This window comes from Thomasclavelia saccharogumia DSM 17460, from assembly GCF_000686665.1.
Lineage (GTDB): Bacteria > Bacillota_I > Bacilli_A > Erysipelotrichales > Coprobacillaceae > Thomasclavelia > Thomasclavelia saccharogumia.
This window is the reverse complement of the sequence record NZ_JMLH01000022.1, coordinates 1-42,929: the sequence shown is the minus strand read 5'-3', so window position 1 is coordinate 42,929 and position 42,929 is coordinate 1. Positions and strand designations below refer to the sequence as shown.

General features: G+C 29.4%; 23 protein-coding genes and 1 pseudogene. 5 read left to right on the top strand and 19 right to left on the bottom strand.

What is annotated here, in order from left to right:
* The 5 genes from BR82_RS0106620 to BR82_RS16325 form a co-directional block, all read right to left on the bottom strand.
* The coding region (locus tag BR82_RS0106620; RefSeq protein ID WP_027089549.1) for an AAA family ATPase at positions 1–263 on the bottom strand (263 nt) is incomplete at its 3' end.
* 14 nt (positions 264–277) lie between these two features.
* Positions 278–1,831, bottom strand: coding sequence for an AAA family ATPase (locus BR82_RS0106615; RefSeq protein ID WP_027089548.1), 1,554 nt, complete (start codon positions 1,829–1,831; stop codon positions 278–280).
* A gap of 159 nt (positions 1,832–1,990) precedes the next feature.
* Positions 1,991–2,650, bottom strand: a complete 660-nt coding sequence (locus BR82_RS0106610) for a 16S rRNA pseudouridine(516) synthase (protein WP_027089547.1) — start codon at positions 2,648–2,650, stop codon at positions 1,991–1,993.
* Between the two features lie 36 nt (positions 2,651–2,686).
* Positions 2,687–3,862 carry an NAD(P)-dependent malic enzyme gene (locus BR82_RS0106605; protein ID WP_027089546.1) on the bottom strand — a complete coding sequence of 392 codons (1,176 nt, stop codon included), beginning with the start codon at positions 3,860–3,862 and terminating at the stop codon, positions 2,687–2,689.
* A gap of 326 nt (positions 3,863–4,188) precedes the next feature.
* Positions 4,189–5,355: a helix-turn-helix domain-containing protein gene (locus BR82_RS16325; RefSeq protein ID WP_051592771.1), complete on the bottom strand. Its 1,167-nt coding sequence runs from the start codon at positions 5,353–5,355 to the stop codon at positions 4,189–4,191.
* A gap of 595 nt (positions 5,356–5,950) precedes the next feature.
* Between BR82_RS16325 and BR82_RS0106595 the strand changes: the two genes are divergently transcribed.
* The 4 genes from BR82_RS0106595 to BR82_RS17660 all read left to right on the top strand — a co-directional run bounded on the left by BR82_RS0106595 (position 5,951) and on the right by BR82_RS17660 (position 7,142).
* Positions 5,951–6,358 (top strand): hypothetical protein, encoded by a 408-nt coding sequence (locus BR82_RS0106595; protein ID WP_027089545.1) that lies wholly within the window; start codon positions 5,951–5,953, stop codon positions 6,356–6,358.
* A 144-nt stretch (positions 6,359–6,502) separates the two neighbouring features.
* Positions 6,503–6,763: a hypothetical protein gene (locus BR82_RS0106590; RefSeq protein ID WP_027089544.1), complete on the top strand. Its 261-nt coding sequence runs from the start codon at positions 6,503–6,505 to the stop codon at positions 6,761–6,763.
* Positions 6,764–6,778: 15 nt separating this feature from the next.
* Entirely contained in the window at positions 6,779–6,955 is a 177-nt protein-coding gene (locus BR82_RS17665) for a hypothetical protein (protein ID WP_240474523.1), read from the top strand.
* Entirely contained in the window at positions 6,945–7,142 is a 198-nt protein-coding gene (locus tag BR82_RS17660; RefSeq protein WP_240474522.1) for a hypothetical protein, read from the top strand. The genes BR82_RS17665 and BR82_RS17660 overlap by 11 nt, the downstream gene beginning before the upstream one ends.
* Positions 7,143–7,221: 79 nt before the next feature.
* On the opposite strand, the gene BR82_RS17020 is transcribed toward BR82_RS17660, so the two are convergent.
* Both BR82_RS17020 and BR82_RS0106575 read right to left on the bottom strand, forming a co-directional pair.
* Positions 7,222–17,466, bottom strand: coding sequence for a Spy0128 family protein (locus BR82_RS17020; protein ID WP_027089543.1), 10,245 nt, complete (start codon positions 17,464–17,466; stop codon positions 7,222–7,224).
* 188 nt (positions 17,467–17,654) lie between these two features.
* A complete protein-coding gene (locus BR82_RS0106575; RefSeq protein ID WP_034864333.1) occupies positions 17,655–18,596 on the bottom strand; it encodes a tyrosine-type recombinase/integrase in 942 nt (313 codons plus the stop codon).
* A 457-nt stretch (positions 18,597–19,053) separates the two neighbouring features.
* On the opposite strand from BR82_RS0106575, the gene BR82_RS0106570 reads away from it, so the two are divergent.
* On the top strand, positions 19,054–27,909 hold the full coding sequence (locus BR82_RS0106570; protein ID WP_027089541.1) for a Cna B-type domain-containing protein: 8,856 nt from the start codon (positions 19,054–19,056) through the stop codon (positions 27,907–27,909).
* Between the two features lie 112 nt (positions 27,910–28,021).
* Here the strand turns inward: BR82_RS0106570 and BR82_RS17655 are convergent.
* From BR82_RS17655 to BR82_RS17250, 12 genes and pseudogenes are all read right to left on the bottom strand, one after another.
* Positions 28,022–28,449, bottom strand: a pseudogene (locus BR82_RS17655) (IS607 family transposase); the annotation flags it as partial.
* A gap of 48 nt (positions 28,450–28,497) precedes the next feature.
* On the bottom strand, positions 28,498–29,853 hold the full coding sequence (locus BR82_RS0106565; RefSeq protein ID WP_027089540.1) for an MATE family efflux transporter: 1,356 nt from the start codon (positions 29,851–29,853) through the stop codon (positions 28,498–28,500).
* Between the two features lie 157 nt (positions 29,854–30,010).
* The gene (locus BR82_RS0106560) at positions 30,011–30,403 is read right to left on the bottom strand and encodes a YybH family protein (protein WP_471529733.1); all 393 of its coding nucleotides are present in this window, start codon (positions 30,401–30,403) and stop codon (positions 30,011–30,013) included.
* Between the two features lie 1,043 nt (positions 30,404–31,446).
* On the bottom strand, positions 31,447–33,006 hold the full coding sequence (locus BR82_RS0106555; RefSeq protein ID WP_027089538.1) for an AAA family ATPase: 1,560 nt from the start codon (positions 33,004–33,006) through the stop codon (positions 31,447–31,449).
* A 656-nt stretch (positions 33,007–33,662) separates the two neighbouring features.
* Complete coding sequence (rlmD, locus tag BR82_RS0106545; protein ID WP_027089536.1) at positions 33,663–35,012, bottom strand: 23S rRNA (uracil(1939)-C(5))-methyltransferase RlmD; 1,350 nt, start codon at positions 35,010–35,012, stop codon at positions 33,663–33,665.
* A gap of 32 nt (positions 35,013–35,044) precedes the next feature.
* Positions 35,045–35,737, bottom strand: coding sequence for a hypothetical protein (locus BR82_RS0106540; RefSeq protein ID WP_027089535.1), 693 nt, complete (start codon positions 35,735–35,737; stop codon positions 35,045–35,047).
* Positions 35,738–35,782: 45 nt separating this feature from the next.
* A complete protein-coding gene (gene gatB, locus BR82_RS0106535; RefSeq protein WP_027089534.1) occupies positions 35,783–37,216 on the bottom strand; it encodes an Asp-tRNA(Asn)/Glu-tRNA(Gln) amidotransferase subunit GatB in 1,434 nt (477 codons plus the stop codon).
* Positions 37,217–37,221: 5 nt separating this feature from the next.
* The gene (gene gatA / locus BR82_RS0106530) at positions 37,222–38,670 is read right to left on the bottom strand and encodes an Asp-tRNA(Asn)/Glu-tRNA(Gln) amidotransferase subunit GatA (RefSeq protein ID WP_027089533.1); all 1,449 of its coding nucleotides are present in this window, start codon (positions 38,668–38,670) and stop codon (positions 37,222–37,224) included.
* Positions 38,670–38,960: an Asp-tRNA(Asn)/Glu-tRNA(Gln) amidotransferase subunit GatC gene (gatC, locus tag BR82_RS0106525; RefSeq protein ID WP_027089532.1), complete on the bottom strand. Its 291-nt coding sequence runs from the start codon at positions 38,958–38,960 to the stop codon at positions 38,670–38,672. Before gatC ends, gatA begins: the two co-directional genes overlap by 1 nt.
* Positions 38,961–38,969: 9 nt before the next feature.
* Positions 38,970–40,043, bottom strand: a complete 1,074-nt coding sequence (locus tag BR82_RS0106520; protein ID WP_027089531.1) for a CamS family sex pheromone protein — start codon at positions 40,041–40,043, stop codon at positions 38,970–38,972.
* 44 nt (positions 40,044–40,087) lie between these two features.
* Positions 40,088–42,082: an NAD-dependent DNA ligase LigA gene (ligA, locus tag BR82_RS0106515; RefSeq protein WP_027089530.1), complete on the bottom strand. Its 1,995-nt coding sequence runs from the start codon at positions 42,080–42,082 to the stop codon at positions 40,088–40,090.
* 251 nt (positions 42,083–42,333) lie between these two features.
* Positions 42,334–42,929: hypothetical protein (locus BR82_RS17250; protein ID WP_027089529.1), on the bottom strand; the 596-nt coding region annotated here is incomplete at its 5' end.

Genomic DNA, 42,929 nt, shown 5'->3' with positions numbered 1-42,929 from the left:
AAATGCTTTTGATATCCCTCACTCTTGGCTATCTTCAGCTCTTTGAACAGTTTCGATGAATCACAGCTTTGATCATAATATGCTGCTATCATCCTAGCATCAGTACTCTTTCCAAATCTTCTTGGTCTCGATACACAGATGTTTTTCATATTCGTATTGATTATCCTGTTGGTATATTCTATCAGTAATGATTTGTCTACATAGATTTCACTGTTGACTGCTTCTTTAAAACCATAATTTCCTGGATTTAAATATATCCCCATTTTTTTCACCTCCTTTATCTATATCTTTCAATTATACAGCTATGTTTTTTAGTCTTCTTATCATAACTGATTCCTACTAATAATAGATCATCTAAATATTTCTCTAATTCATAATAATATTTCTTCTCTTTGATCTGATTGATAGCTGTCTTGGCTTCCTGATCCCATTTTAACTCTACTATCATCGCTGGTTTATCATCTTTAGGTATAAACACCATATCTGCATATCCTTTACCGCTTGGCATCTCTCTTATTATCGTATAATGATTTCTGGCATATATATACGCAATCGAAATCGTATAGGATAACGCATTTTCATTATTATATGTTAGTATCGCTGTATCCAAATGCGCTTCTTCGATATACTTGGCTACTAATTCTTCTTCTCTATTCCATGTCGCTTCTAATAAGGCTCTGCTGTTTAATAACGCTTTCGTCGTTTCATTCCATGATGAATCTTCAATCGATGCTATAAACGAACTTGTTACTTCCTTATTAGGGATATAACATGTCTGATCAGAACTGTTATATCCTAGATAACCTAGATGGATCAGCAGTGTTAAAACATCATCTTTTGATTTGAACGTCGTCATATCATTTTGAAACTTGTCTGTATTCAAATATACTTCTTCTCCTGCCAATAATTTGACAACATCATCTCTTAAGCCGTCATAATTCATATCGATATACACTCTTAAGGCTTCATATGTCTCCGTTGATGTCCAATAATTCCCAAACTTTTTCCTTGTAATCGATGCTACTACTGATCTTGGTGAAAATGTTGATATCATATCTGTCAAATGATAACCATCATACCATTCTTTCATTTCTTCATAACTGATATTATACTGATGACATAGTTTTTCAACTTCTTTTTCTGTAAATCCCATATATTCTGGCAACGGCTCTGAATCAATCATCGAGATTTCATCAAACATATTCAAAGCACTATGAGTTCCATATTTCTTGATTGGCAAGATCCCCGTCATATAGGCAAGTTCTACATAGGGTTCATCTTTCAATAGATTTCTTAAAAAATCCAAATATTGATTTTGGACTTCTTTATCATTTTTGTATTCTCTAAAGATACAGTCCCATTCATCAATAATGAATATAAACTGTTCGTTTGTACGACTATATACTTTTGATAAGTACAGCGATAAAATATTTCTACTCTTTTTGACTTTAAAGCATTCTTCCAATTCTTCTATGACTTCCTCACTTAATAATTCAAGCATATCTTTTATTGTTGGTGTCATGCTTAAGAATTTTTGCATATTTAAATAGACGACATTATGTCTATTCAAATGCTTTTGATATAACTCTGTTTGACTGATTTTTAAATCATTGAATATCTGTGATGAATCACAGCCTTTGGAATAATAAGCTACTAACATATTGGCATCGGTACTCTTTCCAAATCTTCTTGGTCGTGATATACAAAGATATTTATTCACTTTTTCTTTCAAATGCTCAATTCTTTCAATCAATAAAGATTTGTCAACATATATTTCTTTATTAATCGCTTCATAAAAATTCTGATTTGTTGGATTTAAATAGATTCCCATACTTATCATTCCTTTCTTTAGGAAATAATTATACCATAAAAAATATAAATAATCTTAATTTTATCAATATAATCTAAGTAATAAAAATAAAGTTTACACAATATCTCTTATATTAAAAACTGACTATATTTTTTAGTCAGTTTAATTATAATATTCATTTTAAACAAGTAATTTCAATTCTTTATCTGTTAAATTTCGATACTCACCATAATTTAAATCTTCATCTAATTTTATCCCTGCAAATGCAATCCTTTTTAGACTGATTACTTGATTATTACAAGATAAAAACATCTTTTTTATCTGATGATATTTTCCTTCATTAATTGTTACAAAACAATGGTGATCATCTATGATTTCTAATTTTGCAGGCAAACATTTAATATCTTGATCAATTATAATTCCACTTTTAAAGAGTTCAATTAAATTATTATTTAGTATTTCTTTAGTTTTTACTAAATATTTTTTTTCGCTATGATTTTGTGGCAAAAGTAATTTTTTTGAAAGAGTTGGATCATCGGTTATAACCAGCAAACCTGTTGTATCTTTATCTAACCTCCCCAAACAATAACATTCTTTATTATCAATTAAGTCAATAACACATTTTTCTTTAATATCTCGATTAGCACAAATATATCCAGTCGGTTTATTCATCATATAGTAACTAAAAGGCTGTGCTTTTAACATGAGATTATTATAAATTATTTTATCATCTTTCTTTATTAAATACTTAGTATTAGTAATAATCTCATCATTTACTTTAATCATTCCATGTTTGATCAAGGTTTTACATTTTTTAACATTGCCTAACTTATTTTTCATTAAAACATAATATAATTCCTTAATATAATTTTCCCCCTAAATACGATTTACACCATCTTCAACCGCAGCCTTTTTTACAGCTTCACTTACTGCCTTTTTAACTCGAGAATCAAAAATTGATGGTAAAACATTATCAGCCGATAATTCTTTTTCATCTAATATTTCAGCAATCGCATAAGCTGCTGCAATTTTCATATGTTCTGTAATTTGTGACGCTTGAACATCCAAGGCACCTCTAAACACCCCTGGGAAAACTAATACATTATTAACCTGGTTAGGATAATCACTGCGCCCTGTGCAGACAATCATAGCTCCCGCTTCTTTAGCTTTTTCAGGCAAAATTTCAGGAACAGGATTTGCTAGTGCAAAAATAATAGGTTTTGAATTCATTGTTTTAATCATCTCACTTTGAAGACAATTAGCAACACTCGTTCCAATAAAAACATCTGCATCTACTAAGGCTTCTTTTAAACCACCTTTAATTTTACGAGGATTAGTTAGCTTAGCTAATTCTTCTTTTTGACCTTCTAATCCAGCTTCTCTTCCTAAAGATAAAATACCATGTTCATCAACAGCAATAATATCTTTAACACCTAAGGCCTGTAACATTTTAATAATTGCAGTACCTGCAGCACCCGGACCATTTTGAACTACTTTTATTTCTTCTATTTTCTTACCTGTTAGTTTTAAGGCATTTATTAATGCAGCACTAACAACAATTGCTGTACCATGTTGATCATCATGAAATACCGGAATATCACAAAGTTCTTTTAATCGATTTTCTATTTCAAAACACCGTGGGGCACTGATATCTTCCAAATTTATTCCCCCAAAGCTTCCTGATAATAAAGCGATAGTTTTAACAATTTCATCTACATTTTTACTTCTAATACATAATGGAAAAGCGTCAACATCACCAAATTCTTTAAATAAAATACATTTTCCTTCCATAACCGGCATCCCAGCTTCAGGACCAATATCGCCTAATCCTAATACTGCACTACCATCTGTAATAACAGCAACTGTATTCCAGCGACGTGTTAATGTAAAACTTTTGCTAATATCTTTTTTGATTTCTAAGCAGGGTTGTGCTACACCAGGAGTATACGCCAATGCTAGATCATCTTTGTTCTTTAGTGTCACACGTGATTTGATTTCTAATTTACCACCTAATTTTTTATGTAAATTTAATGCTTCTTGTTTATAATTCATTCTAATCCTTCTTTCTGCTTTTTATTATACCTCAGTTTTTGTTGAAATTAAATCATATTCAAAAAGCTTTTTATAAAAATCACATACAAACTATAATCTTTTTTCTTTATCTATAAATATTAAAATATCACATATTTACAAACTTTATTAACTTTAATACCATTGAGATAGTAATTCATCTCTTACTACTATACAGCAAAATATGATCTAGTACCAAAAACATAATGTTTATACAAGCTAGGACATTCACATATTTAGTTGTAGTATTAAACTAACTATACTTGATCTTCTTAAAACACATCATTTTGCCCCCTTTACAAACTATGCTATCTAGTTTTTTCAAAAATATCAAAGATATCTTCTACAAATATTGTATCATTCATTTTCATCTCAACATATTGGTTAAAATTATTTTTATCAATCTGTGCTCTTTGAAGCACTTTTTTCCAATTAGGATAATTTTGTTCAAAAATATTCCTTGTAATACAATAAGCGCTTCCACTAAAATTGAAATTGATATACTGAACATTTTCTATTAAAGCAAAGATAGAAGCTGCATTATAAATCATGCTCTTTTCCACATACAAATTATCATTTCCATACCAATCGGTAAAATGATAATCGATCGTCAACCTGCAATCTTGTGAATTGATTTCAAATACATATCCATATTCAGAAAGAGGCAAATTTTCAATTAATCCCTCAGTATTGCTGTTATCACCAATATATTTACTTTGATATTTAATAATATTGTCTATACCACTTTTTTCTCTATTAAAAGGACTGATCATAACAGTATCAATCGTATATTCTTTTTTGGTGTCGATCACAAAGTATTCATTAGGCGTATCAGCATTGATTTGATATACATGATAAAAAGGATTTTTGTATAAAATCACTTTGTTTTTCACAAATGTTGTTTCTGCTAAATATCTATAAATCGGTGGCCTTTTTGATGTACTGACACCAATAAAATCTATTACAAAAAAAGCAGATAATATTAATAGGAATAAGCAAACACTAATCAACAGTTTTTTTCGGATCGTTGTTACTTTCAATTCTCTAAAAACACCTGTAATAAATAGTACAAGACCAATAATTGAATAAATTGAACTCCAGCTGCTTTCTGGTGAGCTAATAACAAAAGCACAAAAACATAAACATATTCCCATCACCATAATAAAAACAGAAATCTTTTTATGTTCATTCTTGATTTTTTCAGCACTATAATCTAATGTACTGATTATATTTTTCTCTGAATATTCAACTGCCCCAGCTGCTTCGATTGCTTCTCCAGCAAGTAATTCATTTAAAGTAATATCAAGTTCCCGGCTCAATGGCTCTAATAGAGAAAGATCAGGCATATAATTTCCATTTTCCCAACGAGAAATCGTTTTATTACTAACTCCTAACCTTTCACCAAGCTGTTCTTGCGTAAGTCCTTTAGCTTTACGTTTTAATGCAATAAATGCTCCTATTTTTTTAGTATCCATACATTACATTTTCACTCCTTTCAAGACAAATGTAACAGACTTTTCCGTAAAATTAACACCCCACAAACAGCGAATTGCTTCATTTATCTATATTTTAGCCTTTTTTGTAACCTTGTAAGTGTATTACCTGCGAACAAATACTTTAATTTTTCTCAATATTAAAAAATGCCTTTCTAAAGCTCTTATATCATTTGAATTTTGCTAAATAGTAACATTTTCTAATCTACCTAGAACAGCATAATATAAAATATTCTTTAAAATATTAAATCAGAAAACTTATCAGTTAAATTGTTTATTTCCATTTTCCACCCTTCATTATAAGTCAAACAAAAAGCAGAATATCGTTATACACGAATACTGTGATAACTAATATTAAGTAAATATAAAATTTTAAATCTTATAATAATTGCTCAAATCATCTTGATAAAAAACCTAAAACTGGTGTAAAACATAAAAAAGTATTTGATTATTCTAGTTATAGTTTATTAATCGTTTAAAATTATTAATATTTTTTAAACACATTTAAAACAATCTATAAATATTATTATCATACAATAATCCAAGATTCATATAAAGAACTATTATATAAAAAATAATGTTATTACTAATTAAATATTCAAATTTTTTAAGTAAATTAGTAACAACTATATGTCATGGAGGATATAATCATGTTTCAATATCTTTAGATGAAAAGGTTTTTTATAGCTTTAACTATAAAGACTTTGCAATTGAAGAAGACAACTATAAAAATCAAGAAACAAAAATTTATGAAAATATGCGTATTCAAATATATGTACCAAATAAAATTTTTAATATTTTAAAAAATGATATTTATCAATTTATAAATAATAAAGAGCAATTTTCCTATACAAGAACAGGTCTTATTCTATGTTTTCTACATATTCCCCATAAATTCAAAAATAAATATTTTTGTTTTCAATTTGTTATGGAACTAATTTCTAACGCTGATATAGTGAATCTAAAGCAAAAAACCTCATGTTAACTCCCTAACCACTTTGTCAATAATGTTGAATACTTATTACCTATCAATAAATATATTATTTAACAATTTAGAAACAAAATATAAATAATTCACAAATAAATTGATTCTATTCTGTATATGTCAAAACGAAAGGAGATTATAAAAATGGCAAAATCAAAATTAGTAAAAGCAAATGAAAAAATTGCAGAAGAAATCGTAGGAAGTTATAAAAATATTGAAGAAGGTGTTGTTGGAGGGTACAAAAACATTGAAAAAACTGTAGTAGGAGCTTTTAACAAAATATCAGATAAATTTGTTGATAACTATCTTACCAAAGATGGTGAATCTATAGAAGATGCTAAAAAAAGATTAGCACAAGAACAAAAAGAAAGAGAAGAAAAATCGGCTTTAAAACATGATAAATAAGGAGAAAATCAGATAATGAAAAAAAGTACATTTGTAGCAACGATTTTAGGAACTGTTGGAGGAATATTATTTGCACTAGGTATGTGTATGGCTTTAATACCTGAATGGAATGCATTCAGGTATTATCATGGGAATTATTGGAATTATCGTGTTGCTTATTATGGTATTTGTTTGGCGAAAAATGGAAAATAAAACACCAGTTAAATTATCGGGAAAAATTATTATAGCTACTTTCATTGGAATCATTGGTTCCTTACTTTTAGGGGTAGGAATGTGTTTGACAATGGTTTGGCAAAATATGATCATGGGAATTATTATTGGGATTGTTGGAATAGTTGTTCTCATTTGTTTGATTCCTTTTGTCAAGGGATTAGAATAAAATAAAAAATATAATTTTTCTAAAAAAGAAGGTCTATAAAGAGTTTGATACTCTTTACAGACCTTTTGAGTTTTATCAATTATTTAATAACTCTTTTCTTTCTTTGAGCATATAAAGCCATTCCACCTAACATAGAAATAGTTAATGCTCCAAGATATTCATATCCATATTTATCATCAGTTTCTACTGAAGATGAATCTTTTGCTTTTACTTCATTTGTAAAGACAGGTGTTTTATCATATACAACTTCAGCATTTAAATTACCTTTACCATCATCTGTAACATTGACAGTAGCTGTAAATACTGAATTATCATAAGTAACTGTTTTATCACTACCACTTACTTCAACAATAGTATATTGATAAGTTCCCACTTTATCAAAATTCAATTTGTCAAATTGAATTAATCCATTTGCTGTATTTAAAGCTTCAGATACTACTTTTCCATCTTTATCCTTTAATACAAATGTAAATTCATTAGCTTTAAGATCTCTTCCATTTAACATCTTTGTTGCACCTAATTGGATACTTGTCGCTACTGCTTTATAACTATTATTAAATACTACTGTATCTAATTCACTATTATCAACACCAATATATCTAATCTTAGCACCTAGATGTCCACCTTCATCAGTTACAACAACTTCTAATAAATATGTGTTTTGATCATATGTTACTCCACCTAAATTGTTATTCTTTTCAATCATTGTGAAATAATATGTTCCTACTTCTTCAAACTCAATTTCGCTGAAATATAAGTTTCCTTTAGTATCATTTGCTGCTGTTGCAACAACTGTACCATTTTGATCAAGTAATTCAAATTCAAATTCTTTATCATTCAATTTACGACCATCTAATTTCTTGACAGCTTCAATCTTTTGAGCACTGTTACCACCAATAGTAACTGATTTTGCTTTATACATATTATTGAATTCAAATTCATTATTAACAATTTCTGACTTCAATTCACCATTATCATCAGTTACTTTTACAGTCACATCTTTTACAATCTTATCATATGTATAACCTTCTTTACCAGCATCTACTTCACTAATCTGATAATGATATTCACCTGGTCTATCATATGTAATTTCATCAAATTGAACTAATCCTGCAGCACTATTTGTTACAGAAGTTTTTTCTGGCATTGGTGCATTATTAGTTGTTGTTATATTGAATGTAAAGGCATCAACTGCTAATTCTTTTCCAGTTAATACTTTTTTACCTGAAATAACTGCAGTAGCTGCTTTTGGATTATATCCATTTGTAAACTTAATACTATCTACACTATTATCTTTGATTACAGTAGAAACTTCAGCCTCTAATCTTCCTTCAGTTTGATTATCAGTTACTTTTACTGTAATTGTATATACAGTATCATCATAACTTATACCACCTAAGTTTCCGCTAACTTCTTTTACATCATAAACATAAGTTCCGGCTTCAGTGTATTTAATATCAGTTGCAAATGTTATATTTCCATTTTTATCATTTGTTACAGTTTTTTGCTCAATTGGATCACTTGTTGGATTATTTTGTGATGGCGTAATCATGAATTCAAATTCTTCACCTTTTAATTCATAATTATTTCCTTCACTTGGTTCTACTACTTTAGTAGCACTAAATCCATTTGCAAGTACGATTGGACTTGCTACATATTTATTTGTGAAAGTAAATCCTTCACCATTTCCGCCTTCTTTTACATAAGTAACATCCGGAGTTAAAATTCCTGTATCCATATCATAACTTACTTTTACCGTTGCTTTAACTGTTCCACTATCATTAGTAACACTAGCAGCTGATCCACCAGTTTCTTTGATTGTGTATTCATAAGTTCCAGCTTCACGATAAGTAATTGGAGCAAAGCTGATATTACCATCTTTATCATTTTCTACAGTTGTAACTTGTGGCATTGGAGCGTTATCGATACCTTCAATTGTAAAGCTAAATTTATCAGTATCTTTTAAATCACGTCCACTCATTACTTTTGTACCTTGTAATGTTGCTGTTACAGGAGCAGGAGTATATGTATTTGTAAATGTCATTTCTCCACTTACTGTAGGTGTTGCAACAACAAGTTGACCTTCGTTGTTATCAGTAACTTCAACACTTATTGTAGTTACATGACTATCATATCCAACTCTTTCAATATTTTCATTTACTTCAGAAATTTCTAATGTATAAGTTCCTGGTTCTTTAAATGTAATATCACCAAAATTATTTGTTTGTAATGCTTTTGTTAAAGTCAATGTAGTTTCAGGTAATTCAATCTTTCCAGCTTCAACAGCTGCTTTTGTTATTTCATCAGAAGCTTTTAATTCAAATTTAAAGCTATCAGTATCATTCCAGTTACGACCTGCCAATACTTTTGTAACATTAAGATTTGTTTTACCGTCTAAAATAACATTTTCAGTTTGATAAACATTACTAAATGTTAAATCATCATTACCTTTAACGCTAATACTCATTGAACCATCATTGTTGTCTACTGCTTTAACAGTAATTACTCTATCTACTAAATCATAAGTCACACCTGGGATTTTTCCATCCACTTCATTTACTTTGAATGTATATTCTCCAGGTTTTGTAAATTCAATACTTCCAAAACTTGCAGTATTGTTACTATTTTTATTTATTTCAACTTTTGTATTTCCTAAGAATCTTACATCACCAGCTTCAACAGCTTTTAATGTATCACCAGCAGCTGTTAAATTAAATGTAAATACATCTGTGTCTAGCCATTGATTATTAGCACGACCAGTGAATTCTTTTGTAACAACTAAATTCTTAGTTCCATCAAGAGTTACTGGTAAAGGTGCATAGGTATTATTGAATGTTAATGTATCACTACCTTCAATAACACTTGCTTTTAATACGCCAGTATTATCATCTGTAACTTGAACAATAATGTTCTTTACAGATTCATCATAGCTTACACCAGCAGTATTACCTTTTGTTTCTCTTATTGTAAACTTATAAGTTCCTACTGCTTTAAATGTAATACCATCAAAATATGCATTATCTTTATTTTTATTTGTCACAACTAAAGTAGTATTTTCAGGCAATACAATATTTCCTTGATCTAAGGCTTCTTTAGTTGCTGGATCATTTTCATCAGCCGCTAAAATAAATCCAAAGATATCATCATTTCGCCATTCATCTCCTGCACGACCAGTAAAGTTCTTAGTTACTTGTAAATTATTTTTTCCTTCAAGAAGAACTGGCTCAGGAGCATAAGTATTGTTGAACGTTAAAGCACCACTACCTTCAACAAGAGTTGCTTCCATTGTACCATCATTTTTATCTACTACATTAACAGTAATAGTTTTTGGTGTCTTATCATAAGTTACGCCTGAAATCTTTCCTTCTTCTTCACCTATTGTAAACTTATATGTTCCTGCTTTTATAAATGTGATATCACCAAAGCTGGCACTATCTTTATTAGTACTATTAATTACTAAATCATCTGGTAAAATAATTTCACCATTTTCTACAGCTTCAATAGTCGCAAAATCATTTGCAGCTGCCTTTATAACAAATCTAAATTCATCAGTTTCTAACCACGCATTATTTGCACGACCAGTAAATGTTTTTGTTACTCGTAAGTTTTCACTTCCAACAAGAGTTGTTGCATTTGGTGCATAGCTATTGTTGAATGTTAAAGCTTTACTTTCTTTATCGATAGTTGCTACTAATTCACCATTATTATTATCTACTACATTAACGATAATTTTTCTAGGTGCAGTATCATATGTTACTCCTGGGATATTTCCTTCTACTTCACTTACGATAAATTCGTATGTTCCAGCTTCTTTAAATCTAATATTACCGAAACTTGCACTATCTTTATTTCCTTCATTGATAGTTAAACTATCATTACTTAAAATTACTTTTTCAGCAGTAATTGCTTCTTGAGTAGTAATATTACCTGCTGCTAAGTTAAATGTAAATTCACTACCTAACCAGTCACGTCCTGTAAAGTTCTTTGTTACTTTTAATGCTGTACTTCCTTCAAGAACGGCTTCACTAGGTTTATAAACATTGTTGAATTCTAATAATTGACTTTTTTCAGTGTCAAGTGCTGCACTCAATGTTCCATCAAGATTATCAGTTACATTGACAACAATTGTTCTAGTAGGTGCAGGATCATATTCTACTCCATCCACTTCAGTATCTACTTCACTAACCGTAAATTTATATGTTCCCGCAGTTTTGAATGTGATATCACCAAAATGTGCAGTATCTCTATTTCCTCTATTAACTACTAATGAGCTATTACCTAAAATAATATTTCCATTATTATAAGCTTCAGCAGTTATAGTATCAGTTGTATCTGGTTTCAAATCAAATATATAAATGTCTTTTTCTAACCATTCATTATCTCGTCCTGTGAGATTCTTTGTTACCTTTAAATATGTTTCTCCACTAAGTACTACTGAATCAACAGGGGCATAAGTATTTTCAAATGCCAATACTGCATGATCTTCTCCATTAACCTTAGCTACTAATTTTCCATTATTATCATCTGTAACACTAACATTGACATATTTTTCACTTGGATCGTATGTAATACCTTTAATATTTCCTTTTTCCTCTGTTACCTTGAATTGATAATTACCAGGTTTTGTAAATTTAATATTACCAAAGGCTGCTGTATGACGCGCAGTATCTTTATTTATACTAGTTTCTGGATTTTCTAATATAATTTCTTTTGCTTCAACAGCATTTTTTGTAGTTGAATCAACTGCTTCTATACTAAATGTAAATACATCAGTATCATTCCACTCACGACCAGTTAACGTTTTACTTACTGCTAAATTAGTTGCACCAACAATTGCTGGATCTGGAGTATATTTATTTGTAAATGTTAAATCATCACTTTCATTAGTAACAATAGTTGCACTCATTGTACCATCTTTATTATCAACTACCTCAACAGTAATTGTTTTTGATGTCTTATCATAAGTTACTTTTGAAATATCTCCTTCTACTTCACTTATTTTAAATTTATATGTTCCTACTTTTGTAAATGTAATATCACCAAAACTTGCAGTATTTTTATTATCATTATCAATTACAAGAGTTCTACCAGGCATTTTTACAATGCTATTTTTAATTGCCAATTCTGTGTTATTATCTCCAGATTCTAATTTGAAGCTAAATTTATCTGTAGCTAACCAGTCACGACCATCTATTACTTTTGTTACTTTTAAATTAGCTTCACCGTTAAGTATTGCTTCATTAGGAGTATAAGTATTTACAAAAGTCAAATCAGTATTTCCTGATACTGTAACATTTAATGTTCCATTACCATTATCAGTAGCAGTAACTGTAATTACTTTTGCATCGGCATATGTAATTCCATTTATCACTGGATCAGGTGCATCTTCGCTTATAGTAAATTTATAAGTTCCTGGTTTTTTGATTGTAATATCACCAAATACAGCTGATTTTGTTTCATTTTCATTTGTTATTGTAATTCCTTTAGCATTATCAGGTAAGATAATATCTTTATTTTTAATTGCTGTATTTGTTGTATCATCATTTCCACTTAATACAAAGCTAAATGAATCACCAGCTTGCCAATCACGGCCTTCTAATACTTTTGTAACTTTTAAATTAGTTGCACCATCTACATTACCTGTTGTATTATAAACATTTTCGAAAGTCTGACTACCAGTTGTATTTGATCTAGTTACAACTAATTGGCCATTTCTATCAGTTACATTAAATGTAGATTCTATAGTGTGCTCATCATAAGTTACACCATCTACTTTATTATCTGGAACAACTTCTTTTATCGAAACAACGTAGGTTCCTGCTTTTGTAAAAGTAATATTTTCAAATTGTACTTTTCCATTGGCATCATTAGTAACAACTTTATTTGCTGGTAAAATAATTCCATCTTCTGAATTAGTACTTATTTCAAAAGAGAATTCACCAGCGTTTAATCCATTATTTCTATCACCACTTAATACTTTCGTAACTGCAAGTGGAGTCATTGTTGCTGAAAGTGGTTCATAACTATTTTTAAATTCAATACTGTTTGCATCAGTGTAGTTTGTTCCACCATCACTACTCTTTTCAATTTTTGAAGTTGCTTTTAGATTTCCATTCAAATCATCAGTTACTGTTACAATAACTTTATAAATAGATTCATCATAAGTCATTCCTGTACGTTTAGTTTCAGGAATTTGTTCTTTAATAATATATTCATAAGTACCTGCTTGTTCATATGAAATATTTTTTAACAATCCTATACTTCCTGCATTATCACTAGGATTAGTGCTACTGCTTGCACCCATAGGAGCATTATCTTGTGCTTCCACAGTAAAGAAGAATTCATTCGCTTCTAAAGCTTTACCTGATAGAGTCTTTGTTCCATTGATATTAACAGCCGTATCAGTATCAAAAACTGCCTGATAAGTATTTACAAAAACTGACTGAGTATTATCTGTACTTCCTGTTCCATTGTTGTAAGTAACAGCTGCTTCTAATTGACCATTTCCATTATCCGTTACTACAACTGTAACAGTACAGTCATGCTCATCATAAGTAATACCACCAGCATTACCTTCATCTTCTGCTACTTTAAATACATAATTTCCAGGTTTTGTAAAAGTGATATCTCCAAAATTAAATAATTGTGGTACACCAGCTTGTCCATTTTCAACTGAAGCAGTTAAATCTCCTACACTAACATCTTTAGCAGTGATTGCTGAAAGCGTATTTTCATCTGGTGTTAAAGTAAAGCTAAAAGTTTCGCCATCTTTCATATCACGTCCATTCAATGTTTTAATTCCATGAATAGCTGTATTCGTATCTTCTGAAAGAGTTACACTTGTTGCTTCATACTTATTATTAAAAGTAACACTATCAACTATATTACCATCACTATTTTTATATGTTGGTGTAGCTATTACAACCAAGGTATCATTATCACTACTTGCAGTTACTTCAACATCAACTGTATATTTCTTACTATCATATGTTATTCCATTAAGAACATTATCTTTTGCATCTGATGGAATTACTTCAGAAATCTCATAAGTATATGTATTTCCAATCATAGCTGGAGTAAATTCTATGTTAGTAAAACTAATAGATGATCCAATATTAGAAACTATAACGTTTCCATTTCCATCAGTTTGTCCAGGCATAGGAGCTCCAGGTGTAATTGCTCTTATTCTAAATTGGAACATACTATTTAATAATTCTTTATTTCCACTTAACGATTTTGTAGCTAACAAACTTATTTTTGCACTAGTTGCATTGTAAGTATTAGTAAAAATTGCCTTATCAACTTTTTGAATATTTTCTTTAGAAATTTCTGTTCCATCATCTTCAGATGTTTTATACATATTAGATTCAATTTCTAATGTACCATTACCTTTATCTGTAACTTTCACACTTATATTATAAGCAGCATCTGAATATGTTATGCCTAAAATTTTATTATCTGTTTTCTCTATAATAGTGTATGTATATTCTCCAGGTTTCGTAAATGTAATATTTCCAAATGCAGTTTTATGATTATCTGTATTTGAATCTATTGTTACTGATGGTTGTTCAGGAAGTGGATCTGTTGCAGTTGTAGAGCTAATTTCAAATGTGAAACTATCACCTTCTTGCCAATCACGACCAGTAAGCACTTTTTCAACTGGAAGATTTATTGACCCATTTAAAGTAACTGGTGTTACAGAATAGTTATTAGTAAATGCTGCTGTAATAGTTTGACCAGCGCTGATTGTTCCAGTTGCACCAATTGATTTTGTTTCAAAACCACTAACTGCACTTTCAGTTACTTTATAGTTTGCGCCATGTGGTAATCCTGTAATGTTAGCTTTTTGATCTTTTTTCAATGTTAATTTTCCACCATTTGATATAGTACCTACTATTGGTGTACCATCAGCATTTTTTATAGCTTCACCACTAGAATCAACAATTGTATAATCATAACTTCCATTTAATCCTTCATCATTTGCATCTGTCAAAGCAACTGTGAAAGTAAAGTCTTTATCAGGTGCGGTTAAACCTTCATCAGCTGTTACTGTTTTAGATATTTCTAAAGTTCCAGTTGCTTTTACTTTCCCTACACCATTATTTCCTAAATAAACAACAAAATGTCCATTAGCTGAATCAAGTTCATATGTAGGAACATAGTAATTTGTTGCTGTATTTGTTGTATTAGAATCTTTTACACCAGTAAAATGAGCTAAATTTCCAATACGTGGACTTCCAGCTTTAATATGTAACTGTCCATCTATAATATCAGTATAAGTATTTAGCATTGCGCCTTTACGACTAATAGTAACTGTTTTTAATTCTGTACCTTCATAATACTGTTGTTTAAAATAATAAGTTCTATTTTCTTCAAAAGTTGCAGCTTTAATAGTACAAGGCTCATCTTCGTATAATGGCGTATTTTCTTGGAAGAAATAGTATTGATTTGTTGCTGCAGCTTTAAAGCTAACAGTAGCATCACCTACACTTTGATTATCTTCCGTATTACCACTATATAGATTACTATAAAAATTAACTGTACCATCGCTATTTAAATGATCTTTAATATAATCAGCACTTACCTGATCTGTAACAACACCATTTTCATCTACAATCCCATCTTTTAATCCTACTGTATAAAGTATACGCATTGGATAAGCATTATTAGATGTATTAGTTTTTACAGATCCATCAGAATTTAAATTAATAGTATTAACTCGTAATGGAATTGCTGAAGCTGGAATTTTTATTTCTAAAACCTGTGTTTTATCAGTTTCCTGTGTTTCATCAGTTTCTTTTAAAGTGATTTCTATGTGACTAGCATCTTGCTCTCCGTATACCTCACTATGTATTTTACCACTAAATGTATATGTAGTAATGCCATTAGAATCTGTGTTTTTTGTAGGATTTTCAAATACTTGTCCACCATAAATCATGGCTTTAAAATCTTTAACTTCCATATACTTACCAATAGGATCAGTATATGTAATATATCCATCTTCTGCTGGATTATCACCACTAACTTCAGTTGGAATCATTGGTGCATCAGTTAAAATTACACTAGTAATATCACTGAATACATTATTTACATCTTCAGCATTCTCTGCAGAATAATACCCATCATTATAAGCAATTGTTGTAATATCATTTGAATTTGGATGATTAAATGTATATCTGTCCAAGCTTGCAGTTCGATTATTTAAATAGTTATTCCACTGCGTTCTAATTGCATTCGCCACATTATTGTTATCATCAATATGATTACCTGGATCTAAGGCTATCTGGGCACGATGATAATCTGTATTATTTACATTCCAACCAGTTTGTCTCAATTGTTCGATTCCCATTCCAATTGTATATATCTTTGTAGCATAAGGGGAATCTGAACTAACACCATAATGATCATTTACTCGTTGTTTCATATATGATGCATTCATAGCCACTTTTAAACTATATGAATTTGCAGTACTAGTACCTGAGCCTAAAGTTCCATTAGGATTCCACCAGTCGCCTTGGCCAGATGCTGTAGCAGCACCATCAGATAATAATACTAAAATAGGAACATGCTTTACTTTAGTGCCATCTTGCAAATTGCTCTCAATTTCACTGGCTTCTGCTAAAATATCCATTCCTGTATCAACACCTATATGAGTATTAGTTCCTCTATCATCACTTGACATTGATACAGAATACCTCGAATTTGGAGATAAAAAAACTGTATCTGAACCATTTTGTTGAAGAGTAATATAATTACCATCACTTCGTCGTTCATAATGATTTAGTGGCATCAAAATTTTTGAACTTAATCCATAAATAACTACCGCCACTCGTGAATCCTTATTAGCATCCATAAGTTTACCAATAGAATCATTTACAGCATCAACTGTTGCTTGTAATCGCGTTTGGTTAGAATTTCCACCTATCCTATCATCCATACTATTGGAATTATCAATTACAAACACAACATCAACTGGTACTTGAGTTTGACCAGTGATAGACTGTGAACTTGCTAGAGCGGAATACGCAACTAAAAAGTCTGAATCATTTTCAATTGTAACCCCTTCAGGAGATCCTTCATTAACATCTCCAGTAAATGTTGCATTTCCATCATATACTGTCTTATCTGTCCAAACACGACCAGTATATTGTGTTGATGTATCACCACCAAGAGAATCTGTATATGTATTAGTTGTATTATTATCAGATGTTTTCCCTTCTAACGCATATACTGATTCTTGCGGCATTAAACCAATTATCATTGCAAGAATCACAACTAATACAAATATACCAGAGCCTATCTTTTTTATTTTTTTGTTTTTCATATTTTTTACTCCTTTCACATATTTGATAGTCATAATAATATTATTAATTTAACATCTATTCCTCAATCATCTCCTTCTACTTATATTCTTATTAAATTTTTATTAACTTTTAAAGCATACTAATAATCCCCCTATCAATAACTCTTAGCCCCCTCTCTGATACAATTATGATTACTTCATAGAATGCACTATTCTACGATATTATCAGAGATAAAGTTTTCCCATTTATTCATTTGCTGCATTTTAAATTCTAATGATGAATGAACATATAGATTTAATGTAGTATTAACATTAGAATGGCCTAATATTTCACTAAGTGATTTAACATCTATTCCTAATTTGATACAGTTTGTGGCAAACGTATGTCTTAACATATGAAAATTGATATCTGATAGATTACATTCATCTAATAACTTTTTAAATTGAAACTGAATCTTTCGAGGATCAATTACTTTTTCTTTATCATTTAATACATAACAATCACCTTTATTAAAATATATTTGTTTCAAATATTTTAATAAAGGACTAGAAATTGGAATAATTCGATTTGAATTATTAGATTTTGTAGTACCAATCAATAAAACAGTTTTAGAATTATTAGAAATATCTCTGATTCTTTGTACTGATTTATTAACATTGATAGTTTTTCTATCAAAATTAATGTCTTCCCATTTCAAAGAACATATCTCACCTAATCTTAATCCAGCATATAAACCTAAAAAGATAGCTCTAGTTATTTCTTTATTTAGTTCATTAGCTTTTTTTTCAATAATGATTTGTTCAGTTTCGCTTAAAGATACAGCATTTCTTTTTATTTTTGGTAATTTTACATTATAGTATCTTAAATCCAGCTTATATTTTTTACTACCATAGTTTAAAACAGCTTGAATTAGATAATAGATGGTTTTAATTGTACTAGCAGATAATTTGTCACACATTTTTGATAAAAAGATGGATATTGATACATCATCAATATCTAAAAATTCCATATCTTTAAAATAAGGGAAAATATGAATTTTTAATAAATTATCGTATTTAATATAAGTTGACTGTTTGATACTTAATTTTTTAAAAATTAACCAGTCTTCAGCAATAAGTTTGAATTTTGTTTTTTGATTTAACTTTGTCATAATATTATTTTCCTTTCATTTATTAACAATTAACAGTATAGATAGAATATGTTCATAAATTATTTGAATAAGAGTTATTTCTTTATTTATTTTTATTTTAATGATAAAATATATATAGGTGTACTAATCGTAGAATAGTGCATTCTATGAAATTATACATATAGAATAATAAATAAATATTCGAATATTGTCACTGATACAAGAATTTAATAAAACAATAATAAGTATCAGTAAGAAAGAAGGGATAAAGACAAAATATACTAAAATAAATATGATCAAATAATGTTAAAATATGTTTCTTTTATATTATTTAATGTTATTATTGCCGATTTCTATATGTATATTAATTAAATAATATGATTTTTAATTTTTTATTATTTATGTAACCGTTTACAAAATCATTTAAATGAAAGTCAAACTAGATATTTCATTTAAAATTTATGAAGGGAGAAATATTATGAAGAAAAAAACATTAAAAAAAGCAGGTTTTATATTCAGTATGTTTATCATTCTAACAAGTATGATCTTAGCAGTCATTCAGCCTGCTAAAATATATGCATCAGATGATAAAACTGCTAACTTAGATGGCTTTTCAGCTAATCTTATAGCAGATCCGGATACTTCAAGCAATAATACTATATTTAACGGCAGTCCTGCTGAAGATGGAAAAATATGGACTGATAAATCTGTAACAACGGGAACACTATATGGCGCTACAGCTAGTGAAAACAACTTTAATATTGCACTATCAGCTATGGCCCAAACATACTCAACCGTCTCTGTAGGAATGTCTACAACCCAACAAAAAATTGGTTATGATGTTGTATTTGTTTTAGACTTTTCAGGAAGTATGGCTGATCATATATCTGGAAGTCGTACTTCAAAAGCAACTGCAATGGTAAATGCTGTTAATTCATCAATTCAAACATTAATGGAAGATGAAAATAATCGAGTTGGAATAGTTGGATATTCAGGTGAGAATGCAGGAAACGAAAATAACGCAGAAACTTTATTTCCATTAGATAGATATTCAACTGATTCAAATGAAAATAAATATCTAGAATATACCAATAATAGCATTAGAGCTGCAAGGCGCAGTAATTGGGGAAATACAACTTATTATGTAAAAAATAGCAGCAGCATACCTATCACTTCAAGTAAAGAGGTAAGTGGTGGAACTCCAACACAGCGTGGTATATACCATGGTATGGAAATATTAAATTCTACAGAAAAAACAGACGATATAATTCGTTTACCTATTCTTGTTTTATTATCTGATGGGGCTGCCGGTAGTGCTAAAAGTGATTATATTGATCCTAAAAATGGCACTCTATACCAAGGAAATGCCAATGGTGGATATAATAATAATGATGATGCTGAAGTTGGAGCATACACGATCTTAACTGCTAATCATGCTAAAAAAACTTTAGATACACATTATAAAGGTTTATATGATTATTCAAATGTCTTATCTGATTCATCAGAATCAGTCGCTAAATTTTATACAATTGGACTAGATATCAACAATACAGACTGGACACATTTTATGTTAGATCCTTCTACAACTGCTACTGATTCAAATAGTACAGTTAGAGAGATAAAAACTATTTTAAATCGTGATGATACATATAAAAATAATTATAAATATACTGATAAATATTTTGGCGGTTCAATGAGTGAGGAAGATCTCGAAAATGCATTTAAAGATATTCTTTCAGATATGACCATTGCTCCAAGCGTTAATACCGAAATAAACAACCCAGTATCAAGTGAATCTGGTGGTAGTGATATCGACAGTTTTGTTACTTTTACTGATTATCTTGGCTATAAGATGGAGTTAAAAGGCAATAAACAGTATTTAAGATATCAAGGAATCAATTATGTATTTGAAAAACAAGAGAATGGTACATATAAATTTAATGGTACGACCCAGGATGGAACTATAGCTGGGGGACCAATTGCTAATGATGGTTCTAGTTTAAGTGACGTTATTTTTAAAGTTGAAAAAGATAATGAATTAGTAGTTAATGGCCAGACTGGTTATAATAAAATAACCTGGTCTTTTCCAAGTGCCCTTTTGCCAACTTATAGTAGAACAAATGATTATGATAAGACTGCTTATCCAATTAGGATGTTATATGAAGTAGGTTTGGAAGAAGATGCTTCTTTGTTTTCAGGATTAGAAATTGATAGTGAAGGTAAACCAAATAATAATTTTACTGATTATGCTTTTTATACTAATTTATATGATTTTGAAACTGGAAATTCTTATTCAAATGTAGAGTTCAAACCTGCTAAAGATAATCCCTATTATTATAAAATTGGATATACAACGGATAAAGAAGCTGCCGCGACAACAACTGAATATCTAAAAGTTGATATGCCTGTAAAAAAAGCTCAACCAGAAACAGAAAAAGGAACTGCTGATATTAAATTAGAAGATATTAGACTTTCTTTAAACCCTGGACAAATGAGTTTTACATATGATGGTAATTCTTATACTGTTGCTTTATCTGGAAATGCTGCAACAAATGCTCTTTGGAGTGGTGAAACAACCATAACAGTCAAAGGAACAGCTGATGATACAGGTGAAACGATTGAAGCTAATGCTAGAATCAATGTTTCTGCAATATATAGTAGACAATCATGGAATAATTATTATTTATCACTTGATTCAATCACTATTAATGATACAGAAGCTGTCCTTTCTAATGATAAAACTGCAGCTGATGCAACAATATTGATTGAAAAGTCTTTACCGCCTACTACTTCTAATGAAGAAGAAATCGTTTCTGTTTATATGGAATTGAAACAGGATATAAATGGTTATTATATTGAAGATTCAAATGGTAATAGAATTAATGTTGTACAATCAGGTGATAGATATATGATAACTATTGGTAAGAATAGTTATCATAGTAATATTTATTATAAATATTCTGATGGTATAATAAGATATCGAGATAAAGATCTGCCTAAGGGAAATATTGCTAAGTCATTTGTTGGTCAATTAGAAATTATTCAACCGCAAAATGGAGAAAAAATTGATGAAAATAATTTTAAAGATTATTTCATCTATCATTCAGCTGATGGAAGTACTATTACAAATGCTACAGGAATTCTTTTTTCTGATGGCTCTTTCTGGGGAAAGGTTAGCGATACTGATTCAAGCAGGCCTCCTGTTGGAAGTTTTAAAGTATGTATTGATGATATAACTAATAAAAATAACGAAGGAATACGTGTTAATTTTGATTTTATTGTTGAAGAACAGACTATAATTGATGGTATAAAATATAATGCTACTGATGTATCTTTCTTTGAAAAAGAAAGCAAACATAGTATCGATATTCATATTGCAAATACACCAACAATTTCTGAAAGTGGCAATTATTTATACGATGTTTCTTATACAATCATAACTGATAATCCTGAAACAGGTGATAATAAGACATGTACTGATGAGGGATTCTTCCAATCTACTTTAAATAATGATGTTTTAATATCAAATTTAGGTAACAATGGTCGTATGACGATAAGCATAAAAGATAATGCTTATGAAAAAGAAATAACTGTAAATAAAAACTGGATTGATAAAAATGGTGAATTATTAACTTCAGGTAATAATTCATTAAGCAATGTTAGTGCCACAATCGGCCTATATCAAACTTATGAATATATTGATGATAATAATAAAAAAATTATTGCAAGCATTGAAAACGAGCCTTATAAAATCGTTGAATTAAATCAAGAAAACGCTTTTAGTTATACTTGGAATAAATACACTCTACCTAGATATTTAGTTAATTCAGGTGGTGATTATATTTTAGACAATAAAGAAAACAAAGTAGAAATCACTTATGTTGTCAATGAAATAACAGCTACTGAAGGCTGGATAACAAACAACACCGATAAAAAAGAAGATGATAATGCTTTAATATTCACCATTACAAATCAGCCAAATCTAAATTTAACTCCTACTGTTACAAAAGTTTGGACTCAAAACGGTGAAACAACCGAGGCTCCAGAAGGATATAAAGTAAAAGTTGAATTATTAGCTGATGGTAAAACTGTTACTAATATAAAAAAAGAAGACCGGGATCATAAAATAACAGCTATTCTTGAACAAAAAGATGAAAGTTCTGATGCTGTTTTAAAAGTTAAATATGGTGAAAAGGATCTTAAGTCACAAGATGTAACAGCTTCTGAAGTAAAAGAAAATGGATCAAAAATATACACTTTTAAATATGATGAACCAACTGGTACTCCAGGTACTGGCAACTATGCCAGCAAGGCAGAAATAAGAATAACGATTGCTGATACTTATGGAGGAAAATTAGGTATTTCTGATGCTAAAACTGCTTATTTTGTCGAAGACAAAGAAATTGCAGTATTATCACCATCATCATCTATACGTAATGAAGACAGTACTTCAAAAATAGTTATATTTACCATGAAATATGTAATCGATTCTCAAGACTCTTCAGTTATTTTAGACGGCAGTGAAGAATGGTCTTATACTTGGATCGATTGGGATCTGCCAACCCTTGTAAAAGATGATAATGGCGAGTATAAACAAATCAACTATTCTATTAAAGAAACATTAATAGATAGTAACAGTAATGAATACTCACCTGATGAAAATGAATTGATTAAAGTAAGTGATAACGAAGTCTATAAAGCAACGATCGACAATGATAACAAATATAATTTCACTATCACTAATGACCGTAGTTTAACTTCTGTATCTGTAAAAAAAGTATGGATCGATAATAACGATGCCTATCAAACTAGACCAGATACAATTACTTTTGAATTATCTGCTGATGGTACAAAACTAGAAAATCAAACTAAAACGATCTCTTCATCAGATCCAGCTTGGAATGGTGAATCTATTACCTGGGATAATTTACCAGTTTATAACAATAATGGTGATAAAATCAAATATACAGTTTCAGAAACAATGGGTGCATTACCTAATGATCAATATGTTACATCTATAGAAAATAATAACAATAACTTTACAATAACTAATAGATTAGATGATATGCAAAATTTCACATCCATGGCTGTAGAAAAACAATGGATCGATGATAATGATGCTCAAGGAAAACGTCCTGAAGAAATCTCTATGGTATTATATCGTCGAGTTGATGGAAGCACTGATATAAATGTTGTTCCTGATTCTCCACTAATTAAATTAACTAATGAGAAATTAAAGGGTAGCTGGGATAATTTACCTAAATACAACAATGAAGGTAAAAAATACATTTATTCAGTAAAAGAATATGAACACTATGATGGTATTAACACGCCTAAAGAAGGTGTAACTGGCTACAGTGATATCTCAAATGATAAAAATGAAACTAAGTATACTTTTATAAATCAACTAGATAATGGCAAAGTAAATAAAACTGTTACTAAAGTATGGAAAGATGCTGCATTAAAAGATCAGCGTCCCGATACAGTAACTGTCGAATTAAGTGCTAAAACTACAAATGGTGATATCGTTGATTTAAATAAATTTAACCCAATACAAGAATTAACCGAAAAAGATAAATGGACTTATACTTGGAAAGATCTACCAGAGTTTATCAATGGTATGAAAGTTGATTATACGATCAATGAAATAAAAGTAAATGATACTGCTGTTATTGATAATCAAGTATTAAACTATCAAGTAGATATAAAAGATGATGGCGCTGGAAATGACTTTACTATTAAAAATACTTTGATTGGCAAAACAACTGTAACGATAGAAAAACAATGGCAAAACCAACCTAGTGATTTTGTCATCCCAGAGGTTTCATTTGATATTATTGCAAATGATAATGAAATATCTGCAGTTGAAACATTAACTATTACCAAAGATAATAGTAGGGTAACAAGCCATGAATTAAATAAATATGATACTGAAGGAAAAATCATCAATTATACAATTAAAGAAGAAAACCTAAATAATGACAACTACAACATTGATTCATCAATAAGTGAAAACAGTGCAACTGATGGCTCATTTATATATAAGGTTATTAATACATATGTACCTTTAACTAGAGAAGTTAGTGTAACTAAAACATGGAATGGTTTATCTCCAGAAAATCTTCCTGATAATATTACAATTGCGTTGTATCGTAAAACTAGTAACAGTAAAAACGAATTAGTTAAAGAAGTAACGCCTGAATGGTCTAAGACGGAAACTACCTGGACATATGTGTTTAAAGATTTAGCAGTCTATCAAGATCGAGATAATTATGATACTGAATATATCTACAGTATTGAAGAAACAGCTGTTGATGATGTCGAAGTAGAAGATAATAAAGCTGGTGATTTTACCGTAAGTTATTCTTCTAATAATAACGAAAAACTTAATATTATTAATACTTTAGGTGGAACTGTTGATGGTTCTTCACTTGAAGGAACAAAAAACTGGGTCGATGTAGAAAAAGATAACATTCCAGATAGAATTGAAATTCAGTTATATCGAAATATTGAAAATGGTAATCTGGAACCAGCTATAGATACTAATGGTAATGATGTTTTTAAAACTATTGATAAAAAAGATCAATCTAATGTTACAGTATGGTCATTTAATTTTAACGGTATCACATTACCAAAATACGATGCAGATGGCAATGAATACACTTATAGTGTTAAAGAAATCAGCGTAACTGCTGATAACACAACATTAAAAGTAAAAAACAATGCTGTTGGTGATTATATAGTTGATGAAAATGGCTTAAATATTACTAATACTTTAAAACAAGATGATAAAAATAAAGATATGAGTGGTACATATCCGGTAATCAAAAACTGGCTCAATGCAAACGGTCATATCCCAGAATCAATTACTATTCAATTAGAAGATAATAATAATGATAAAGGTGCTCCTGTACAATTATTAAAAAATAATCAAATAAACGAAACAGAGTGGAATTATACATTTACTGGTTTAAGAAAATATAGTGATAATGGTATTAGTCCATATGATCTATATAAAGCAAAAGAAACTAAAATCAACGATATTGATGTAAATAATGAAAGAGTTAGAGACTTTACTATTAAATATGTTCAACAAGATGGTGAAAAAACAATAATCAATAACACTCTTGTAAGTGATAATGATAAAGCAACTATTTCTTATCCAGTTAAAAAACACTGGGTCAATATTGGTGATGATAATCTTCCAGAAAATATTACAATTCAATTAGAACAAAATAATGAAACTTATGGAGATCCTGTCGTTTTAACTAATGATACAAACTGGCAGCATAAGTTTGATAATTTACGTGAATATCAAGATGATGGCTTAACACCATATGAATATTCTGTCAAAGAAATAAAAGTTGGTGATTTACCAGTAATAAATAATCGTGTTGGTGATTATGAGGTATCAATTAGTGGTGGTACAATTACAAATACTCATGTTGGTGATGAAAAAATTGAGTTATTTGATTTGCCTATTCGTAAAGAATGGAAAAATGTATCTGAAAATAATCTTCCTAATAGCATAACTATTCAATTAATTCAAAACGGAAATAACTATGGTGACGCTGTTACTTTAACAAAAGATACTAATTGGCAATATACATTTACAAACATTCCTAAGTATCAAGCAAATGGAATCATTGAAAATTTTTATTCGATAGTAGAGACACATATAAATGATATTTCTATTGAAAATACTGATTATGAATTCAGTTATAATGATCATGTTTTAACCAACACATTAAAAGATCCTCAAAATGTCACTGTTACAGGTACTAAAATATGGAAAGATGATAATAACAAATTAAATATTCGTCCGGAAAACATCACAGTTGCCCTATTAGCTGATGAAAAAGAAATTGATAGTAAATTAGTAACAGGAACAGAAAATGAATGGAAATTTGAATTTACAGATCTTAATAAATACAATCCTGATGGATCACTTATCAAATACACAGTTAAAGAAAAAAATGACAACAGACCAAGTGATTATACAATGTCGCAAGATGGTAATGTCATCACTAATACATTAACTGGTGGAAATAAATATCCTGTGAATCAAATCATAGCTATCAATAAGATTTGGAATGATCGAGATAATTTAGAAAAATATCGTCCAAATGAAATTAAAGTTCATTTAAATGAACATGAAGTTATATTAAATCAAGATAATGCAAATAATTATAATAACTGGTCTACAACATTAAAAGTTCCTACGTTTGATGAAAATGGTATCATGATTGAATATAATAAAGTTAGCGAAGATCCAATTAGTCATTATTTAACAACTTATGCTGGTAATAAAAATGATGGTTTTACAATTACAAATACTTTTACAGATCAAGATGTAATTAGTATTACGGTAACTAAAAACTGGTTAGATAATAATAACGCCTATTCAACTCGTCCTAATGGTGTTGAAATCGAATTATTGCAAGATGGTCTTAATTATGAAAATATGACTATTACTACAAAAGATAATTGGCAGCACACTTTTATGAATTTACCAAGAGTTAATGCTGAAGGTAAAGTTCATGAATATGTTGTCAAAGAGATCAATATTGCTGAAAATTATTTAAGCACTATTGATCAATATCAAATTACAAATACTTTAGCTGGTGAAACTGTTGTTGCTGGTACTAAGTTATGGAAAAATGTGTCTGATGAAAATTTACCTAATAATGTGACTATTGCTTTATTGCAAAATAGTAAAGTTATTAAGGAAATGAATGTTAGTAAAGATACTAATTGGAAATATGAATTTAATAATTTAGATAAATATGATCCTAATGGTGTTGAATATACATATGCAGTTATGGAAACTGCTATTGATGGTAAAGCTATAAATGATACTGATTATGAGGTAAGTAATATTGAAGGTACATTTGATCTTCTAAATACTTTAGTTGATAAAAAAGATATTATCGTTAGTGGGCAAAAAATCTGGGTAGATAATGATAATCAGTATAATACTAGACCTGAAAGCATTGTTGTAACACTGTATGCTGATGGAAAAGAAATAAATAGTCAAGTCGTTAGTGCCAATAAAAATTGGAAATATGAATTTAATGGTTTATCTAAATATGATCAAAATGGTAAAGCAATTATATATACAGTAACAGAAGCTGCTGTTGAGGGTTACAATACAGTAATAAATGGTTACAATATCATTAATACATTAGATCATTCTAGAATTCCAAATGACAATGGCAATCAAAATCCAGATACATCTGATCCAACACTGTTAAATGCTTATACTATAATGTTATTTGCATCTAGTATTGGTATTGGATCAGCATTCTTAAAAAAGAAAAAATATCTTCGTTAAAAAAACTTGGGGTGAACTCATCCCAAGTTTTTCCTGTTCTCTGCCTAATACTCAATTATAAACAAAATCGGCTAAGCCTGTCAATTGAAATAACTTAGACTTTTATTTATTATTAGTAATCAGCATTATTTTTAATGTCTTTATCATCATCATTCAACTTTTTAATCATCTTTTGAGCTTTATTGACTCTTTTATTCTAAAAACAATTACTACCTAATCTAAATCTTCAACTAACTCTTGTTGCTTTATTTTTTCAGTATTATCTATTTATTTCTATTGTAGGGCCAAACTTATTACAAAGATTAATCCATACCCAATATTTTTGTAAAGCGCCCCTATTTTTTCAACTTCTGAATTAATTACCATATCAATTATTTAATTCAATCTTTTTTTGTTATAATTAATTCCATTTCCTATCTGTCTTTCAAGTTCATCTTTATATTTATGTAAACCAACTATACAATATCTATTATTTTTTGTTTATCTGTTTTCTAATTTTAAACCTAAAAAATGATTAAGTTGTTCTTTCTTGTTCCACCTTGTGTTACATGAGAAAATCTTGAAATAATAACAAAAATAAAACATTAACTATTTTCCTAATTTATTAAATATTTGTTTTAAAACAATAATAGCAATGATTGCTAAAACTAATTCTGCACAAAACTGTGCATAAGCAAGTCCATAAAGTGGAAATAGATAATTTAAAATATAAATAGCTGGTATTTCTAAAACTATTTTTCGCATCACAGCAAAAATTAAAGCATTCTTACCTAAACCAATTGCTTGAAAAACACCTACAGCTAAAAAATCTAAACATAAAAATGGTAATCCTAAACAAAAACCTCTTAAAAATTTTATTCCATAATCAATAACTGCCTGTTTATTCATAAAAATCTGAATTAATTGACTAGCCCCCAGATAATAACCAGCTAAGATGATCAAATTAAATCCAACAATAACCTTTCCTGTAAAAATAATCGAACTTTTCATTCGATCATAATTTTTACTAGAAAAATTATAACTAATTAATGGCATGATTCCTTGAGATGATCCTAATGTGATCTGCATTGGAACCATATATATTTTTTGAACAATTCCCATAGCAGCAACAGCATCAGGGCCAAATGAAGACGTAAAATTATTCAAGATCGTCATTCCTGTGACATTTAACAAATTTTGAATCGATGCTGGTATTCCAACAGCAAAAATTCCTAATACAATATCTTTATTAAAAGAAAATTGTTTAAGATCAATACAGACATATGTCTTATTTCTTTTATAAAATAATAAAACAAAAAAATATAAACAAGCAAAACAATTAGATAAAAAAGTAGCTAATCCGGCTCCTTCAGCCCCTAAATTCAAACCCCAGGGAAGAATAAAAACAGGATCTAAAATAATATTTAAAAAACAACCACTCATCGTTCCTAAACTAGCATGTAAAGACGCGCCTTCAGAACGCACTAAATATGCTAGTACCACATTCAAAATAGCTGGTATTGCTCCAAATGATACTGTCCACTTTAAATACTCACTTGTAGCCTGAGCTGTAGAGACATCAACTCCTAATAAATTTAATAATGGTTCTTTAAATCCTGTAAATAAAATAGAAAATAACAGTCCTGAAAACAAAGCACAATAAAAACCAAATGCTGAACTCTTTTTAACAGTATCATAATCTTTACGTCCTAAAGCCCGAGACATCATACTTGAACTTCCTACCCCAAAAAGATTATTAATAGCGTTAAATGCCAATAAGACTGGCGCAGCTAAAGCTACTGCTGCATTTTGAATCGGGTCATTGAGCATTCCGACAAAATAAGTATCTGCTAGATTATAAATAACCATCACCAAAGAACTTAAAACTGTAGGAATTGCTAGATTAGCTATTGCTTTAGGTATTGCAACAGTTTCAAATATTGCTACTTTTTTTTCATCATGCATATTCTTGTACCCCCTTTTAATTCCTGATATCATCTAAAAATCTTTAATTTATCATAGATAAAAATGCTTTAAAGTTATTAAATTTTCAATAAAATTAATTTTTCCCTTTTATTTCTTAACCCAAAATAAATATCGATCATAGATTCCTGCTCTATTTTTATAAATCCAACAATGTTGTTCCATATGAATTATCAATAGCACATAGCCATTTTCCATCAACTAAACGATAAACATAAGTTGCTCGCCTATCCATACTATATTCTGATTCATCCTTATTACTAGAATCAAGTAATGTTTGCGATAAAACTAACACAGTATCGCCCGCTTCTAACATCATCATTTTCCCCTGAGTTGGAACAATGCTATTTTTAAAATATGCTGCAATTTTAATAAACGCTTGCTTAATTCTTTTTTTACCTTGTACTTCTAATCCTGGTTTTACAACTAATAAAGCATCTTCAGTATAAAATTCCATCAAATCATCAAATCTTTCTTCTTTGATTGCAAGATCTGCTTGATGAATTAAATCTAAAATTTTTTGATTCATCATTATTTTTCCTCCATCACTTACCATTAAATCTCATCATTTTTTATAAAAAATACTTTTTAAAAGTATTCATAAATTAAATCATTTTATTTTATATTAATTTTCTATAAATAAAAAAATAACTTTTAACACCAACATAGTATCTAAATCACAATATTCTTATTTTCCAATAATATTTTAAAAATTTCTACTTTCTGCTTATATACAGTAATTTTCTAAATATCATTGATTTCTACATAAAAAATTTCAGCAATATTTTCTTGTAATACCATGCCTTTATTTTCAATACATATAAATTTTTTCCTAACTTCATTTATATTACATTTAATTATGTATTTATTATAATATCTCACTAAAATTAAATCTATCGTTCAATGATCAAAGTTTATTCTTATTTAAAAAATATTAATTATTCTTAACCTAGTTAAATAACATATCACCATTTCTAAATCATTTATCTTTTTTTCAAAATGCAAACATCATTGTATAAAAATACAATGATGTTCCATCAAAATTATTTACAAACAAAACATATTTTTTAAATATTCCTTCTTATTACATACCAGATTTTTTACAAAGATACTAAAAACTAGTATTATAATTATCTACATAAGTATAATATTTTCTATATTTTTTAACAGACAACTAATTTTGTATCATCATTTCTGCCTTTTTTCAATAAAATTTCTTGATTTACTTCTTCAATACCTCCAATTCCTTTTCCTATAAAACTATATGTTTTAGGAATTTTAAAAGTTGTAAATATGATTCTGTGTTCGTTTCATAAAATTGTTTAATTATTAAATATTTGAATTAAAATTTCATCTTTTTCAATTTTAATTCATCTTCATAAATTAAATTTTTAAAACAAATTATTTAACAAAAACCAAAGTCAATCTATTTTATTAAAACAATTATTTTGACAAATCAATTTTTAAAAACATAACTTCTATCGATACTTTTCAATCAAATATACTTTAATGTATCTGCTATACCAATTTAAATATAAACTTTTGTTAAGATATAATAGTTTAAATATTATAACTCTAATTTACTTTCTCTATCTTACAACTATGTTTTTTACTCTTTTTATCATAAATAATACCAATCAATAGTAAATTATCTAAATACTTTTCTAATCCATAATAATATTTCTTCTCTTTGATTTGATTGATAGCTGTCTCTACTTCCTGATTCCACTTCAATTCTACTATCAGCGCTGGTTTATCACCTTTAGGAATAAACACCATATCCGCATATCCTTTGCCGCTTGGCATCTCTCTTATTATCGTATAATGATTCCTTGCATATATATACGCAATCGAAATCGTATATGCTAAGGCATTTTCATTATTATATGTTAGTATCGCTGTATCCAAATGCGCTTCTTCGATATACTTGGCTACTAATTCTTCTTCTCTATTCCATGTCGCTTCTAATAAGGCTCTGCTGTTTAATAACGCTTTCGTTGTTTCATTCCAGTTAGAACTTCTTATCGAATTAACAAATGAATCGATAACTTCTTTATTGGGTATATAACATGTCTGATCAGAACTGTTATAACCTAGATAACCTAGATGAATCAGCAGTGTTAAAACATCATCTTTTGTCTCAAATGTTGTCATATCATTTTGAAATGATGTCGTCTGTACAGCGACATTCTCTCCTGCCAGTAACTTGACAATATCATCTTTCAAGCCGTCATAGTTCATATCGATATAGACTTTTAAGGCTTCATACGTTTCAGTTGCACTCCAGTAATTTTCATATTTTCTGTCCATCAAAGCATAAACTACAGAACGATGATTATAAACTGATAAATCATCTGTCATCCTGTATCCATCATACCAGTCCTTCATTTTTTCATAATCCATATCATATTTTAAACATAAATCTTCAACTTCTTTTTCTGTAAAACCCATAAACTCTTCTAATGGTGTTGGGTTGAGTATCGATATTTCCTTGAACATATTCAAAGCACTATGAGTTCCATATTTCTTGATTGGCAGAATTCCGGTCATATAGCACAATGATACATATGCTTTATCTTTCAACAGATTCCTTAAAAAATCCAGATATTTCTCCTGAGCTTTTTTATCCCCCAGATATTCTCTAAAGATACAGTCCCATTCATCGATGATAAAAATAAAGCTGTTTTGAATCTGACTGTATATATCATTGAGAACTCTAATAAGTTTTGTTTTATCAAAATATAACAAATCCTTATATTTCAAAAGCAGTTCCCAAATAACTGAATCATTCACCAATTGAATCATCTTTTCAACATCATGTGTTTCGCTTAAAAAATCCTGCATATTAAGATGGATCACATTATGCTGATTCAAGTGCTTTTGATATAACTCTGTCTGACTGATTTTTAAATCATTGAATATCTGTGATGAATCACAACCCTTGGAATAATAAGCTGTTAACATATTGGCATCAGTGCTCTTTCCAAATCTTCTTGGTCTTGAGATACATAACATTTTATTTGGCGTACGTATCAAAGGATTTGTTTTCTCTATTAATAAACTATGATCAACAAATACTTCTCCTCGCAGCATTTCAGCATATTTTTCATTATCTGGATTTAAATAGATTCCCATGACTATCGCTTCCTTTCATAGAGTTATTGTAACATTTTTTGGCTGATTATTCATCTCTATCATACATATATATTAGTATTGAATCATATAAACTTTTTATAAATAAAAAATGCTAAGAAATAATTTAACATTTACAAACTTAAGTCTGAATTTCGTAAGATTCAAAAACATCGCACCACTCAACTCATGATTTAAAATTATATCACTTCCAATATTTATTTTTAAAACAAGCATATAAACGGAAAGAAGACTATCTTAACTTCAATAAAGATTATACATATGAAAGATGGGCTTTATAATCAGTTAACAACATTAAATTTTAAAAATGTTGTGAATATCTTAAAAAATCAGAAAAGAGAAATCATCAATTCATTTGTTATCATTAACAGCAGAATTAAGATTCTATTAAAAACAGCTTTAAAATATAAAAATTTTGAAAGATCAAAAAATCGTATTATGTTTAGGTATATTAAAAGTACCATTCTTGACTCCATGATATTAAATGGTACTTTTTCAATTATAAGCATCAAAATCCTACATTATTTTAGAATCTCATTTTTTGACCCCACAGAAATTTAGAGACCCAATATTTACACTGTCCATTAGGAAATTATCTATTTCTTTATAAATGCATTGCATTATTTAAAAGCATTGATTTAACTACATTTTAATAACAGAATATTTTCTATATGCGTTGTTTGCGGAAACATATCAACTGGTTGACAAATATCAGCATGATATCCATTTTCCTGCAAATACTTAATATCACGAGCTTGAGTTGCAACATCACAAGAAATATAAACTATTTTTTTAGGATGAGCCTGAATCAAATAATCTAAAAATTCAGCCGAGCATCCTTTACGTGGTGGATCAACGAAAACAACGTCTAAATGCTGATGATTATTTACAAGTTCAATCATATATTTTCCAGCATCTGCACATTTAAATTCAGTATTTTTAATGTTATTTAAACTTGCGTTAGTTTTAGCATCTTTAATAGCTGCTTCAACGATTTCTACACCGTAAACTTTTTTAACATATTTTGCTAGTGAAAGGGCAATAGTTCCAATTCCACAATATGCATCTAAAACAATATCATCTTTTGATAATTTTGCAGATTCAATAGCTTTTTGATAAAGTTTTTCTACTTGAATCGGATTTACTTGATAAAATGATTTTAATGAAATTTTATACTGATTATCTAATAACCGATCATAAATATAACCATCACCATATAATACAACTTCTTTATCTCCTAAAATAACATTATCGATTCGATGGTTGATATTTTGAATTACTGTTTTGATCATAGGAAACTCTTTAGTAATCTTTGTTACAAGTTTATCAAGATTATTTATTTGATCAAGATAACTTATTAATACCAGCATTACTTCATTTGTATGGTAACCATGCTTCGTTAATATATGTTTGATATTTCCTTGATGTGATAATTTATCATACGGATAAATCTTATATTCTTCCATTAATTCTTTAACTCTTTTTGTTATTTGATTTGATAGTTTATTTTGGATAAAACATTCATCACAAGGAATAATTTCATTTGATTTTTGTTTATAAAAACCAGTTACCAGCTTGTTGCCTTTGATTCCCACTGGCATTTGAACTTTATTACGATAATACCATGGCTCTTCCATCATTAAGCAATCATTTACTTTAACATAACAGTTACCAATTCTTTCTAAACAATCTTTAACTCGTTTCGTCTTAAATAGCATTTGTCCTTCTTGATTCAAATGTTGTAATTGACAACCGCCACATGGTTTAAAAACCAAACATTTGGGTTCTTGACGATATTTAGAAACTTTATCAAGCTCTATTAATCTAGCAATTGCATAATTCTTCAATACTTTGATTACTTTAAGTTTTCCCGTTTCCCCAACTAGCATTCCTTTAACAAAATATGTAAAGTTATCGACTTTAACAACACCCTGACCATCATGTGTCAAATCAACACATTCACCATAAAAATAATCATTTTTCTTCATCTTTTCCTCCTAAAAAGACGAGCATCGCTCGTCTATTCGGTTTCATCTTTCTTTAAAGCACGATTAGTCGCACTTTCATCAACCATATTAGCACCAGTAAAACTGATTTCATCACTACTTGGATGCTTAGTTCCAAAAATTGGGAAATCTGTATCACCATTACTAGTTAAAACAAATTCTACATTATATTGCCCTCGACCATTAGCAGTACCTAATAATTCACTATAGGTACTATCTTCGCTTTTTGGTTGCCCTAATGCATCATCTAATGTATGTAAGGCATTGGTTGCTAATTGTTTAGCATCATCTGAACTAATATTATCAACAAAATTCATTGAAATCTTAATAATCCGACAATCTACCTCAATATCGATACTATTAATATTTGTATCAGCTTTAATAGTATTTTCAACATCAGTAAATTTATCTTCATCAATTGCAATCAACGAAGCACAACGATCACCATATACAGGGCCATCATTTCCGCCTGCTATAAACACATATACGATAAAAATAATTATTATTAGAAGTAATAAAATTAAAGCAATCCATCTTTTCTTTATTTTTCTTCTTTTCTTGCGTTTACCCATTGATTTTTTAACAGTGTCCTTATCAATAGAATTAGTTAAGGGAGTTTTTTCTGTATTTTTAACTGACTTTTTTGCAGTTTTTGATTGTAAATCTTCTTCTAATTCATCATCAAATACAAATCTTTTTTGAGACATATTTATATCCTCCTTCAACTATTGTATCAAATATATAGATATTTGTTAAGAAATTCTTTTCTTTAATAACTCGATCAATAATTTATTTGTAAGACCGGGATTAGCTTGGCCACCAGTTTTCTTCATGATCTGTCCAACTAAGAATCCCACAGCTCGATCTTTACCATTACTATAATCCTCAATTGATTGTGGATTAGCATCTAAAACCTCATTAATAATTTTAGTTAATTCTTCTGGTGAAGATATTTGTTTCATATTATTTTCTTCAATAATAACTTCAGGATCTTTACCCTCAGCCATTAATATTTCAAATACCTTTTTACCCTGTTTACTAGAAATAGTTCCATCCTGAATAAAATTGATCATCTTTGCTAAATATTCTGGTGTTAATAAAGTATCACTAATAATTAAATTATTTTTATTCAAATAAGCCTGTACTTCACCTAATAACCAGTTGCAAGCAATCTTATAATAATCAGTATATTTTACAATTGCATCAAAGAAATCTGACATTTCTTTAGTTTGTACTAAAATCAAAGCATCTGTTTTAGGAATCTTATATTCATTAATATAACGATTTACTCTAGATTCCGGCATTTCGGGAATCTTGGAAATAATTTCTTTGACCCAATGATGATCTAAACGAATCGGCAAAATATTTGGTTCTGGATAATATTTATAGTCTACAGCATCACCCTTAGCACGCATAACTACGGTTTCTTTTTTATCCTCATCATAACGTCTTGTTTCTTGTAAAACTTCACCACCACTAATTAGTACTTTTTCTTGGCGAGCTACTTCAAATTCAATTGCTTTTTGAACATTTGAAATTGAATTTAAATTTTTAATTTCTGTTCTTGTTCCAAATTTATCACTACCAAAAGGACGAATCGAAACATTGACATCACAACGCATTGACCCTTCTTCCATTTTGGCATCACTTACATCAGTAAATAATAAAATCTGTCTTAATCTTTCCAAATATGCGGCAGCCGCTGCTCCACTTCTAATCGTTGGTTTAGTAACGATTTCAATCAAAGGAATTCCAGCTCGATTATAGTCAATTAAAGAATAGTCATCAAAGTGAAACTGTTTAGCAGTATCTTCTTCCATATGTAATCTTTCAATTTCCACGATCTGCTTTTGACCATCAACTTCAATATTCATTGTACCATTACGACCAATTGGATGACGATCCTGAGTAATTTGGAAACCTTTTGGTAAATCTGAATAGTAATAATTTTTACGATCAAAACACACTAGTTCATCTATTTCCATATTTAAAGCACTACATACTCTAATTGCAAACTCAACTCCAGCTTTATTTAAAACCGGCATAGCTCCCGTCATTCCCATATCAATAATATTAACTTTTGTATTTGGAGCTTCACCAAACGTAACTGGGGCTCCAGAAAACATCTTTGATTTTGTCTTTAACTCACAGTGCACTTCTAATCCAATAACTGTTTCAAAATTCATCTTTTCTACCCCTCTCTTGAATATTGATTAGCAAAGCCCAAAGCCTGCTCTAAAGCATAAGCTACATTAAATACTGTTTGTTCTTCAAATAAACGCCCCATTAGATTTACAGCAATCGGCATTCCTTCACTAAACCCAGAAGGTAATGATAAACTTGGGGTTCCTGCAAAATTACCTAATGCTAGATGATTTTCTAAAATAATATATTCATCTGATAAACGATCATCAACCGCTTCATCAACTTTAGGCGCAATACTTCCTCCATTTGGCGTTAAAATAATATCATGATCTTGATAAATTTTATTTAGCTCATTAACGATCAGACGTCTTACTCGTTGGGCTTTTCTAAACATTCTTTCTTGATTTTCAGTCGCCAAAGCAAGATTTCCTAGAATAAAACGACGTTTGATATGAGCTCCAAAACCATCTGTTCGCGAATTGATCATTACTTCATCAGTTGAATTACCAGCTTGACGATCACCATATTTAATTCCATCTAAACATGAATGATTACTAGTAGCTTCGCTATTAGCAATGATCGTATATGTTGGTAATATTGCTTTAGCTAAATGCAAAGGAATTTCTACTTCTTCAACGATGGCTCCTAATTGTTTAAATGTTTCGATCACTTGATTAAAATTATTTTTAATATCTTCATTTCTAATTTCATCACTAACAGTTTTTAAAACAGCAATTTTCATTCCTTTAATATCACTATTTAAATTTTCTAAATAATGTGGCACTGGCTGGGTACTTGAAGTCATATCATGTTTATCATTTCCAGCAAGAGCTTCGATTACAATTGCCATATCCCGAACATTACGAGTAAAAGCTCCTACATGATCTAAACTTGAGGCATAAGGAATAACGCCATAGCGCGAAATTCTTCCCCATGTTGGCTTAAATCCCACTATTCCACAAAAACCAGCTGGCTTACGAATTGAATCTCCGGTATCACTTCCAAGGGCAAAGGGAATCAGACCACTACCAACTAGTGCTGCACTTCCTCCTGACGATCCTCCGGCAATACGAGTTGAATCCCAAGGATTATATACTGGCCCTGTCAAAGCTGATTTGTTAGTTCCGCCCATTGCTAATTCATCCATACTAGCTTTACCAATCAAACTAATTCCCTGATCATATAATTTTTCTACTACTGTAGCATTATAAACAGGTACATAGTCTTCTAACATTTTACTTGAAGCTGTCGTTTTGATTCCTTTAGTGTTATAATTATCTTTAAATACTGCTGGTATTCCTTTTAATATTTCATTTTCTTTTACTTTAATATTTTTAATATTTTCAAATGCTTTATCTTTAGTAATTGTTACAAAAGCATTTAACCGCTTTTGTTGAAAATCAACTTCATCAAACAATTCTTCATAATATTTATTTAAATCAATCTCTTGATTAACGATCAAATTATGTAATTCTTCTATTGTATATACTTTCATTATCCCACCACCTTTGGTACTTTAATTTGGTTTTCTTGAACACTTTTAGCATTGCTTAAAGCATCCTCTAAGCTAATAATATCAATTGGCTCATCATCCCGCAAAAAAGTAGTCTCAATTTCATATGGATATGCTAAAGGTTCAACTCCTTCAGTATCAATTTCCTCTAATACTGCCACATGATTCATAAATATATCATATTCATCTACCAATACCGGCATTTCTACATCACTAATATTAAACATTGTTTTTAAACCTAGCTTTTTCAACATTTCTTCTTTACTTTCCATAATATTCTCCTAATACAATAAACTGCTCTTAGCCTTTTCACCTTTATCTTTAATAATAATAGCTTCTAATTCATCTTGTGAGTATACTAATACTTTAATATCAAATCCAGTAAACTCATTATCAATTTCATCTGCAGCAGTTGATACAAGATAGATCAATTCTTCATAAGTTTTTACATTAATATTTAAATTAATATTCATTGATTGAATCGTACCATCTTTATATCGCCCATAACCAACTATTCCAACTGCTTCAGTAGCAGCTTTTTTCATATTACTTTTAAAGATTTCAAATTGTGATGACGTTTCTTCATCAGCTGCTGTCGCTTCTTCACTTGTAAACATATACATATGATAATCTAAAGTTTCAATATTTCCTACACTGCCATCACAATAACTATTTAAAATATAGCGTCCGTTAATATCACTTTCATTAGTATTAGTTGCATAATAGACACAAATATTGGCCGGAATATCTTTTAAATCATCTTTTGTCTGCAGATAATCATACAATTTACTAATTGATTGCCGTCCAAAATCTTCAACTGTTGCATCATCCATAGAAGTAGTTAAACGTGAATTATCTTCATTACGAGGATCAAGGACAATTGCCAAGGAAATCCCTTTCAATTCATATTTATCACCATCTTTTAAATAATAATCCTGTTCATGAACAGTAGATACCATTATTGGATTTTCGATTCCACCTACCGATTCACCTCTTTGAACTTGCAAAGTATAAGGATACTCTTCAGGATCACTAGAACGTCTTAATAATTTATTCATATCCTCAGTTTCTAAATATTGACCTTCTGACATATAATAATCATCAGTTGAAAAATAGTTTGTTGATATTACTTGTAATTCTCTACCAATTGTTTGAAAATCACTAGTTTGACCAAAAGAAGTATAGTAATTATCACGATTTAAATTTATATTAAAATTAACTACCCGATAAAATGAATCATCCAAACTATCGACAGTAGAGGCGTCATTAGCAATCTGACTTTCAACTGTCTCTTTTGCATCATGACATCCTGTAAGTAATAAAATAGCACTTAATAAAACAGCAATTTTCTTCATCTTATGGTTCCTCCTTATACTAGAGCATTATAACATTATTTTTCTTACTTAACCATCTCTAATAAAGTTTCTTCATTAATAACATTAATTCCCAAACTTTGCGCCTTAGTTAATTTACTTCCAGCATTTTCACCAGCTACTAAATAATTTGTCTTTTTAGATACTGAACCTGAAACTTTACCACCATGTTTTTCAATTAGTTCACCTGCTTGTTTTCTTGACAAAGTTGGCAAAGTCCCTGTTATTACAAAGGTCATATCTATAAATCGATCATCACTATCTTCATCTTCGATTATTTCCATATTTACACCATAGTTTTTAAGTTTTTTGATCATCTCACGATTTTCAGGATTTTTAAAATATTTAATGATTGCAGTTGCACTAATATCACCAATATCATTAACTTCTATCAATTGAGCATAACTTGCATTCATGAGATTATCAATATTTTTAAACTTTTTCATCAAACTTTTAGCCGCTGATTTACCAACATTACTAATTCCTAAACTAGTAAGCAGTTTACTTGCATCATTAGTTTTACTACCTTCTATTGCATTCAATAAATTATCAGTGCTTTTTACTAATCCAATAATTTTTTTATCTAACAATTCTTGACGTTTATCAATCAAACCATAAATATCGCTTAAATCCTTTAAATATCCATGATTGACCAAAGTTTCTACATAAGCAAAACCAAAGCCTTTAATATCCATTGCATCACGACCAACAAAATTAACGATATTTCTAACCAGTTTACTTGGACAACTATGATTAGTACATTTAATATCTGCACTATCACCAATTCGCATAGCTGGTGCTCCACATACAGGACATTTATCTCCAATAACGTAAGGAATGCTATCTGCTGGTCTTTTTTCCTTAACGACACGACGAACTTTAGGAATAATTTCTCCTGATTTGTATACGACGATAGTATCGCCAATGCGAATATCTAAATCATCTATAAAATCTTGATTATGTAATGTTGCTCTTGAAACTGTCGTTCCACATAAACGAATTGGTTCAAAAATAGCAGTTGGTGTAATTCTACCAGTTCTTCCAACTGAAAGTTCGATCTCTAATAGCTTTGTCTCTTTTTCTTCAGGTGGATATTTATAAGCAATTGCCCATCGTGGTACTTTTGCTGTATTACCCAATTTTCGTCGATCGGCAAAACTATCTATTTTAACTACTGCACCATCAATATCATAATCTAATTTATCACGATTTTCGCCAATTGCTACGATTGCCTGCCATACTTCATCAGCAGTTTTACATACTTTATAATCTTCAATTATCTTAATGCCCTGCTTCTTTAAATATTCATAACCCTCACTATGACTAGTAAACTCTTTACCACGAACATCCTGAATATTAAAAACAAACATTGATAAGTTTCTTTCTTTAGTAATTTTACTATCTAATTGACGTAATGTTCCTGCAGCACAATTTCTAGGATTAGCAAAAAGTTTTTTCCCGTTAATTTCCTGAATCTCGTTGACTTTATCAAAAGCCTCATTCGTCATATAAACTTCACCACGAACTTCTAAATACTCAATCGGATCTTTTAAAGTTTTCTTAATATCTTTGATTACCTTTGCATTAACTGTAACATCCTCACCTTGAAGAATACCATCACCACGAGTTACAGCTACATCTAATTTTCCATTGACATATCTTAATGCCAAAGATAGTCCATCGATCTTATATTCAACTACAAAAGTTGGATCATCCAGCTGTTCCTGCATATCATTTACAAATTGTTCAACTTCTTCTTTTGTAAAAACATCTTGTAAAGATAACATCGGAACATTGTGTCTTACAAGGACTCCAGCTTCACGTTTAGCCATTCCTCCAACTTTTTGCGTTGGTGAATCACTTGTTATATATTCGGGGTGTTTTTTTTCTAATTTTTTTAATTCTTGCATCATCATATCATAATCATAATCACTTATTTCTGGATCATCTTGATTATAATAACGATCATTATGGTATAAAATTGTCTGCTTCAATTCATTATATCTATTTAAATCACTCATTTTTTCACTCCTAATCCACAATATTATACCAAAATCAAATTAACTATAAAACAAAAAATAAATATTTTAACCATTATAATTAGACTAATATTTTTAATTTACTTGATCAATTATTTATTTAAATAACAATTCTTACTTAATAATGGATAACTAAAAATAAGAGATTTCAAAAATGACATATATCAATCATTTAAGAAATCTCTTTATAACGTTTGCCTAAAGTAAGAAAAACTAACAGCATATATAAAATTCTATTTATTATTTTCTATCCTTTGTTTAAATACTTCAAAATCATCTTCTATAAAGATATATTTATAAATCAATCTTATTTGCTTTTCATTCAAACTTTCTACCCATTTACTACAATCTTTTTGATATCTTCCCTTAAGTAATTCAATACAATTATTCTTGTTTCTTTTAATTTCCTGTTTACGACCAATCTCAATACCCTGCTCAACTCCTCGTTCAATCCCTTGTTCAATTCCTTGTTTGATTCCTTCTTCGATCCTTTTGGCTATCTTTTCTTCGCGCTCCATCTCTAATGATTCAGTTCTAAGCTTTGCTAACGCTAACTGGTTTGCTAATGACCATATCGGCTCATTGCTTCTAAACTTGTCATACATCTTTATCACCATCTCCACGATATCTTCTTCTCTTTCTTTCATTATAGCAGGATATTCATTTTTTATAAACAAATAACATAACCTTTCTAAATCATCTAATCCTGCAATTCCTTTTTCCTTGATGAGCTTATCGATATGTCTCATCTTGATAAAATAACGGTAATTAAGATTACTTTTTTCTACCTCTCCCTGGTCATCTCGAAACGCATATTCTTTGATCAAAC

Coding starts and splice junctions, on each gene's coding strand:
- BR82_RS0106615 (WP_027089548.1), bottom strand. CDS start 1,831: ATGGGAATCTATTTAAATCCAACAAATCAGAATTTTTATGAAGCGATT.
- BR82_RS0106610 (WP_027089547.1), bottom strand. CDS start 2,650: ATGAAAAATAAGTTAGGCAATGTTAAAAAATGTAAAACCTTGATCAAA.
- BR82_RS0106605 (WP_027089546.1), bottom strand. CDS start 3,862: ATGAATTATAAACAAGAAGCATTAAATTTACATAAAAAATTAGGTGGT.
- BR82_RS16325 (WP_051592771.1), bottom strand. CDS start 5,355: ATGGATACTAAAAAAATAGGAGCATTTATTGCATTAAAACGTAAAGCT.
- BR82_RS0106595 (WP_027089545.1), top strand. CDS start 5,951: ATGTTATTACTAATTAAATATTCAAATTTTTTAAGTAAATTAGTAACA.
- BR82_RS0106590 (WP_027089544.1), top strand. CDS start 6,503: ATGGCAAAATCAAAATTAGTAAAAGCAAATGAAAAAATTGCAGAAGAA.
- BR82_RS17665 (WP_240474523.1), top strand. CDS start 6,779: ATGAAAAAAAGTACATTTGTAGCAACGATTTTAGGAACTGTTGGAGGA.
- BR82_RS17660 (WP_240474522.1), top strand. CDS start 6,945: ATGGAAAATAAAACACCAGTTAAATTATCGGGAAAAATTATTATAGCT.
- BR82_RS17020 (WP_027089543.1), bottom strand. CDS start 17,466: ATGAAAAACAAAAAAATAAAAAAGATAGGCTCTGGTATATTTGTATTA.
- BR82_RS0106575 (WP_034864333.1), bottom strand. CDS start 18,596: ATGACAAAGTTAAATCAAAAAACAAAATTCAAACTTATTGCTGAAGAC.
- BR82_RS0106570 (WP_027089541.1), top strand. CDS start 19,054: ATGAAGAAAAAAACATTAAAAAAAGCAGGTTTTATATTCAGTATGTTT.
- BR82_RS0106565 (WP_027089540.1), bottom strand. CDS start 29,853: ATGCATGATGAAAAAAAAGTAGCAATATTTGAAACTGTTGCAATACCT.
- BR82_RS0106560 (WP_471529733.1), bottom strand. CDS start 30,403: ATGATGAATCAAAAAATTTTAGATTTAATTCATCAAGCAGATCTTGCA.
- BR82_RS0106555 (WP_027089538.1), bottom strand. CDS start 33,006: ATGGGAATCTATTTAAATCCAGATAATGAAAAATATGCTGAAATGCTG.
- rlmD (WP_027089536.1), bottom strand. CDS start 35,012: ATGAAGAAAAATGATTATTTTTATGGTGAATGTGTTGATTTGACACAT.
- BR82_RS0106540 (WP_027089535.1), bottom strand. CDS start 35,737: ATGTCTCAAAAAAGATTTGTATTTGATGATGAATTAGAAGAAGATTTA.
- gatB (WP_027089534.1), bottom strand. CDS start 37,216: ATGAATTTTGAAACAGTTATTGGATTAGAAGTGCACTGTGAGTTAAAG.
- gatA (WP_027089533.1), bottom strand. CDS start 38,670: ATGAAAGTATATACAATAGAAGAATTACATAATTTGATCGTTAATCAA.
- gatC (WP_027089532.1), bottom strand. CDS start 38,960: ATGGAAAGTAAAGAAGAAATGTTGAAAAAGCTAGGTTTAAAAACAATG.
- BR82_RS0106520 (WP_027089531.1), bottom strand. CDS start 40,043: ATGAAGAAAATTGCTGTTTTATTAAGTGCTATTTTATTACTTACAGGA.
- ligA (WP_027089530.1), bottom strand. CDS start 42,082: ATGAGTGATTTAAATAGATATAATGAATTGAAGCAGACAATTTTATAC.